The sequence below is a fragment of the Streptomyces sp. NPDC048600 genome (genome assembly GCF_055587025.1).
Window position 1 is genome coordinate 4,805 of sequence record NZ_JBVJGZ010000014.1, and the last position, 57,671, is coordinate 62,475.

Consider the following 57,671-nt stretch of genomic DNA (forward strand, 5'->3'; position numbering starts at 1 on the left):
GAGGCGGTTGGCGCGAGCAGCTCGTCTTTCCTGCCGCAGCCAAGGAGGGGGATGAGGGTGGGGTTCGGGCCGACCCCCCCCCGCACACCCCCCCCCCCCCCCCGCCCCCCCCCCCCCCCCCCCCCCCCGGGCCAGGTGGTCGGGGTGTAGACGTGCGGGCTGTACGGCGGTTCCGGTCCGTCCTCCTCGCAGACGACGGGTGAGCCGGTGTAGCGGTAGCCCAGTTCGACGCCCCGGTACTCGTTCTCGCCCCGCTCGGCCCGCAGGAAGGCGGCGACGGTCTCACGGGGGGCTCCGCCGCGCAGGAGTTCGCCGGCTTCGAGGTGGACGCGCAGATGCCGGTGGGAGGTGTGCAGGTTGCGCAGGCCCACCGGGCGGCGTTCGGCCTCGTAGCTGTCGAGCAGGGCGGGGCCGCCGAAGCCGCGGATCAGGGCGGCGATCTTCCAGGCCGCGTCGACAGCGTCGCCGAGGCCGGTGTTCATGCCGTAGGCGCCGGTGGGGAACATGCGGTGCGCCGAGTCACCGGCGAGCAGGACCCGGCCGTCGCGGAAGCGGTCGGCGAGCATGAAGCCGGGCCGCCAGCGCGAGGTCAGCAGCACCTTGTCGATCGTCAGACCGGTCCCCGTGATCTCGCGCAGGAACGCCGCGGGATCGGCCGGCGGGGTGTCGAACTCCGCCGGGTCGATGCCGTTGACGTGCGCGGTCCAGGTGTCCTCCTCGTCCTGCGCGATGATCACGTAGCGGAAGGCGAAGTAGTGCCAGAAGCGCCCGTGCCGGTGCAGGGTGGCGAGGTCACGGCTCTTGAAGTGCACCATGAACGCGCCGGGCAGACCGGGGACGCCGAAGCCCTCCTCGCCGATGCCGAGGACCTCGCGGACCCGGCTCGAGGCGCCGTCGCAGCCGATCATGTACCGGGAGCGCAGGCGGACCTCCTCGCCGGTGAGCACGTCGGCGAGGTGGCTGGTCACGCCGTCGTCGTCCTGGACGAGGGAGTCGAGGCGCAGACCGCGGCGCAGCTCGATCAGCGGGCTGCGCAGACAGTGGGCCAGCAGCACCGGCTCCAGGTCGATCTGGGAGATGCGCCGGCCTGGCTCGGTGGGCCGGGTGCCGTCGTCCGACTCGGCGATGCGCCGGAACTCCTCGTCGACGGAGGGGAGTTCCCAGGTGGTGATCGGTTCGCCGGCCAGGCCGGTGGACCAGATCACGTCGGCCCGGTGCTCGGGCGCGACCCCTGCGGCCCGGACGTCTTCGGCGATGCCGAGCCGCCGCAGGAACTCCATGCTGCGGCCGTTGACGTAGTCCAGCTTGGGATGAACGGAAGTCTCGAACGCCTGGTCCGCGAGAACGCAGGGGACGCCCTGGCGGGCGAGTTCCAGCGCGGCGACCATGCCGACTGGGCCCGCGCCCACGACCAGAACCGGTACCGGATCCACGATTGCCCCTTCACAGGGGTGTGGGGCGGTCGGCCCGCCCCACACCGTTCACGAGATGTCAGTGCGCTTCGCTGTGGGCCTGGGTGTCCGCGCCGACGCGGACCGCGACGGGCCCGGGCGCCGGCTTCGGGGCCGGGACGACCGCCCCGGTCAGGGCCCTCACCTGCGTCTCGGCGAAGGCGGCGTCGTCGCGCTCGCCGCTGGTCAGGGTGCCGAGGAAGCCGAGCAGGAAGCCGATCGGCGTGCCGAGCAGGGCCGGTTCGAAGTCGACGAACTTGAAATCGGAGTCGGGGAACAGGGCGAACTCGTCACCCGAGATGCCGTTGGAGAACACGACCATGAACATGGTCGCGGCCAGGCCTCCGTAGACCGTCCACAGCAGGCCCCGGGTGTTGAAGCGCCGCCAGAACAGTGAGTAGACGACGGCCGGCAGGACGGTGGCCGCGCCGAGGTCGATGGAGGTGGGGATGAAGATGTGGGTGCGCTGGCCCAGCATCGCGAACCCGACGACCAGGGACACGGCGCCGACGACGAGCACGGTGCGCCGTACCTGCTTCAGTTCGGCCTCCGGGGTCAGCCGGCGTCCGGCGTTGAGGTCCTTGGTGACGGCCGTCACCGCGTTGATCAGCAGCGAGGCGAAGATCGCGGCCACCGACAGCAGGGCGACGGCGCCCAGCGCGCCGGACATCCAGGGGCCGCCGAGTTCGTCGGCGAGCTTGGGCAGGGAGATGTCCCGGTGGGCGGAGATGACGCCGATGCCGTCCTTGCCGAGGATCGCGACGGCGCCGATGCCGAGGAGGACCATGCAGGAGTAGAAGACGACGATGATCATCGAGGCCCAGCCGGCCGACCGTCGCGCGTCCCGGCCGCTGGCCGCCACGAAGTTGCGCATGAAGAGGAAGGGCATCCCCATCACGCCGACGGCGATGGAGAAGGTCTTCGACAGATGGACCCAGGGGTCCTGGCCGGAGTTGGGGGTGGAGTTCTTGTCGAACAGGCGGCCCGGGTCGAGCAGGGCGTGACCGTTCTTGTTCGGTGCCGCCTTGGCCTCGGCGTCCTCGAGCAGGTTGAAGAGGTTCAGCTTGTACTCGACGAGCACGAGCAGGGTCAGCAGCAGGACCAGGCCGGCCATCAGCACGACCTTGAACGCCAGCACACGGGTGACGGCCGGCATGCCGCCCAGGTACACGAACACCACGGCGAGCACGCTGACGACGGCGACCACGCCGGCCACGAGCGGCTTGTTGATCGTGGAGCTGGTGTCGAACATCCGGCTGGCGACGAACCCGATCGCGGTCAGCGTGACGACCATGAACATGCCGTAGATGAGCAGCGTGACGACCGCCGAAGCGATGCGCGCGGGCCGTTCGGCGGCGCGGAGCGCGAACAGGTCGCCCAGGGTGTGGCCGCCGATGTTGCGGGCCGGTGAGGCGTAGAGCAGCACCGCCAGCAGCGTGGAGACCGTGAAGGCGGTCAGCAGCAGGATGGCGTCGAAGCCGTTCAGGGCGACATGCCCGGTGATGATGATGACGGTCGAGTACATGATGGCGCCGCCGACCATCGCGAGGGCGTTCACCCCGACGCCGACCTTGCGGCCGGCCAGCAGGAAGCCGTCGGTGTCGCGCACGTCGCCGCGCGCGGATCTGACGAAGGCGACCGCCACCGCCGCGAGGACGAGGGCGAAGAGGGTGGCCGTCGCGGGGGCGGCCCATGTGTTGTTCACCGGGGGCGGTGGAGCCACCGCGAGAACGCCGGTCATCGGACTTCTCCTTCCAGGTCCGCCCGGAGCCGCTCGCTCAGGGGATCCAGCCGGGTACGGGCGAAACGCAGATACAGTGCGGCGGTCGCCCCCATCAGGACGAACGTGAGCATCACGAACAGCAGGCCCACGTTCACCGGGCCGCCGATGTGCTGCCGGAAGAAGCCCGGAGCGAAGGCGGCGAGCAGGGTGGTGAGCATCCACCACCCCATGTACGCGACGATCGCCCACAGGGTGAAGGCGTTGGATCGGCGTCGCAGCGCCCTGAACGGGGCGCTCTCGTGCATGGCGACATAGCGGTTGTCACCCGCGGGTGCGTTCGCCGTGGCCATGACACCTCCTCGTGTGATGACGCCGTGTGGACGACGGCGTGGCGTGGTGGTCTGTACGGCAGTCTCGGCCGCCGGCTCCTGTGCGGTCATGGCTCATTCACGGGAACCGCGGCGTACCGTGCCGCATTGGCGTGCCCCCGGCGGAACCGCGTGAACAGGTGATATCCCGCCACGCGAGGCCCGGCCGATGGTGGGTGGATGACCCCGATGACGAGATCGGCCACACGGACGTACGACGACTTCACCGGCGGCGGGCTCGATCCCGCGCGCTGGAGTGTTCTGGAGGTGCCCGGCGCCGACGGCCGGCCGGTGCGGTACGAGGACCGCAACGCCCGGACGCGTACCGGCGACGGACGCTTCGAGCTGACCGTCGACCCGTTCAGCCGCTTCCACGACAGTGACCCGCGGCGCAACAACGCCAAGCAGATGTACCGGTCCGTACGGAGCTTTGCCGTTCCGGAGTCGGGACTGCTGACGTTCGAGGTCGAGATGGCGGTGCGGACCTACGGCCAGATCCCGCACGACCTGCTCGACGCCTTCGGCACCGTGGCCCTGTTCGACCTGGACAGCGGCGTCGTGCTCAACGCCTCGGCGACCAACGACAGCGTGTACGCGCTGGTGGAGCGGCTGCCGCTGCCGGGGGTGAGCGGGCCGGGCGGGCACTACACCCACCGGGTCCTCACCCAGGTGCCGACGGAGCCGGGGCAGCCGCACCGGTACACGCTCACCTACCGGGCCGGGACCCGCGAGGCGCGCTGGTACGTGGACGGACTGCTCGTCTACTGGGCCCGGCTGCCGGTGCCGGTGACCGCCTTCACGGCGGGCATGGCCCTGTTCTCCGCCCGCGACCTCACCCGCTACTCCCGCGCGGAGCGGGAGCACGGGCAGGGCGCGACCGGCTCGTGGGGGCCCTGGCGGGTCACGGCGGACGACCGGGCGGGCGGGCCCCACGAGCGACTGAGCGGCTGAGCGACGTCCGGAGGAGCACGTCTAGAGGAGCACGTCGCCGCCGTCGATGCTGAGGTTGACTCCGTTGACCGAGCGGTTGCGCAGCAGGAACAGCAGCGCGTCCGTGCAGTCCTCGCTCGTCACCGGGCGCTTGGTGAGCGCCCGGCCGACGGCGGCCTCCCTGGCCCCGGGCTTGTCGCTCCAGAACGGCGTGTCCGCGACGATGCTCGGGTGCAGGGCGTTGACCCGGACCGGCGAGAGCTCCACCGCCAGCGTTCTGACCAGGGCGCCGACACCGCCGTTGGCGGTCGTCACGGTGGTGGAGCCGGGGTAGGGGCGGTGGCTGGCCAGGCCGCCGAGCAGCACGGCCGCGCTGTCGTCGGTCATCCGCGGGGCGAGGGCGTGCAGCACGGCCGTGTAGCCGATGAGCTTCACGGTGAGCAGCCGCGCGGCGTCCGCCGGACGGTACTCCCGTACGGTGTTGAAGTCCCGGTCCAGCGCGGAGAGCACCAGCCAGTCGACGCGCTCCACGTCGGCCAGCGCGTCCCCGATGCGCTCGGTCTCGGCGAGGTCCAGCGCGAGACCTCGCGTGCGCCCGCCCAGGTCGTGTGCCACGGCCTTGGTGCGGTCCTCGGAGCGGCCGGTGACGACCACATCGTGTCCCCGCTCGGCGCAGGTACGGGCGAAGTGCAGCCCGATTCCCGATGTTCCGCCGATGACGACGACCTGGGTCCGATCGGACATGGGGAGGTTCCTTTCCTCTGTCTGTGCTCGTGGTGGTGCTCGGGACGGGGCGGAGGGCCGGCGGTCGCCGGCCGTTCATCCGTCCAGCTCGGCCAGGACGTCGGCCGTGGTCAGCGGCACCGCGCAGCGGTCGGCCGCGTAGCGCAGGGCCATGAGGTGGTCGTCGAGCGTGAGGTCGGCCAGCGCGTCCGCCACCAGGAACGGCTGGATGTCGCGGCTGAACGCGTCGCAGGCGGTGATCAGACAGCCCATGTGGGCGTAGACACCGCAGACGAGGAGCTGGTCGCGGCCGGACCGGCGGAGCCGTTCCTCCAGGTCGCTGCGGTGGAAGGCGCTGTAGCGCCACTTGGTCAGCACCGTGTCGCCGGGTTCGGGGGCCACGTCGTCGGCGACGGCCCGGTCGGTCTCGCCGGCGCTCATGCCGGGGCCCCAGAAGTCGTGCAGCAGCCCGCGGTCCCGCGGGGTCATCCCGCCGGGCTGGGCCGTGTACATCACCGGTACCCCGGCGGTACGCGCCGCGGAGAGCAGCTTCGCGACGTTGGCGAGCAGTTCGATGCGCGGAGAGTCCCCCGCCGGGAACGGCCGCAGGAAGTAGCGCTGCATGTCGTGCACCAGCACGACCGCCCGGTCCGGGTGCGGGCGCCAGGGCACCGCCGCGGCGGGCAGATCGTCCGGGCCGGGCATGCGGTACGGCTCGATCGGGGACATGGCCATGATGGGTCTCCTGTTGTCCGACGGCGTCATACGTGCAGGGCGGCGCCGCCGTCCACGTAGAGGTCGTGCATGGTCACGTGTCCCGCCTGGTCGGACACGAGGTAGGCGACCGCCTCGGCCACGTCGCCGGGCTGGGCCAGCTTGCGCAGCGGAATGCCGACGCGGTACTCGGACGGCGTTCCCTCGATCACCCGGCCCGGGCCGGCGTCGCCGAGCATCGCGTGCAGCATGGGGGTGTCGGTCGAGCCGGGCGAGACGATGTTGCAGCGGATGCCGTGCTCGGCGAGCTCCAGGCCCAGACACCGGGTGAACTGGGCGGAGGCGGCTTTCGACGCGGCGTAGGCGGCCATCTCCGTGCGGGGTGTGCCGGCGGCGTTGGACGCCACCGTCACGATCGCCCCGCGGCGGCGGCGCGCCATCAGCCGGGCCACCGCACGGGACACATGGAACACGCCGTCCGCGTTGACCGAGAACGTCTCGTGCCACTGCCGTTCCGACAGCTCCAGCGCCCTGCCCAGATGCAGCACGCCCGCCGCGTTGACGAGGATGCCGATCGGCCCCAACTCCTTCTCGACGCGGTGTACTTGTTCCCCGACGGCCACGCTGTCGCACACGTCGGCGGGGTAGGCGCGGGCCGAGCGGCCCTCGGCGCGGAGCTTCTCCGCGACCGTGGCGAGCGCCTCGGCGTTGCGGTCCATGACGGCGACATGGGCTCCCGCCCCGGCCAGGGTGGCCGCGACGGCGGCGCCGATGCCCTGGGCCGCTCCGGTGACCAGGGCGACCGTCGACTCGATGCCGGTCAGTTCCATGAGGGACTCCAGGAGGTCGTGACGGCCTGCTCGGCGTCGTAGCCGAACAGCCAGGCGTGCCGGTCCAGGCCCGGGGCGGTCCGGTCGGTGGCGTCGCGCTCGCGCTGGGCGTCGCCGTCGGCCAGATGGAAGGTCCTGGCGTTGGCGCGGGACTGCTGCTGGATCCGCGCGGTACGGGGCAGCCGGGCCTGCTCGTAGCGGCGCAGGGCCGCGCCGGGCCGGTCCGGGCGGGCGCGGGCCAGACATGCCGCGAGGACGACGGCGTCCTCGATCGCCTGGTTCGCGCCCTGCGCCTGGAAGGGCAGCATCGGATGCGCCGCGTCACCGATGACGGCCACCCGCCCGGCGCTCAGCCGGGCGACGGGGTCACGGTCGTACAGGGCCCAGCGGCCGACGGTGTCCGCCGCGTCGATCAGGGCCACGACGTCCTCGTGCCAGCCCTTGTACGCGGCCGCGAGTTCCGCGGTGTCGCCGCGCGCCGACCAGGACTCCTCCCCCCGGTCGGCGGCGGTGACGGTGGCGCCGAAGCTCACCTGCCGGCCGGCCGACACCGGGTAGCACACACAGTGCTGATCCGGTCCGAACCACAGCCGCACGCCCGGCTCGGCGAGCGCCCGGGGCACCCGGTCGGCGGGGACCAGGCCCCGGTAGATCGTCTGCCCGGAGTGGCGCGGCTCGTCGGCCGCGATCTCCTCGCGGACGACGGAGCGTATGCCGTCGGCCCCGACGACCAGGTCCGCCGTCACCGTCGTACCGTCGGACAGGTGCAGTCGTGCCCGGTCGGCGTCCTGGGTGACGGAGACACAGCGTGCGCCGAGGTGCACCTGTCCGGGCGGGACGAGGGAGAGCAGTGCGCTGTGCAGGTCCGCGCGGTGCACGGTGTAGTACGGCGCCCCGAAGCGGCGGTCGCAGTCGTCGCCGAGCGGAGTGCGGTGCAGCAGGGTGCCGTCGTCCCAGCGGCGCATCTCGATGGCCCGGGGGGTGACGGCGAAGTCGCGCAGGCTGTCCCGAAGTCCCAGCCTGCGCAGCAAGCGGGTTGCGTTGGGGGCGAGTTGGACTCCCGCCCCGACTTCGGCCAGCCGGCCCGTCCGCTCGTAGAGGTCGCAGGCGACGCCCGCGCGGCGCAGGGCGGCCGCGAAGGCGAGTCCGGCGATTCCGGCGCCGACGACGGCCACTGTCAGCTGCGGCATGTCGTGCCTCTCAGTAGTAGAGGAGCGCTTTGCCCCAGTCCTCGTCGGGTCCGAACAGGCTGCGCGGCTTGACCACGTCGGGCATGGCCGTCAGCGCCCTGTGCGGGATCAGGGTCCCCGGGGCCAGCCCGGTCACCTCGCAGTCGACGCCGAGCGCGGCGCGCACGGAGGCCGCCAACTCCGCCTCGGCGGCAGCCCGGTGCTGCCCTTCCACCTCGAACTCGAGGCGCAGTAGCTCGGGTTCGGCGCGGGCCCGCCAGAACATCACGTCGTAGGCGTCCGGGAGGGAGAAGACCAGCTCCTCCAGCCGGTGCTGGGTGACGGTCGCGGCGCCGACGCGGTGGCCGAACGCGGCCCGGCCGAGCACCTGGACCGTCGGCAGGTTCCAGCCGCAGTCGCAGTCGTCGTAGGACACCGAGACGTTGTCCTCGAGGTTGTAGCGCAGCAGCGGCATCGCCTCGCGGTAGAGCGGCGTCACCACCAGCTGGCCCTCGCCGTCCGCGCGGACGTCACCGGTGCGCGGGTCGTACACCTCGAACAGGGCGCGGTCGGCCCACAGATGCATACGGCCGTGCGGGCATTCGCCGGCGAGGCTGCCGGTCTCGGTGGAGCCGTACTCCTCGATCACCGGCACGCCCCACAGCCGGCTGATCCGGCGGCGGCGGGCGGCGGTGAGCGGCTCGCCGCCGACGAACAGGGCGCGCAGTCCGGGGAAGTCCTTGTCCGGCCGGTGCCCGGCGGCCTTCGCGGCCGCCGCCCAGATGAGGCACTCGGTCGGCACCGACCAGGTCAGGCTGACCTCCAGGTCGTGCATGACCCGGACCACACGGGCGTACGGCATGGCCAGCGAGCGGTTGTCGCCGGGGACCACGGTGGCGCCGTGCAGCCGGCCGGCGGCGTGGGCCAGATGGCCCGTCAGCAGCAGCGCGTACGGGGTGCGGACGAGGAAGACGTCCTCGGCGGAGATGCCGATCCATTTGCGGGCGAAGCGTTCCGCCAGGTCGACCCAGTCCTCCGCCGTGTAGTAGGAGGGGGTGGGATGTCCAGCGGTGCCGCTGGACTCGTGGTAGGTGGCGAGGCGCCCCTTGGGGACGGCGAGCATCCCGAAGGGATAGTTGTCGCGCAGGTCCTGTTTGGTGGTCAGCGGCAGCGCGGCGAGATCGGCGGCGGTGGCGGGCAGCGGCGCCCCGTCCAGCCGCCCCCGGTAGAACGGCGAGCGGGCGGCCCAGGTGACGGTCTGCTGAAGCTGCTTCTCCTGAAGGGTCCGCAGGTCCTCCGGCCCGTTCCACTGGCCGATGCGCGGCAGTCGGGAAGGCGGCTGGTTCACCGTTTCTCCTCTCCTAACAGTCGGTGGGCGTTGTCCCAGGCGATCTGCCGCCACTGCTCGGGCGGCAGGCGCAGGGCATGGAACTTGGCGAGTTCCACGGCCGGTTGCTGCAACGGGTACTCGGAGCCGAACACCACCCGTCGCGGGCCGAGGCGTTCCACGGCGGCCCGGGCCACGCAGGTGTAGCCGCCGGAGGTCTCCAGGGAGACGGTGGGTTCGTGCCGGACGAGGTTGAGGGCGTGGAAGTCGATGTTGCCGATGCCGCTGTGCCCGAGCACGAAGTCCACCTCAGGGAACCGGCGGGCGAGGCCGACGAGGTCGGCCACGCCCGCGCCGGGGCGGTCCAGGCACACCACGTACACCGGGTGGCGGTGCTCGGCGGCCACCTCGACGAGGGCCGCGGTGCGGGGGTCGGTCAGGGCCACGCCGTGCACCGCGGGCGAGATCTCCAGGCCGCGGAACTCGGCCGCCCTGGCCCGGTAGACCTCGGGCGGGCGGTGCGGGTTGGCGAACCAGAACGGCACCAGCCGCCCGTCGGTGTCCGCGCAGGCCCGGAGCACCGCGTCGTTGTCGGCGTCGGTCTCGACGTGCCCGCCCTCGGTCAGCTGGCGGGCGAGCCGGTCCAGGTCGATGGTGCCGCCCGCGCACACCACCGCCCTGGCCAGACCGTTCTCGTCCATCGCCGCCAAGAGCCGCTCGGCCGCTCCCGGGCGGGGAGCGAGCCGGACGTGGAAGTCCAGCACGGGCCGCGCGGTCGTCGCGGCGGCGCTCACTTCTCGATGCAGAACTCGTCGATCGGGTAGCCGACGTGCCGCTTCTCGACCGGCAGGCACCCGAGGACCTTCGTCCCCGGCGTCAGCTCGGTGACGTTGAGGACGACACCGCCGGGGCCGAGCACCCGCACGTGCCAGTCGTCCTGGACGATGAGGTTGACCTTGACGCCCGAGGGCGAGACCGCGTCGATCGCGAGCAGCGGACGCGTCTCGATCTTGACCCGGCCGACCGTGACGACCCGGGACTTTCCCTGCGAGTCGACGGCGAGGACGCGGCCGCCGGAGACGAGTTCGCTGAGGTAGTTGGTGCGTCCCTCGGCGGACAGCGTGTACGAGTGCAGGGCGCCGGCGTTGACCCGGAAGGGCCGGGTCGGCATGTAGGGCAGGGGGTGGGTCTCGCTGCAGCTGAGGATCATGCCGGTGGAGTGCGAGCCGACCAGGATGCCCTCGTCGAGGCGGAAGTTGGTGCAGGTGTCGACGCAGGCGCGCTCGCCCATGCCGACCCGGCGGATGCCGGTGATCTCCAGTTCCACCAGCGGCACGTCCGCCGCCCGGCTGACCGCCGCGGTCTTCAGCGCGGTGGCGTCGCCGGGGACACGGGGGGCGAGCATCACGCCGTCGGAGCCGTGCTCCAGGACGCCGAAGACGATCTCGGCCTCCTCGACGTCGGCGACCTGGGTGATGATGCTGCCGCTCGCCCCGGCCGCCGCGGCCAGGACGATCTCCAGGGGGATCTTGGTGGGGTCGCGGAAGTACAGCAGGCTCCACTTGTCCAGGCGGGCCGCCCGGCAGGCGTCCTCCAGGCTGTCGGCGTCCACGATCTCGACGTAGCGGCCGAACTCCACGCCGGGGTGACGTCCCGCCAGTTCGGCAGGCTCCCCGTGGCGGGCCGGGTCGACGATGACCAGGTCGGCGAGCTCCAGCTTCTCCGGCAGCTCGCCGCCCGTCGGGAACAGCACCTTCTTCACGGTCGGGGGCAGCAGTTCCAGGTCGGCCGGGTCGGCCGCCACGATGGCGTCCACCCTCTGGTGGACGGCTTCCTCGACGATGGCCTCCTTGGCGCCGTCGGCCTTGCGGATGTCCAGCCAGCACAGCTTCACGGGGTATCTCCTTGGCGTTGGGTTCGAATGCGTGTCGAGGTCGGCGGGGGTCTTCAGGACAGGACCGCGAGGCGGTCGTCGACGACCGCCCGGTCCGTGGTGCGCGGGAGGCCGTGCACCAGCCGGGCGACGGCGGCCGCCGTCCGGCCGGGCCGCTCGGCCTGGAAGACGTTGCGTCCCATGGCCACTCCGGCGGCGCCGCCGCTCAGGGCGTCGGACACATAGGACAGGACGGTGTCGGTGTCGGCCGCGCGGGGGCCGCCGGCCACGATGAGCGGGATCGGACAGGCCCGTACGACCTGGGCCATGCGCTCCGGGGTGCCCGCGTAGTCGGTCTTGACGATGTCGGCGCCGAGATCGGCGGCCAACGTGGCGGCGTGCGCGACCAGTTCGGGCGTTCTGCCGTCGACGATCTGCGGTCCGCGGGCGTACACCATGGCCAGCAGCGGTACGTTCCAGCGGTCGCACTCCTCGGCGACGGCCGCGAGGTCGGAGACCTGCCGGGCCTCCTGCCGGGAGCCGAGGTTGACGTGGACGCTGACCGCGTCGGCGCCCATCCGCAGCGCCTCCTCGACGTGGGCGACGAGGTACTTGGCGTCCGGGTCGGGGGCGTGCCGGGTGCTCGCGTTCAGATGCAGGATCAGCGACATGTCGCCGAACCGGCGGGGGTCGACCTGCCGGAGGCTGCCCTTGTGCAGGACGACGGCGTCGACGCCGGTCCCGGACAGCTCGCCGACCAGGGAGTCCAGGTCGCCGGGCCGCAGCGGGCCGTCGGTGACCGAGTGGTCCATCGGCACGACGAGCAGCCGCCCGTCGTCGTGCCGGAACAGCCGCCGCAGGCGGAGGCTTCGAGCGAATGAGCCGTTCTGTACTGGCATGAGGTCCTGCCTCTCTCAAACGGTGGCGGGGCGGCCGGGATCGGTGACGTCCTGCGGCACGGGTCCGTCGAGCCGGAACTCGCGGTGCAGGGTCTCGACGGCGTGCACGGTGCGCTCGCGCGGCACGATCACGGACAGCCGCGACTGGGAGGTGGAGATCCAGCTCGTGGGGATGCCGGCCGAGGCCAGCGCCGCCATGAACCGGGCCGTGTACTCGGGGCGGCTGAGCAGCCCCATCCCGACGACCGAGACCTTGCCGACGTTCTCGTCGAAGTGCACGCCGCCGCCGTGCGCGGCCGTCAGTTCGTGCAGGTCGTCCCGTACGGCGCCGGCCTGGCTGCGGCGGACGGTGAACCCCATCCGGAACTCGCTCTCGTGGGCGCCGGACCGGGCCACCAGGTCCACCACGGCGCCCTGGGCGGCCAGCACCCGGAACACGTCGGGGGCCAGGTCCCGTTGGCCGGCACCGCAGTGCACGAGCACACGGGCCACATCGGTGTCGTGGGTCACCGCCACGACGGCCCGCCGCGTCTCCAGCGGCCGGTCGTCCGGCCGTTCCACGACCACGGTCCCGGGCGCCTGCGACGACGCGTTGCGGACTCGCACCTCGACTCCTTCCATTGCGGCCAGTTCGATGCACCGGGTGTGCAGGACCCTGGCGCCCGCGAACGCCATCTCCGCCATGACGCCGGGGTCGACGCGGGGCAGGCAGCGGGCGGCGGGCAGGATGCGCGGGTCGGCGCTGAACACGCCGTCCACGTCGGTGTAGATCTCGCACGCCGAGGCGTTCAGCCGGGCCGCCAGCGCGACCGCGGTGGTGTCCGAGCCTCCCCGGCCGAGCGTCACGACGTCCCCGGTGGGGCCCACCCCCTGGAAGCCGGTGACGACGGCCACCCGGCCGGCCGCCAGGGCGCTGTGCACCCGTCCCGCGCCGATCCGCGAGATGAGCGCCTCGCCGTGCCGGTCCGTGGTCCGGATCCCGGCCTGCCGGCCGGTCAGCGAGACCGCCGGCACTCCCAGCCTGTCGAGCGTGAGGGCCATGAGCGCGGCCGACTCCTGCTCGCCGGTGGCGAGGAGCTGGTCCAGTTCCCTGGACGGCCCGGTGGCGCCGATGTCGGCGGCCAGCCGGAGCAGTTGGTCGGTCGTGCCGCCCCGTGCGGAGACGACCACGGCCACCGCCTGTCCGCCGCGCCGTGCCGCCGCCGTACGCAGGGCGGCACGGCGGACGAGATCGAGCGTCTGTAAAGAAGTACCGCCGTATTTTTGAACCAGCACATCCACAGTGGAATTCACCGCTTTCGTCGAACTGGTATGCCACGACAGTAATCGCGATACGGCGGCCCGCCCACTACCCGCCCGAGTAGTGCCGACCCCTTCAGCCGTTCACGCCATACCGGCGCGCCCGTACCGGAAACACGCCATTGACGCGGCACGCCATTGTGCGGCGCCTTTCTCCTCCGCAATATCGAGAGGCGTCTTCCGAACACTAAAAGGAGCGATATGTCCGGGACGGATTCGGGCCCCGCGGGCCCCGCGGGTGCGCTGGCCGGCCTGGGCCGGGACGGGCGTGCCTTCGCCCTGCTGTACCGGCCGGGCGCGGTGCCGGACGCCCAGGTGGAGGTCCTCACCGGCGAGATGTGCGAGGTCGGCTCGCTCGCCGGACTGCCCCTGCCCGACGGGCCGCCGGGCCGCGCCCGGCACGACCTGCTCGTGGCGGTGCCCTACCGGCAGATCACCGAGCGCGGCTTCGCCTGCCTCGACGACCACGCGCCGCTGCTCGCCCTGCGGGTCCGGGAGCAGCGCGAGGTCGGCCGCGACCAGGCCCTGGCCGCGCTGCCCGAGCCGGACACGCGGGTGTCGGACGCCGGGTTCGACCTCGGCGACGAGGACTACGCGGCGATCGTCGAGCGGGTCGTACGGGACGAGATCGGACAGGGCGCCGGCTCCAACTTCGTCGTCCGGCGCTCCTTCGTCGCACGGCTGGAGGACGGTTCGGCGGGCACGGCGCTGGGCGTCTTCCGCCGGCTGCTGGCCGGCGAGGCGGGCTCGTACTGGACGTTCGTGTTCCACACCGGCGAGGGCACGTTCGTCGGCGCCTCGCCCGAGCGGCACGTGACCCTGGACGACGGCACGGTCTCGATGAACCCCATCAGCGGGACGTACCGGCACCCCGCGTCGGGTCCTGACATAACCGGGATCCTGGAGTTCCTGAACGACCGAAAGGAGGCCAACGAGCTCTATATGGTCGTCGACGAGGAACTGAAAATGATGGCGCGGATGTGCGTGTCCGGCGGCCGTGTGCACGGTCCTTTTCTCAAGGAAATGGCCCGGCTGACGCATTCCGAATACATCCTGACGGGGCGCAGCGAGCTCGATGTGCGCGATCTGCTGCGCGAGACACTGCTCGCGCCCACCGTCACGGGCAGTCCACTGGAGAACGCCTTCCGGGTCATCGCCCGTCATGAGCGCACCGGCCGGGGCTACTACGGCGGGGTGCTCGCGCTGATCGGCCGGGACGCGGAGGGCAGCCGTACCCTCGATTCGGCGATCATGATCCGTACCGCGGAGATCGACCGTGAGGGAGGGCTGCGCCTCGGTGTCGGCGCAACTCTCGTGCGGGACTCCGACCCGGCCTCCGAGGTGGCCGAGACCCGGGCCAAGGCCGCGGGCATGCTGAGCGCGCTCGGCCTCCTGCCGAGGGACGACGGCGACGGCGCCCGCACGGGCGCCGGGGCGGCCGGGCGGCCGTCACCTGCCGCCGACCCCCGGGTCCGCCGGGCCCTGCGGTCCCGCAACACGACGCTGTCGCGGTTCTGGCTGGACGGGGGCCCGACCGGCGCGCCCGACCCGCTGCTGGCCGGCCGGCACACCCTGATCGTCGACCACGAGGACACCTTCACGGGGATGCTCGGCCATCAGCTGCGCGCCCTCGGGCTGCGGACCACGCTGACACGGTTCGACCGTCCCCTCTCCCCCGAGGACTTCGATCTCGTCGTCGTCGGACCCGGTCCCGGCGACCCCCGCGACCCGGGCGACCCGCGCATCGGCTCGCTGCGCGCCCTCACCCGTGGCCTGCTGGACGGCCACGTCCCGTTCCTTTCCATCTGTCTGAGCCACCAGGTCCTCGCCGCCGAACTGGGCCTGGACATCCTCCGGCTCCCGGTGCCCCACCAGGGCGTGCAGCGGCGGATCGACCTGTTCGGTCGGCACGAGCTCGTCGGCTTCTACAACACCTACGCCGCGCACTGTGAGCAGGACTACGTGCCCGGCAGCGGCCTGCGCAAGCCGGCCGAGGTCAGCCGGGACCCGGCCACCGGCCAGGTGCACGCACTGCGCGGTGCGGGCTTCCGGTCCGTGCAGTTCCATCTGGAGTCCGTCCTCACCCAGCACGGCCCGCAGATCCTGGGCGGTCTGCTCACCTCCCTGCTGCGGGAGGCGGGTCACAGCGTCGCCCGCGGCGGGCGTAGGGAAGTACTGCACGGGCGGTAGCGGACCCTTCCTCCACAGGGAGGACTCCTCCCCGGCAAGATCCGGCTAAGGTGCGGACATGACCACAGTACTGACCCGTGTCTGGGCCCAGGTCAGGGACTGGGTGGTGGCACTCGGTCTGGCGGCGGCCCTGCTGATGACGGCACTCTCCAAGACCGACCCCGCCATGGACCTCGAACCGCTCGGACTCGCCCTCGTGGTGGCGAGCGGTCTGGCCCTGGCCGCCGGCCGCCGCGCACCCGTGCCGGTCCTGATCGTCACCGGGCTGTGCGTCCTCGGCTACAACGCGATCGGGTTCGAAGTCCCGGCGGTGGCCTACCTGTTCGCGGTCTACTTCGCCGCACGGTCGGGCTACGGCCTGGCCACCGTGCTGACCTCCGTGGTGATGCTGGTGGTCCTCCCGTACGCGGTGATGGCCGCTCCCACGGACGGCCCCTCCGCGGACGCTTTCGCGCAGGCCCGCGGTGTGCTCGAACTTGCCTGGCTGATCGCCGCGGGCGCGGCGGGCGAGGCCCTGCGCCAGGCCGAACGGCGCGCGGACGAGGCGGAGCGCACCCGCGAGGAGACGGCACGGCTGCGCGCGAGCGAGGAACGGCTGCACATCGCACGGGAGTTGCACGACTCCCTCACCCATCAGATCTCGATCGTCAAGGTGCAGTCCGAGGTCGCCGTCCATCTGGCCCGCAAGCGGGGCGAGGAGGTCCCGGAGACGCTGCTGGCCATCCAGGAGGCGGGCCGCGAGGCGACGCGGGAGCTGCGCGCGACCCTGGAGACCCTGCGCGACGACACCAAGTCGCCCTCGCACGGCCTCGACCGGGTGCCCGAACTGGTGCAGCGCGCCCATGGGATCGGGCTGCGGACGACGCTGACGATCGAGGGCGAACGCCATGACGTGCCCGACGCGGTCGACCGGACCGCCTACCGGATCGTCCAGGAGTCCCTGACCAACGTCGCCCGCCATGCCGCGGCCGCGACCGCCTCGATCCGTATCGCCTACCTTCCGGACGCGCTCGCCATCCAGGTCGACGACGACGGCACGGCCGCGGCGGACTCCGCCCTGGTACCCGGTGTCGGGCTGCTCGGGATGCGGGAGCGCGTCACCGCCCTCGGCGGCCGCCTCAGGGCGGAACCGCGCAGCGAGGGCGGATTCACCGTCCATGCCGAACTCCCGGTGGCCCGTATCTCATGATCCGAGTAATGCTGCTCGACGACCAGCCCCTTCTGCGCAGCGGTTTCCGCGCGCTGCTCGACGCCGAGGACGACATCGAGGTGGTGGCCGAGGGCGCCAACGGCAAGGAGGGCCTCGCCCTCGCCCGGGAGCACCTGCCCGACATCGCGCTCGTCGACATCCAGATGCCCGTGATGGACGGCATCGAGACGACCCGGCAGATCGCCGCGGACCCCGCCCTGGCCGGGGTGCACGTGGTCATCCTGACCAACTACGGCATCGACGAGTACGTGTTCAACGCGCTGCGGGCCGGCGCCGCCGGGTTCCTCGTCAAGGACATCCAGCCCGACGACCTGCTGCACTCGGTGCGGGTCGCCGCGCGCGGTGACGCCCTGCTGGCGCCGTCGATCACCAAGATGCTGATCGGCCGGTACGTCTCCCAGCCGCTGCACCAGGACGGTCAGGGGCTGGACGAGCTGACCAACCGCGAGCGCGAGGCGGTGGCGCTGGCCGCGCAGGGGCTGTCCAACGACGAGATCGCCGACCGCATGGTGATCAGTCCGCTGACCGCCAAGACCCATATCAACCGGGCGATGATGAAACTCCAGGCCCGGGACCGCGCCCAACTGGTCGTCTTCGCGTACGAGTCGGGCCTGGTGACCCCGCAGGGCCGATGAGCCCCGCGCGGGCCCTCGTCGGACCACGACATCAGCCGGGTGGGGGCGACTTGCCCCCACCCGGCTGATGTCGTGGTCCGGTGATCCGCCGAACTCCGCCGTGAAACAGGCCCTTTCGTCATGGCCGCACGGAGAGCACGCTTTTCCGCGTCGCGCCGCTCAGATGAAATCCATCGCTCCCGGCGTCCATTGGTAATGCGATTCGAGCTTGTAGTACTCGCCCTCCGGCGCGAGCGCGACGCCGTAGACGAACTTCCGGTCGCCGCTGAGCGGAACGCCGTTCACGAACTTCTCGATCTGCGGTTCGATGCGCACCGGAAGTGTCGCGAGATCCTCGGTGGCCACGGCGTAGCAGATGCGTTCGATCTTCGGGGTGTCCCAGCGCAGCGTGACGTACAGACCGAAGGCCGACTCGCCGAGCCGGAGCATCTGTTCGCTCGGTTCCACGAACCCGGACGCGCTCAGCATCGAGCGGACGGTGGCCGGTTCGAGGACCTCCGGGGGAACGTCGTTGAAGTACACGTTCACCGTGCGGCTCGCGTAGTCGATGCCGATCACCCCGACCCGGTCGCCCAGGCCGTGGTCGGTGAAGAAGCCGGCGTTTGCGGCGAGGCCGTCCGGCATGGACGGCAGGGCGGTGAGCGCCGACAGCTCCTGGAGGGCGTCCGGCCGGAAGAAGCAGTAGATCTTCTTGAAGCCGCCGACGACGCCGAAGTCGATGCCGTAGCTGTCGACGGGCAGGCTCCGCCGGACCTCGGTGAGCAGGGTGCCGACCGGGTGGTCCGTGCGCGGGACGAGGCCGCCCGCCAGCGCCCGGCTGTAGGGGTCGCGGTCCTCGGGGTGGGTCGTGAAGCGGCAGTCGAGCTCGCCGACGTGGCGCGTGCCGGTGGCGACCCGGAAGGCGACCACGGTCGCGTCGTGCTCGAACGCGTCCGCGTACGTGGCCAGGACGGGTCCCACCGCGTCGGCCGAGGGGGCCGGGCCGTCCAGCAGCCTGGCCGACTCCTCGATGACGGCGCGCAGTTCCGCCGCACCGGTCCGTTCGGACATGTCTCCTCCTGTTCGTTCAGCCGCTCTGGCACGGCTGGTGGCTGGGCTGGTGCGCCGGTCCGGTCCCGCGCGATCACTCGCGTACGTATTCATCGACCACCCCCGGGAATTCGCCGGCATCACGTCATCGCGCGTACGGCTGCGGAAATACGGCACACGGGAAAAGCGCCGTCGATCGAGAGAGGTTTCACGCACCCGCGTCCATCGGCGCGGTTTTCGGAATGGCTCGATGCTAACCATGGTGCGGCGCCCCGGCCCACTACTCGCGCGGGTAGTGCCCGGTGCGGTCGGCTGCTCGTCCGGGGAGTTCGACCGACCAGTCCTGGTAGTTGGACTCCCCCTTCATTGCCGGGCACCGGACGGGCGTTGTTCGATCGTCGGGACGAATCCGGGGGTAATCATGAATCCGTTGACAGGCCGCGAAGACGCTCGGCCCGTGCTGGGCGGCCTTCTGGACGCGGTCGCGCAGGGCACCGGCGGCTGTCTCGTCGTCGAGGGGCCGGTCGGCGCCGGAAAGACGCACCTGCTGACGGCGATGTCCCGGCAGGCGGCGGAACGCGGGCTGACCGTGGCCGCGGGCCGGGCGGGCGAGAGCGACGCTCCGGCCCCCATCGCCCTGCTGGTCAACCTGCTGCGGCACCTCATGCCCGAGGACGTCGATCCCGGCGAACTGCTGCGCCCTGACACCAACCCCTTCTGGCTGACGGACCGGGTGGGCGAACTGGTCGGGAACGCGGCCCGCCGGCGCCCCCTGGTGCTGGTGCTGGACGATGCCCAGCGTCTCGACGACGCCGGCGGTCTGGTCCTGCGCGGGCTCGTGCAGAGCCTGGCCTCGTCGCCGGTGCTGTGGCTGCTCGCCCGGCGGCCGCTGCCCGCCCGGTCGCTCGGCCAGCAGGCGCTCGGCTGGCTGATCGAGCACGCCGCGGTGCGGTGTCCGCTGGGCACGCTGGACCGCGCGGCCGTGGCCGAGCTGTGCGGCCGTGTCCTGGGAGCCGAGCCGGGCGCGTCGGTGCTGCGCTGGGCGGACCGCTGCGGCGGCAACCCCTGGCTGGTGGAGGAACTGCTGCACGCGTTCCGGGAGGCGGGACAGGTGCTCGTGGTGGACGGCCGGGCCTCGGTGGTGGCGGAACGGCTGCCCGAGACGGTCCTCGGCCCGGTCCGCCGTCTGCTCGACGAGATGTCCCCCGCGGTACGGCGGCTGCTCGTGACGGGCGGCAGGACCGGCGGCACGTTCACGGTCGAGGACGTGGCGGCGGCGCTCGGCGAACCGGCCTCGGAGCTGTCCGCGAGCGTCGAGGAGGCGCTGACGGAGGGCTTCGTCCGGGCGCACGGGCCGGAGCTGACGTTCGCTCAGGAGGTGCTCGGGGAGGCGCTCGCGCACCCTTCGTTCGCCCGCACCGGCCGTGAACTCCCCGTCCGGGCCGCCGAGGCCCCCACCCCGCCGCCGGCCGCCGCGCCCCTCGCGACGCCCCCGGCGGCGAAGGCCCCGCGCACCCCCCGGTGCGGCTGCGACGATCTGGCGACGCGGGCCCTGTCGGCCCTGGGGAACGTGTTCGACGAGGTGCCGCGCACGCTGGCCGGTGCCCTGCGGCTGCTCGCCGGGTCGGGCCGCGCCGCCGAGGCCGTCCGGCTCGCGAAGGCCGCCCTGCGCCCAGGAGCGGAGCCCGCGGCCGAGACACAGCTGGTCCTCGAACTGAGCCGGGGACTGCGGGACGCCGGCCACCCCGGACTGTCGGCCGGACTCGTGCGGCGCACCCTGACCCGGCAGGACCTCGCCGAGCCGGAGCACGCCGCGCTGCGTGAGGCGCTCACCGAGTCCGGACACACGGACGACTCCACCCCCGCGGCCACCGCGCCGTGGGGCGACGAACGGGGAGACGCGGGGCCCGGCGCCCCGGCGGACGTCCCCGCCGTCGAGCCTGCGCGGCAGGCGCTGTCCCCCACCGGCTGCGAGGTGTGCGAACGCCCGCTGTGGACCTGGCTGGTCCGGGCCCTGGTCGCGGCCGACCGGTTCGACGCGGCGCGGGCGGTCGGCGAGGCCGTGAAGCGCGAGGCCGAGACGTTCGGCGAGACCTGGCCGCAGACCCTCTGGTACGGCCACCACGCCGAACTCCTCGTGGCGGAGGGCCGGATGGAGGAGGCCCGGGTCGCGGCCGAGACGGCACTGCGGTCGGCGGACCGTGGGGCCCCGGCGGACTCCGTGCCCGCGCGCCTGGTCCTGGCCCGGCTCAGTCTGCACCGCGGTGATCTGGCCACCGCCAGCGACCAGTTGCGCATGACCGAACGCCTGGTGACCGACGGCCCGGGCGCCGACCGGGCCCGGCTGGACTGGGCGCTCGCCCTGTTCCACGCGGCGAGCGGTCGCCCGGCGATGACCGTGCGGACGCTCCTCGACGCCGACGGGCGCGGCGCGCCCGACCCGCTTCTCTTCGGCGAGGCTCCGCAGGCGGCGGCCATGCTCGTCAGGCTGGCCCGGCAGGCAGGGCTCGGCGCGGAGGCCGAGGGGGCGGCCGGGTTCGCCCGGCGGCTCGCGGACCGCCACCCGGCGGTGCGTTCGCTCACGGGCGCCGCCGAGCACGCCGAGGGAGTGCTGCGCGACGACGTGGTGGCGCTGCACCGCGCCGTCGAGCTCCACCGGCACGCCGCCCGACCGCTCGCGGCGGGCAGCGCGCTGGAGGACGCGGCCAAGGTCGAGCAGGGCATGGGCAACACGCCCCGTACGGTCCGGCTGCTGGAGTCCGCGCTCGGCCTCTACGCCGACTGCGGGGCGCAGCGCGACACGGTCCGCGTGCAGAAGAAGCTGCGCCGCCTCGGTGTGCACCACGAGCGGGGGCCGGGTGCCGAACGGCCGAAGTCCGGCTGGGAGAGCCTGACGGGCGCCGAACTGCGCGTCGTACGGGCCGTCGTGGACGGCAAGACCAACCGGGAGGCCGCGAGCAGTCTGTTCCTGTCGCCGCACACCGTCGACAGTCATCTGCGGCGGGTGTTCTCGAAGCTCGACATCAACAGCCGCGTCGAGCTGACCCGGCACTTCCTCGCCCACGAGGTTCCCGTCTCCGGCCTGGCCGCGGCTCAGCGCCCCGGCTCGGTCGGATGAGGGCGGCGTACGAGGACGGCGGAGCGAGGGCGGGGGTGGCGGTGGAGTGCGGTGGGGGTGGTGACGGAGCGAGGTGGGGGGTGGCGGTGGAGCGAGGGTGGGGGGTGCGGGGTGAGCGTGGGGGGTGCGGGGTGAGAGTGACGGGGGCGTGGGCCGCGGGGCCCGCCCTCCGTGTCAGAGAGCTCCGCCGCCTGCGTTCTCCGCTCCGGTACTGCCTTCGTCCTCGACCGAGTAGATCGCCGCGCTGCTCGCGTAGGTGGCGGCACCGCGGGCCAGTTCCACCCGGGTGTTGATGTCCAGCTTCCGGTAGATCTTCCTGAGGTGGTAGTTGACCGTGTGGGCCGACAGATGGACCCGCTTGGCGATCTGACGGTTCGTCATGCCCGTGCTCACCAGGTAGGAGATGCGCCGCTCCATGTCGGAGAGACCGGCCCAGCACAGGCTGTTCGGCGGTGCGGCGGGCGAGAGGGCCTCGGCGGGACCGGCCGTATGGGGGGCCTCTCCGGGTCTCGGCCCCGTCGGGGCCGAGGGTGGGGAGGCCGGGCTTCTTCGCTGGTGCGGGACCCTGGCGCCGTACAGCCTGGCGAGTTCCTCGGTCGCCAGGGCGACGGAGATCGGGTCCGGCGACTGCGCGACCACCCGGGACAGCCCGGCGGCGTCGCCGTTCGCCAGCGCGTTGGCGTGCAGCGCACCGAGGACGACGACGGAGATACCGGGGTTGTCCGCGGCGAGCCCGTCCACCGTCTCCAGCACGCTGCGCTTCAGCTCGCTGTCGCCCACGTCGCGCGCGAGCCGGACCAGGAAGGGTGCGGCGGCCGGGTCCTCGATGTACAGGCTCCGCAGGGCTGGCAGGTGGCTGTACTTGCCGGCGAAGAGTTCCACGGCCGCCCGGGGCCCCTCCCTCTTCACGGCGACGCGTACGTCCGTCCAGGCGTACTGCGGGGAGTAGGCCACGGTCCGGTCCGCGCCGAGCTCGCGCTCGGCTCGCTGCATGTGCTCGACCGCGGTGGACACGTCGCCCACGTACAGGGAGACGGCCGCGAGCACGCAGTGCGTGACCGGCAGAAGGGTGGGAACGGCGTCCGCCCCCGTCGCGGCGGTCACCAGCTCCGCCTGTACCCGCGCCTCTCCGAACCGTCCGGCCTGGAGGAGCATCCGGGCGCGCACCGCGGCGGGCCCGGACCGCCAGACGGGCACGGGCAGGGCCTGAAGGCCGGCTTCCGACGCGCCGATCAGCTTCTCGGCCTTGTCGAACTCCCGCAGATTCGCCAGCTTCCCGGCGAGGGCGAGCTGGAAATGCACCCGCCAGAGCGGATCGATGTCGTCGCTGTACCGTGCCGCGATACGTCCGAGGCTCAGCCCTTCGGCCAGCTCACCCGCGCGCCAGCGGACGTTGGAAAGGGATGCCATCGCCATCAGGGAAGCCACGTCGCCCTGTCCGCCGCGCCGCTCCCGCAACACACGTTCCGCATGTTCCTCGGCCCGGTCCATGTCCAGCACGGAATAGCCGAGAATCATCGACGCCTCGGCGTCCAGTCGAGCGGCGCTGGAGATTCCGGGATCGGCGAGGATGCTCTCGGCCAGCCTGACCCCGGCCTCGGCCCTGCCCAGCACGACGAGACCGTGAGCCCGCGAGAACGGCTCGGCGGCGCCGTCGGCCGTGTCCGGGCGGGGCACGCGCGAAGGACCGGACGGCGGCTGGGCGACTTCTTCCCGCCCGGGGCCCCAGAGCTCGCTCGACCCGGTGTCGCCGCCCCTGCGTCCCGCGGCCTCGCGCCTGAGCGCACCCCGCGCCGGGGCGGGGATGGACTCGGTGATCCCGTGCAGGAGAAAGCCGCTCGGGAACGCGAGCCGGTGCTCGTTGGTGACGACGAAGCCCGAGTCGATCGCCTCGTCCAGCACCGAGAGCAGCCCGGCCGAGGAGCGGTCGAGCATTCTGGACACGTCCTCCAGCAGGAAGGACCTGCCCAGCACTGCCGCGATCTTGAGGAAGTGCCGGCAGTCGAGACTCAGCTCGTCCAGCCGGCGCCTGACGAACAGCGCCACTCGGCGCGGTATGCGGCGCTCCACCAGGCGGACCACGCCGTCGCACTCCTCGACGAGGTCCTCCTCGACCAGGCCGAGCGCGAACTCGGTCAGCAGCCGCAGGCTGCCGCCGGCGCCGGCCGCGAAGTCGAGCAGCTCGCCGTCCGGCACGCCCCCGAGAAGCTTCCGCAGGACCTCGTCCTCGGTGGCCTCGCTGCCGGAGGGGACCTGGAGAAGATGTCGGGCTCGCGCGTCGTCGACTGTGGATTTCGACATGCGGCTTCCCATTGTCGGACCAGAAGCCATAACCTCGGATCACCCCCGTAATCATCCGAAATGACACAACCTCTTTTCGGGCAGAAAGCAGCCCGCGTGGCTCGATGTTAACTAGTTCTTCCGGCCGACGTAAGAGAGGAATGAGAAAAATCTGTGCGCCCGCTTTGTTTTTCGGCGCGTTCCCTGATTTTGAATAAAGGCAGGGCAAAGCACCAGCTTAATCGATATCCATAAGCGTTCACATGGAATTTGTGTCATGGTGTGAGCCATGACAATTGTCATGGGTTATTCGCGCACAGAACGGCCGAGAGCCCCCGTCCCCTGACGGGACGGGGGCTCTCGGCCCGAAGAGGGGGTCAGACGCGGGCCTTCTCCTCGACTCCCGCCACGGGGGCCGGGCCGGTCTTCGTCCTCCGGCTGCCGGGCATCCACCAGTTGGCCTTGCCGCACAGCTCCATCACCGCGGGGACGAGGATCATCCGGATGACGGTGGCGTCGACGAGCACGGCGACGGCCATGCCCAGACCGATCTGCTTGACCGAGACGTCCGGCCCGAGCAGGGAGGTCGTGAAGACGGCGACCATGATGGCGGCGGCGGCCGTGATGACCTTGGCGGTCCGCGCCAGACCGGCGGTGACGGCCGTCCGCGTGTCGTTGGTGCGCTCGTACTCCTCACGGACCCGCGAGATCAGGAAGACCTCGTAGTCCATCGACAGACCGAACAGCACCGGGAACATCATCATCGGGACCCAGGTCGTGACAGGCATCTCCGTCGGGAACCCGAGGGCGGAGCCGAGCCAGCCCCACTGGACGACCGCGACGAGCACACCGTAGGCGGCGCCGATCGACAGCAGGTTCATCACGGCGGCCTGGAGGGCGATGGTGACCGACCGGACCAGGGCGATCAGCAGCACCAGGGAGAGCAGGATCACGACCGCGACCATCCAGGGCAGCCGCGTCCCCGTCTCGTCGGCGAAGTCGATGGCACCGGCGTTCGGGCCGCCGATGAAGACCTCCTGGTCGCCGGCCGCCTTCGGCAGCACGTCGTCACGCAGCCGGTGCACCAGGTCCGTGGTCGCCTCGTCCTGGAAGCCCGTCTCGGGGAACGCCATGAAGGTGGCGGCCCGCTGGTCCTCGCTGACCCGCGCCGGGGTGGCGTAGGCGACGCCCTCGGTCCCGCGGACCGCCTCGATCACGGAGTCGAGATCGCCGGAGCCGGACTCGGTGGCGAAGATCAGGGGCGCGCCGTAACCGGGGCCGAAGCCCTCGGAGAGGATCTCGTACGAGGTGTAGCTGCTCCGGTCGCGCGGCTGGACACTCGCGTCGGGCAGGCTCAGCCGCATCGACAGCGCGGGGGCGGCCAGCACCAGCAGCCCGGCCGTCGCCAGCACGGCGGCGACCAGCGGCCTGCGCTGCACCGCGCCCGCCCAGCGCTCGGCGAGGGAACGGCGCTCACGGGCCGGGACACCGTCGGCGCGCCGTCCGCGCGGGGTACGGCGGGGCAGCCGCAGCGAGTTGATCTTGTGGCCGGTGAAGCCGAGGAAGGCCGGGAGCAGGGTCACGGCGGCGACCATCGTCACGAGCACGGTCACGGACGCGCCGACGGCCACGCCCGTCATCAGCCGCTGCCCCATGGCGATCAGGCCGAGCAGCGCGATCACCACGGTCGTGCCGGCGAACAGCACCGCGTGTCCCGCGGTGGTGATGGCGTTGACCGTGGCGGTCTCCGGCTCGTCACCGGACTCCAGGCTCTCGCGGTAGCGCGTCACGATGAACAGCGCGTAGTCGATGCCCACGCCGAGACCGATCAGCGCCGCCACCAGCACGGTGAAGTCCGGGGCGGGAACGACGTGTCCGATGAGCTTGATCAGGGCGATGCCGCCGAGGATCGCCACCAGCGCGGTCACGATCGGCAGACCCATCGCCACCAGCGACCCGAAGGCGATGAACAGGATCACCGCCGCCGCCAGCACACCGATGCTCTCGGCCGGACCCTGCTTGGGCGTCTCGGCCTTCTCCGCCTTGTCGCCCGCGAGGCCCAGTGTCACACCGTCGCCCGAGGCGTCCTTGACCGTCGTCACCAGCGGCTTGACCGCGGTCTTGTCGACGTCCACGGACGTCAGCGGGATCGTCGTCCGGGCGATCCGGCGGTCCTTCGTCACCAACTGGGCGTCGTCGTAGGGCGAGACGACCGGGCCGGTGATGCCGGACGCGTCCAGTGCGGCGACGACCCGCTCGATCTTCTCCCGGGACGCGGGGTCGTCGATGCCCTTGTCCGCCTTGATCGCGAGCGTCAGGGTGTCGCCCTGCTGCTCGGGGAAGTGCTTCTCGATCAGAGACTGGGCCTTGGCCGAGTCCGAGTCACCACCGGTGAAGTCGTTGTCCGTCGCGGCGCCGAAGCGGAAGCCGACGAAGGCCAGGGCGATCACGCCGATGATCCAGGTCACGAGGACCAGACGGCGGCGCCGGTAACAGAACCGCGCCAGCCCCGCCAGGGCCCCTTCCGCGCGCCGAGTCTCGGTTGGCATCATCTCTCCTCGATCGAGTGGCTGAGCGTTGCCCTCAATCCTGGTGAGGCCGCCTCACGGCGTCGATGTGCGTACGCAGGCACTATCGCGTGGCCGGTACCACGGTTGCGGTACTCCCCGCGCAGTAGTGGCATGCGGGGACGGGCCGGTGCGTGGCCGGGTGCGTGGGCAGGTGCCCTGGCGGCGCGCGGCCGGCCCGTCGCTGCGGGCAGGTGTCCAGGCGTCGCGCGGCCGGCCGGGGCCCGGTGCCCGGTCAGAGGCCGGACGCGGTGCCGAGGCCGGTGAGGGCGCCCACCGGGTCGTGGTCGGGGGTGCCGCGCGGCCACCAGTCGTCGGCGCCGGGCTCCGACTCGTAGGCGTACCACAGGCCGTCGCGGCCGAGGCGGAGCTGGACATGGCCGCCGGGGTGGGTGAGGCGGTTGCGGGTGGGGCGGAAGGCGGGCAGATCGGCGGCGAGGAGCAGGGGGCGCGCACGGTCGAAGCGCCCCGCCGGCGGGTCCCAGGACTCCTCCAGTACGGCGAGCCCGTCCGGGCCGCCCTGGCGCCAGGCGGCGACGGCTCGCGCCAGTTCGGCCGGTGTGCGTCCGGCCGCGGCGGCGAGCGAGGCGTACAACGCGCGCGTACCCGCGGTCAGCCCGGAACCCGGCCGGGCCGCGGCGAGGCGCACCGCGTCCTGCCACAGGGTCAGTTCGGCGACCGGGTCGTGGCCGGTGGCGAGCAGCGCGTGGGCCCGCGCGGCGGCGTCGGTGGCCAGCTGGTCCAGCGCGAGGGGGTCCGGGCCGCCGGGGGCCGCCGGGTAGGCGGGGGGCTGCTCGGGGTGCGCGGGGACGGGCAACGGGTCGGGCAGCGGCGGCCGTTCGCGCCGTGCGAGCACCTCGCTCGCCCGGACGGCGGGCAGCGCCGCCGGTTCCCGCTCGCGGGCGGCCCGGGCCGCGCGGGCCGCGTTGCGCCGTGACAGGGCGTCCAGCAGCGTCCGTTCGCCCCGGCCGCGCAGCAGGAGCAGCACGAACGGGTCGGCGTCCAGCAGCCGGGCGGTCTGGTAGCACAGGGCGGCGGCGTGCTTGCAGGGGTGGCCGCGGTCCGGGCAGCTGCACTGAGGCGCCAGATCTCCCGGGCCGGGGAGCAGCGGGGTGCCGCCCTCCGCGAGGGCCGGGGGCAGCTCCTTGTCGAGCAGCGCGGCGATGTGCGCGGGCCGTTCGGCCGCCGTGTCCAGGAACCGCTCCCAGTCGGCGTCGTCGAGCGTGCGCAGCCGGACCTGCACCCGGTACGGGCGGGGGCGGCTGCCCTGTACGTACGCCAGCACCAGTCCGGGGGTGACGGTGATCGCGTCGACATGTCCCTGCTCGGCGTAACCGCGCCCGCGCGCCAGCCGCTTGGCGTCCAGCGCGCCCTCCTCCAGGGCCGTGACCCAGGCGTTGCCCCACCAGGTCGTGGCGAAGGCGGCGGTGCCGGTGGTCGGGGCGAGGGCGGGGAAGGTGCGGCGGAGATCGCCGTCGCGTTGGGGGGTGGCCATGGTCCGGGGGGCCGGGTGCGCGGAGTGGGGGGCCGCCGGTGTAGTGGCTTCCGCAGCGGGGGTGGCTGTGGGGGTTTTTCGGGTCGGGGTGGCGACGGGGGCTTTCGAGGCCGGGGGGCGGGTGAGGGTTTTCGGGTGCGGGGCGGTCTCGCCGGTGGCGCGGGACTGCCGGTGGGCGGCGAGGGCTTCGCGGAGGCGGTTCTTGGCGGCCGAGGCGGGTGTTTCGCCGGCGGGCGGCGCGGGCGCTTCGGCGGAGGGGCCGGGGAGCGGGTCCTTCGCGGGCGAGGCGGGTGAGACGGACGTCCGGGCGGACGGCCGGCGCTCGGCGGCGGGACCGGGGCCGGGTGCAGGTGCGGAGTCGGTGGGCGCCGGAGTGGTGTCGTCCTGCTCGGGGTGCCTGTCGCCCTGCTCGCGGTGCCCGCCGGTCTGCTCGGCATCGCGCCGGGCCGCCTCCTCGGTGCGGTGGGCGGCCCTGGCGGCCCTCAGTGCCGCGCGGGCGGCGTCGCCGGGACGCGGACGGCCGTCCCCGCGTCGTGCCGGGGCGGCCTGGCGCGAACCGGCCGCGGCCTGCTCGGTGTCCGGGTCCGGGGTGGCCCGTTGCAACGCGGCGCGCAGTGCGCGGCGGGCCTCGTCGGCGGGGCGTTCGTCCGTCATGCCGGCCTCCGCAGGGAGACCAGGTCGGACAGTTCCCGGTCGGAGAGCTCGGTGAGGGCCGACTCGCCGGAGCCGAGGATCGCGTCGGCGAGGGCGCGCTTGGCGGCGAGCATCTCGGCGATACGGTCCTCCACGGTGCCCTCGGTGATGAGCCGGTGGACCTGCACCGGCTGGGTCTGCCCGATGCGGTAGGCACGGTCGGTGGCCTGCTCCTCGACGGCCGGGTTCCACCAGCGGTCGAAGTGGACGACATGGCCCGCACGGGTGAGGTTGAGGCCGGTGCCCGCGGCCTTCAGCGAGAGGACGAGCACCGGGGTGGCGCCGCTCTGGAAGCGGTCGACCATGCGCTCCCGCTCCGCCACCGGTGTGCCGCCGTGCAGCAGGTCCACCGGGATCGCGCGGGCCTCGAGGTGCGCGGTGATGAGCCGGGCCATGCCGACGTACTGGGTGAAGACGAGTGCCGAGCCGTCCTCGGAGAGCAAGGTGTCCAACAGCTCGTCCAGCAGGGCGAGTTTGCCGGAACGGGCGGCGAGCCGGTCGGTGCCGGAGGGGCTGTGCTCCTCCTTGAGGTAGAGCGCCGGGTGGTCGCAGATCTGCTTGAGCGCGCCGAGCAGTTTGAGGACCAGTCCACGCCGGGCAATGCCCTCGGAGGTCTCGATGGCGAGCATCGACTCACGGACCACCGCCTCGTACAGCGCGGCCTGTTCGCGGGTGAGCGGGACCGGGTGGTCGGTCTCGGTCTTGGGCGGCAGTTCGGGCACGATGCCCGGGTCGGACTTCTTGCGGCGCAGGAGGAACGGCCGCACGAGCCGGGCCAGCCGGGTCACCGCCTCCGCGTCCTCGCCGTTCTCCACGGCGCGCGCGTGCCGGGCGCGGAAGGACTTCAGGGGGCCGAGCAGGCCCGGGGTGGTCCAGTCGAGCAGGGCCCACAGCTCGGAGAGGTTGTTCTCCACGGGGGTGCCCGTCAGGGCCACGCGCGCGGGCGTCGGGATGGTGCGCAGCGCCTTGGCGGTGGCGGAGTACGGGTTCTTCACGTGCTGTGCCTCGTCGGCGACGACCATGCCCCACTTCTGCTCGGCCAGGGTGGCCGCGGCGGAGCGCATGGTGCCGTAGGTGGTGAGGACGAAGCCGCCGTCGAGGTCGGTGAGGCTGCGCTCGGGGCCGTGGAAGCGGCGGACGGGGACGCCGGGCGCGAAGCGGTTGATCTCCCGCTGCCAGTTGCCGAGCAGCGAGGCCGGGCAGACCACCAGGGTCGGTTCGGTACGGGCGCGGCGCAGATGCAGGGCGATGACCGTGACGGTCTTGCCGAGGCCCATGTCGTCGGCGAGGCAGCCGCCGAGGCCGAGGGAGGTCATCAGGTCCAGCCAGGCCAGGCCGCGGAGTTGGTAGTCGCGCAGGGTGGCGGCGAGTCCGGCGGGCGGCCGGGCCGGGAGCACCCCGGCCGTGAGGCGGTCGCGCAGGGTGGCGAGCGCGCCGACGGGCACCGCCTCCACGGTCTCCCCGTCGATCTCCGCGCTGCCGGTGAGCGCGGCCGAGAGCGCGTCGACCGGGTCGAGCAGGCCCAGTTCGCGCCTGCGGGCCTTGCGGACCAGCGCGGGATCGACGAGCACCCACTGGTCGCGCAGCCGGACGACGGGGCGGTGGGCCTCGGCCAGGGCGTCCATCTCGCCCTCGGTGAGGGGGTCGCCGCCGAGGGCCAGCTGCCAGCGGAAGCTGAGCAGTTCCTCGCCCTCGAAGAAGCCGGTGCCGTCGGTCGCCGAGCCGGGCGCGGGACGTACCACCGCGGCCGCGGTGAGGTCGCGGGCGAGGTCGCGGGGCCAGTGGACGGCGACGCCCGCCGCCGCGAGCCGGGAGGCGGCGACGCCGAGCAGGTCGGCCAGTTCCTCCTCGGACAGGGCCAGGACGTCCGGCACGTCCTGTTCGGCGAGTCGCTCCAGCGGCGGCCAGACGCGGGCGGCGCGGCGGACGGCGAGCGCGGCGTCGACCCGCGCGCGGGGCCCGAACGCGGTGTCGGCCTCCCCCGCCCACAGCGCGGCGGCGTCGGTGACGAGGGTGGGGTCGGCCAGGCTGTGCACCTGGACGAGCGCCGCGCCAGCGCGCCGCAGGCCGCGGCCGGAACCGCCCTCGGCGTCCGCCCCGTCCGTGTCGAACACCTCGTACGCCGAGAGGTCCAGGCGCAGCGAGACGCGCACGCCCGCGTCCATGCCCGCGGCGACCTCCGCGGCCCAGGCCTCGGCGTCGGGCAGGCGCTGGGGGCGGTGGTCGGCGAAGGGCCTGCCGACGGCGTGCGGGGCGGCCGGGGTGCGGGGCAGGGTGTCGGCGACGGCGTCGAGGAAGGCGCGCACCAGCGGCTCGGGCTCGGGCAGCCGGACGGGGCCGGGTCCGGGCAGCGGGACGGCGTGTCCCTCGGGGGGCAGGGCGGCGGCCACCGCGCGCAGATGCGCGATGTCGTCCGGATCGAGGGGTCCGGCCCGCCAGGCGTCGTGCCCCGAGGGCGTGAGACCGGGCAGCAGCCGTCCCCGGGCGGCGATCCGCAGCGCGTGCAGCGCGGCCGCGCCCCAGCAGGCGGTGGCCGGGTGGGCGGCGGGGTCGCGCCGTGCCCGGACCAGGACGGGCAGGGCCTCGGCGAGGGACAGGGTGAGCGCGGTGGTCCGCACCCGGCGGACACCCTTGCCGTGCGGGCGGACCACGGTCAGCTCGGTGGGGCCGTCGAAGGGCGCGGCCTCGCCCTCGGGGTCCCAGAACGCGACGCGGCTGTCGCGCGGCAGTGGCGCGGGCAGGAACACGGCCGCGAGACGCACGGGGACATGGGGCTCGACGGGTGCCTGCGCGGCTGTCGCCGTCGCCGTGCCGCTCATCGGTCCCGCCACCTCCCCTCCGCACGTCGGATCGACGTCTTCGACTCTACGGGCGGGGTCTGACATCGGGCCCCGGGGAACGGCCGGGGCCGCTCCGTCACGGGACCGTGCGGGAGACGACGTACACGAACGGGTTGTTCGGCTCGGACATGTTCACGACCACGTCCTGGGTGGGCGCGGGCTTGTCCTGTTCGTGGACCAGGCCGTACCAGGGGCCCGGCCCGCTGAAGTCCCAGCCGGTGATCCGCTGGTCGCGGGCGCCGATGGTGATGTCGTCGCGCTTGAGGGCGGTGCGGTCGGTGCCCATGTTCCGCAGGAACTCGTCCAGGTTCGCGTTCGGCGTCTGGAACTGGACGTAGAGCCTGCTGGTCCGCCAGTTGTTGGTCTCGTAGTAGGCGACCTTGCCGGACGGGTGCGGGACGGGCACCTGGTAGAGACGGCGCTGGACCTTGGACGGCCAGTCCTCGGTCAGGCCGCGCGCCGAGTAACGCGCTTCCTTGTCCTTGCCGCTGTCGCGGCTCTGCTCGGCGGAGATCGCCAGATAGCCGGCCGGCACACCGATGAGCAGCACGATGATCAGCAGGGTGAGCGCCCGGCGGCGGTTGCGGTGCCGGCGGTCCTCGGCGTCGTGGGCCGGCTCGTCGGGCGGACCGGACTGGTGGGGCAGCGACCCGGTCACAGCGAGTCCTCCGTACGACGGGCGGCGAGGCGTTCGTAGCGCTCGTGGCGTTCCACGCGGCGACGCTTGGCACGCCGGAAGCGGCGGGCGACGAGTCGGGCCAGGTCGGCGGCGCCCACCATGCCGGCCTCGGGGCCGAGCTGGGCGCGGACGATCCGGGCCTCGGGGCGGTAGCCGCGGCCGGTCAGATGGCGTTTGAACGCGTCGCGCGCGGGGCCGATCAGCAGGTCGTCGGCGGCCGAGACGCCCCCGCCGATCACGAAGCAGGACGGGTCGAGGGCGGCGGCGAGGTTGGCGATGCCGACACCGAGCCACTGGCCGATGTCCTGGAGCAGTTCGATGCACATGGCGTCGCCCTCGCGGGCGAGCTCGGTGATCATCGGGCCGGTGATGTCGGCGACCTGTCCCTTGACGTGCTCGACGATCCCGTACGCCACCGGGGAGTCGGCGGCGGCCAGTTCCCTCGCCTCGCGCACCAGGGCGTTGCCGGAGCTGTACTGCTCCCAGCAGCCGCGGTTGCCGCACGGGCAGCGGTGGCCGCCGGGCACGACCTGCATATGGCCGAACTCGCCCGCGACGCCGTACTTGCCGCGCTTGACCTGGCCGTCCTCCAGGATCGCACCGCCGATGCCGGTGCCGAGGGTGATCATCACCAGGTGGTCCTCGCCGCGTCCGGCGCCGAAGCGCCACTCCGCCCACGCGGCGGTGTTGGCGTCGTTGTCGACGAGGACGGGCACCGAGAGACGGCCTGACAGGCGGTCCCTGAGCGGCTCGTTGCGCCAGGACAGGTGCGGGGCGAACAGGACGCGGTTGCGGTCGGCGTCGACCCAGCCCGCGGCGCCGATGCCGACCGCGTGCACGTCGTGCCGGTCGGACAGGTCCAGGACCAGTTCGACGATGGTGTCCTCGACGACCTTGGGGCTCTTGGACTTGTCCGGCGTCTCCGCGCGGACCTTCTCCAGGATGGTGCCGTCGGCGTCGACCACACCCGCCATCACCTTGGTGCCGCCGATGTCGATGCCGACGGTCGGCACGCGGGGTGCGGTCAGGTGGGACCGCCGCTCCCGTGTGCCCACCGTGCGGAGCGCCGGCGCGCGGCGGGAGCCGATGGGGGCGTTGAAGGTGCCGTAGGTGCTCATCGGGGTTGATTGTGCCTCACCGTCGGTAGGGGTGCCGTACGGCGAAACAGTGGGGTGGTTGAGGTTGTACGCCGTCCTGAGGCCGTACGTGGCTCGTCGCGCAGTTCCTCGCGCCCCCGGGCCACCATCGTGCACCGCTTCAGCAGCACGAAGCGGTCGCCGACCAGGCAGACGTGGTGGGGGGTGTGGGTGATGAGAACAACACCCAGATCCTCGTCCTGTGCCGCGGCCACATACTTAAGGGACCTTGTGACCGGGGAGCGCGCGTCGGCTGGATTGTCCGGACATTGCGACGAACTCGGCGATGGCGCGAAGGCCGGGAGACAGCGGAGGGGCGCCCTCAGGGACGTACGAGGAGCTGGAACTCGAAGGAGTAGCGGGAGGCGCGGTACGTGTGGCTGCCGTGCTCGACCGCGCGGCCGGTGTCGTCGAAGGTGGTGCGCACCATGGTGAGCAGCGGCGCGCCCTCGCTCTCGGCGAGCCGTTCGGCCTCGACGGCGGTGGCGGCGCGGGCGCCGATCGACTGCCGGGCGCTGTGCAGGGTGATCCCGGCGCCGCGCAACAGCCGGTACAGGCCGGTGGCCTCCAGCTGGGCGGAGTCCAGGTCGAGCAGTCCGGGCGGCAGGTGGTTGCAGAGGTACGCCATCGGCTCGGCGTGCGCGAGCCGGAGCCGCTCGACGCGGTGGACGTCGCTGCCCTCGGGGACACCGAGCGCCGCCGCGATCTCGGGGGAGGCCGGGACCACCGTGTTGACCAGCACCTTCGTCCCGGGGCGCTGGCCCGCCGCCTCCAGGTCGTCGTAGAGGCTGCTGAGCTCCAGCGGGCGCTTGACCTGGCTGTGCACGACCTGGGTGCCGACGCCCCGGCGGCGCACCAGCAGACCCTTGTCGACGAGGGACTGGATGGCCTGCCGGACGGTGGGGCGGGACAGTCCGAGACGGGCGGCGAGGTCGATCTCGTTGCCCAGGAGGCTGCCGGGGGTGAGGGTGCCGTGCTCGATCGCGGCCTCCAGCTGCTGGGACAGCTGGAAGTACAACGGGACCGGCGAACTCCGGTCGACGCTCAGCCCGAGCCGCACGGTCGGATCCACTTCAGGTTTCGGCACGGCCCGAGCGTAGCTCCGTGACGGGATGACGGGAAGTTGTGTAGTCAGATTGTCCGGACATACACGTTGACAGATGCCCGGTCGGCCCTCACCTTGATTCCATGCGCATCGGGGTCATCGGTACGGGCCGCATCGGCACCTTCCATGCCAACACACTGAGCCGTCATCGGGAGGTCGGATCCCTGATCGTGACGGACGTGGACCCCGTGCGGGCGCAGGAGGTGGCGCACCGGCTGGGCGAGACCGCGGCGCCCGGTGTGGACGAGATCTTCAAGTGGGGCGTGGACGCCGTGGTGATCACGACGGCGACCTCGGCGCACGCCGAACTGATCGGCCGGGCGGCCCGCTCGGGGCTGCCGGTGTTCTGCGAGAAGCCCATCGCGCTGGACCTGCCGGGCACGCTTCAGGCCATCGCGGAGGTGGAGACGGCCGGGACCGTGCTGCACATGGGGTTCCAGCGCCGCTTCGACACCGGCTACACCGGCGCGCGGGACGCGATCCGCTCCGGGCGCCTCGGCAGGCTGCACACCGTACGGGCCATCACCTCCGACCAGGCGCCGCCCCCGGCCGCGTATCTGCCGCTGTCGGGCGGGCTGTACCGGGACACCCTGATCCATGACTTCGACGCGCTGCGCTGGGTGACCGGCCACGAGGTGGTCGACGTGTACGCCGCCGGGTCCGATGCCGGTCCCGCCATGTTCCGGGACGCCGGTGACGTGGACACGGCCGCGGCCGTGCTCACCCTCGACGACGGCACCCTCGCCACCGCGACCGCGACCCGGCTGAACGGCGCCGGCTACGACGTGCGCATGGAACTGGCCGGGGAGCTGGACCAGATCACCGTCGGCCTCGACGACCGCACACCGATCGCGTCCACCGAGCCGACCGGGCCGCCGGCCGCCACCAAGCCCTGGACCGGATTCCTGGAACGCTTCGGGCCCGCGTACGAGGCCGAGCTCTCGGCGTTCATCGAGGTGGTGCGCGGCGAGCGGGCCAACCCCTGCGACGGACGTGAGGCGCTACAGGCCCTGCGGATCGCGGAGGCCTGTGACGTGTCCCGGCGCGAGCGCCGGTCCGTGCGGCTCGCCGAGATCGCCGGCGGGCGCGACACCGGCGCCTGAGCCTCGGGCCGCGAGGCCGGCGCCCGGGTTCTCAGGGTCTGCCCGCCGACAGGACCGTGCCCTGCGCGACCGCGCAGAGGGTCTGCGTGCCGTCCTCGGCGACGGTGAGCACCTCGCAGCGGACCACGGCCTGGCGGCGCCCGGCGTGCACCACCTCGGCCCGAGCACGCAGCAGGCTGCCGACCGCCGGGCGGATGTACTGGATGGAGTACCCCGAGGTCAGGACGGCGGCGCCGAGCGCGGTGCCGGCGGCGAAGGTGATGGCGTTGTCCGCGGCGTAGGAGAGCACCCCGCCGTGCACGAAGCCGTTCTGCTGGAGCAGGTCCTCACGGATGTCGAGCTCCAGGGTGGACTCGCCGTCGCCGAAGGAGCGCAGGCGGGTGCCGAGGAGCTTGCTGAAGGGCTGGGCGTGCAGGGCCTGTTCGGCCGTGCGGAGGTCGAGCGCGGCGGACGCCTCGGGACGGGCGGACCCGGCGGCGGGGCCGGCGGACGTCTCGCGGCGGGAGGGCTCGGCGGCGGGGTCGGAGGGGTGGGTCATCTGCGGGCGGCCTCCGGGGCGTACGGACGGTCGGCGGGCTGTCGGTCAGTGGACTGTCGGGCGGGCGGGCGGCCGGATCTGCCGGATCTGCCGGATCTGCCGGTCACCAGCGCACCGGCAGGGTGCGCACACCGCGTATCAGCATGCCCGGCAGCCACTCACCGGCCGGTCCGTCCAGGGCGAGACCGGGAGCGCGCTCCAGCAGCGTACGGACCGCGATACGGCCCTCCAGCCGGGCCAGCGGGGCGCCCAGGCAGTAGTGGATGCCGTGGCCGAAGGCGACATGGCCGCGCGGGTCGCGGCGGATGTCGAAGCGGTCGGCGTCGGGATAGCGGGCCGGGTCACGGTCGGCGGCGGTCAGGCCGACCAGCACGGACTCGCCCTGGGCGATCGGCACCCCGGCGATCTCCAGGGGCTCGGCGGCGAACCTGAACGTGGCGTTCTCCACCGGGCCCTCCCAGCGCAGCATCTCCTCGACCGCGCCGTCCAGCAGGCCCATGTCGGCGCGCAGGTCGGCCAGTTGGCCGGGGTGGGTGAGCAGCGCGTGGACCCCGTTGGTGATGAGGTTGACGGTGGTCTCGTGGCCGGCGATGAGCAGCAGGTAGGCCATGCCGCGCAGTTCGCTCGCGGAGAGCCGGTCGCCGTCCTCGGCGGTGGTGCGGATCAGGTCGCTGAGCATGTCGTCGCTCGGCCCGCCGCTGCGCTTGTCCTCGATCAGCTCGGTGAGGTAGGCGGCGAGACTCAGCACGGCGTCGTACTCGCTGCCGGGGCTGCTGGGCGCGACCACCTCCGTGGAGATCTTGCGGAACTCGGCGCGGTCCATCTCGGGGATGCCGAGCAGCTCGCAGATGACGGTGATGGGCAGCGGGAAGGCGAAGGACTCGACGAGGTCGGCGCCGGCCCGCGGCAGCATCGCGTCGAGCAGGTCGTCGGTGATCTGCTGCACGCGCGGGCGCAGTTGCTCCACCCGGCGCACGGTGAAGGCGCGGGAGACCAGGGAGCGCAGCCGGGTGTGGTCGGGCGGGTCGACGCTCAGCAGGTACTTGCCGATGTGCTCCTCGTCCAGGAAGGTCATCCCGAGCTTCGCGGGGTCCTTGGCCAGACGCGGGTCGGCGAGCGCCTCACGCGCCTCCTCGTACCCGACGACGAGCCAACTCTCGTGCTCGGCCTCCGCGCCGGGCGGGCGCACCCGGTGCACCGGGCCGCGCTCGCGCAGCTCGGCGTAGACCGGATGCGGGTCGGTGCGGAACGCGTCGCCGTACCGGCCCAGGTCGATGACCTCGGTCATGGTCTCCCCCTCATGGCACCCGGCCCCTGCGGTGTGCCCTCACCCGTCCCAACGGACGGGCCGTGCCGCTAGTGCCCGGGTCCGTGATCCTCTTCCGTGAGTCCGGCGTCGTAGGCCAGGAGCGCGATCTGGACGCGGTTGTTGAGGCCGAGCTTGGCGAGGACGCGGGAGACGTGGGTCTTGACGGTGGCGACGCTCATGAACAGGGCGGCGGCGATCTCCGCGTTGGACTGGCCCCGGCCGACCGCGACGGCGACCTCGCGCTCGCGGTCGTTGAGGACGGAGACGCGCTCCCGCGCGCGCGTGCGGCGGGTGCCGGTGGCGCCACCCGCCGCGTGCGCCATCAACTGCCGGGTCACGGTGGGCGACAGGACGGGGTCGCCGGCGGCGACCCGGCGGACCGCGTCCACGATCTCCGCGGGCGGGGTGTCCTTGAGGACGAACCCGGCGGCGCCCGCCCGCAGCGCGCGCAGCACCTGTTCGTCGGCGTGGAAGGTGGTCAGCACGACGACCTGCGGGGCGTCGGCGCGGCCGCGCAGCCGCTCGGTCGCGGTGAGGCCGTCCACGGCCGGCATCCGGATGTCCATCAGCACCACGTCGGGGCGGGTGCGCTCCACGAGGGCCTCGACCTCGGCGCCGTCGGCGGCCTCGCCCACGATCTCGATGTCCGCCGAGCCGCCCATCATGAAGGACAGCCCGGCGCGCACCAGGGGGTCGTCGTCGACGAGCAGCACCTTGATTGCGGTCATGGGGCCAACGTAATCACGGCTGCCGGGCCGGTGCGCGCACGGCCGGGCCGGGGGTGCCGGGCCGGTGCGCACACACTCGGGCCGGGGGCTGCCCTCCGGTCGTCGCCGACACGATCCCGATCACAGGCCCTAGAGTGCTCGGCGGGTGTCCACGAAGGGGGTTCCGTGCGTTACCGACTGCTGGGCCGGACCGGTCTGCGGGTGTCCGAGCTGTTCCTCGGCGCCATGACCTTCGGCGAGGAGAACGGCAAGGGGGTGCCCGAGGCGGAGTGCGCGCGGATGCTCGACGCCTACGCCGAGGCGGGCGGCAATGTCGTCGACACCGCCGTCAACTACCGCGGCGGGCAGAGCGAGTCGATCGTGGGCGGGCTGCTCAAGGGGCGGCGGGACCGGTTCGTGCTGTCGACCAAGTACACGCTGTCGCGGGACGGCGAGGACCCGAACGCGTCGGGCAACCACCGCAAGAACCTCACCCTGTCGCTGGAGACGAGCCTGCGGCGGCTGAACACGGACTACATCGACGTGTACTGGGTGCACATCTGGGACCGCAACACGCCGGTCGAGGAGACCATGCGGGCACTCGACGACGCGGTCCGCTCGGGGAAGGTGCTCTACGTCGGGATCTCGGACGCCCCGGCGTGGGTGGTGGCACGGGCCAACACGCTGGCGGAGCTGCGGGGTTGGACCCAGTTCGCGGCGATCCAGGTGCCGTACAGCCTGCTGAAGCGGGACATCGAGCGGGAACTGCTGCCGATGGCGGAGGAGTTGGGGCTGTCGGTGGCGGCCTGGGGGCCGTTGCAGAGCGGCATCCTGTCGGGGAAGTACAGCAGGCCCGGGGGCGTCGGCGCGGGCGACGTGACCCGGCTGTCGGCCGACGCGCTGGGCGAGCACGAGCACGCCGTGGCGCGGGCGGTGGGGTCGGCCGCCGAGGCACTCGGTGTGTCCGCCGCGCAGGTGGCGCTCGCGTGGACCATGTCCCGCTCCCCCGCGGTGCACCCGATCGTCGGTGCCGGCCGCGTGGAGCAGCTGCGCGACAACCTCGGCGCGGCCGGCCTCGAACTGCCCGCCGGGATCCGCGCCGCGCTGGAGGAGGCGACCGGCTTCCGGCCGGGATTCCCCGCCGAGTTCATCGAGCAGACCGCGCCGTGGGTGTACGGGGACGCGGGGCGCAGGGTGGTGCCGAGGGGACGGTGAGCGCGGGGGCAACCGACCGCCCGTGAAGCCACAGCCGCAGCCGCGTTCGAGGAAGCCTCAGCCCGGCCCCCGCCGGCCACGCCCGCCCCGTCTACCCCCACGGCAGCCACGCCCGTACCTCGAAGCCGCCCTCCGGGGTCGGTCCGTGATGCAGGTCGCCGCCGGTCAGCGTGGCCCGTTCGGTGAGGCCGATGAGGCCCTGGCCGGAGCCGGGGACGGGTGGGACCTCGCCGTCGGGGGCGGGGTTGCGGACGGTCACGGTGAGGCCGTCGCCCGGGGTGCCGGTGACCGTGACGGTGACCTCGGCGCCGGGCGCGTGCTTGCGGGCGTTGGTCAGGCACTCCTGCGCGATCCGGTAGGCGGTGCGGCCGACGGAGGCGGGCACGTCGGCGGGGTCGGTGATCTGCTGGGCGAGGGTGACCTTCATGCCCGCCTCGCGGGACTCGGCGACGAGCGTGTCCAGCGCGCCCAGCGTCGGCTGCGGCCGACCCGTGTCGTCGGACTCGCCCGCCCGCAGCACGCCGATGATCTCCCGCAGGTCCTGGAGGGCGTCGTGCGCGCTCTCCCGGATGACACCGGCCGCCCGGGCGATCTCGTCGCGGGGCGCGTCCGGCCGGAACTCCAGCGCCCCGGCATGCACGCTGAGCAGGGTCAGCCGGTGCGCCAGCACGTCGTGCATCTCCCGGGCGATGGCCTCGCGGGCCAGTCGCTGAGCCCGCTCGGCCCGCAGCCCCGCCTCGGTCTCGGCCCGGCGCGCCCGGTCCTGGAGGGTCACCACCAGCTGCCGCTTGGACCGTACGAGCAGACCGCAGCTGATCACCGCGACGGTGAACAGGACGCTGAACGCGACCGCCACCGGATAGGGCAGATCGGGGTCGGGCCGCAGCCAGTAGTAGAAGGGCTGGACCGCGAGCCAGACGCCGCCGATCCACGCCACGTAGCGGAAGGGCCGGTGCACGGCGAGCGTGAAGACGGCGATCAGCCCGGCGCCGCCCGAGGTCATCGACAGGAGCCCGACCGGGATCATGGCGATGGCCAGCCCGACCGGCCATCGGCGGCGCAGCCACACCGCGGCGCAGGCCAGGGCGCCCAGCCACTGGTCGAGCAGGACGAGGCTGTCCGGCAGGTCCTCCTCGCGCGACACGGCTTCGGCAGCCAGCACGGCGAAGCCGACCGCCACGAGGAAGAAGGTGCAGTCGACGAGCCAGTCGCGCGCGGTGCGCCGCGGGCGGTGGCCGGGCCGCACGGCACCGGGGTCGAGCTCGTGGATCACGGCGGACGGGAACAGCCACCGGCGCCCCTCGAACGCCGGCCCCGTCGACTGACTGCCCTCGGTCCTCACGGTCGACCAATCTACGCAGGTGGGCGCCCCGACGCCTCCCCGCGCGGACGACCGGCTACTTAAGTCGCGCGATCGTCATCCTTCGGACCGCGGCCCCGCCGTGACCGGCGACTTCGGTCGCCGCCCTGCCGCCCGGCGGCCGATGCGCGGGGCGGGGCGGCGGCGCGAGAGTCGTGGGCATGAAGCCTGTGCTGGAAGTGCTCGGATTCCTCGCCCTGGCGCAGGGCGTCCTCGGTCTGCTGCACGAGTGGGTCCACTGGGACATCGGCCTGGTGCGGCGGCTCGGTGTCCTCGACGGCTACGAGGTCCACGCGAGCGTCGCGCTCGTCGTGCTGGGGATCGCGTTGTTCGCGAGGGCCGGGAGCCGGGAGGAGAACTGACGCGGCGGGCCCGGCGCCCGCCCGGACACCCCGCCAAGCGGGCGGCAAGTCACGGAACAGTGCCGGCCAAGAACGGTGTCCCAACCTGGGCGCATGGAGCGCCAACATCAGGACACCACCATCAGTGAAGCGGCCTGGGCCGGCCCGGAAGACGCGGTGCGAGGCCTCTACGCGGCGATCGAGGAATCGGCTCGGACGCTGGAAGTGCCGTGCGAGCCGGACAAGGTACTGCCCCTGCTGAACGCGTACGGCGACGGTCTCGCGGAGGCCGTGGTCGCGTTCCGGGTGGCGACCGGGGAACGCCGTGCCGGGGACCTCGACACCCGGTTCACGGTGCCGCGCGAGGTCGATCCGTACCAGCGGGCCGTCGAGAAGGGCCTGCTTCCGAAGACCGACCACCCCGTCGGGGAACTGCTCGGGGACATCCGGGCGCACTGCCCCGTCGACAGCTACGGTATCGACTTCGGGATCGTCGGGGGCCTCAAGAAGATCTGGATCGTCCTGCCCCGGACAGACCTCCAGAGCGTGGCGAAGCTCGCCGAGATCCCCTCCATGCCGCGCGGTCTGGGCGCGAGCATCGACTTCTTCCAGCGGCACGGCCTCGGCGACACCGCCGGCCTGCTCGGCATCGACTACCGCAACAAGACGGTCAACATCTACTTCGGCGAGCAGCCCGCCGAGTGCTTCGAGCCGGAGGCCATCCGCTCGATGCTGGCCGAGGCCGGCCAGGCGGCCCCGACCGAGCGCATGATCGCGCTGGGCCGCAAGGCGTTCGGCATCTATGTGACGGTCAGCTGGGACGCCCCGCGGCTGGAGCGCATCTGCTTCGCCGTGGCGACCGCGAACCCGCTGGAGCTCGGGGTGCCGATCGACCCGCGCATCGAGCGGTTCGTGGAGCACGTCCGTGCCTCGCAGACGAACCGGAAGTTCGTCTACGCCGTCGCCTCCCAGCCCGACGGTGAGTACTACAAGCTCCAGTCCTACTACCGCTGGGCCGACGAGGTCATGGACATCATGCAGCTGTCCGACGCGGCCATCGAGGACCCGGTGTAGCGACGCCGCTCTCAACAGCCCTCAGAAATACCGCTCTCTGACAATCCGCTGCTCTCTGGAAGGACAGAAATGGGAGCCATCGAAGTCCCGGTACTGATCGTGGGCGGGGGCGGGTGCGGCCTGTCCGCCTCGGTGTTCCTTTCCGACCACGGCGTCGGGCATCTGCTGGTGGAACGGCGCCCGGACACGTCGAAGCTGCCGAAGGCGCACTACGTCAACCAGCGCACGATGGAGATTTTCCGTCAGCACGGCCTCGAGGAGTCGGTGGCCGAACAGGCCGCCACGCCCGAGCAGTTCGGCAAGGTGCGCTGGCAGACCACGCTGACCGGCGGGCAGCCGCTGGACGCGCGGGTGATCCACGAGATGGACGGCTTCGGCGGCGGCGCGCTGCGCGAGTCGTACGAGGCGGCCGGTCCGGCCCTGCCGGCGAAGCTGCCGCAGCTGCGGCTGGAGCCGATCCTGCGCAGGCACGCCGAGGAGCGCAACCCCGGGCGGGTGCTGTTCGGGCACGAGCTGACCACGCTGACGGACCAGGGCGACAAGGTCGTCGCCGAGATCCGTGACACCGTGACCGGTGAGATCACCACGGTCGAGGCCCAGTACGTGATCGGCGCGGACGGCGGCCGTACGGTCGGTGACGCGGTGGGCGCCCAACTCCAGGGCCTGCCCGCACTGTTCGACGCAACGACGGTCTACTTCTCGGCCGATCTGTCCGAGGTGTGGAACGGCGGCTCGCTGATCACCTGGTTCCTCAACCCCTACCGCCAGGATTTCTCCAGCGCCCTCATCGAGATGGGCCCGACCTGGGGCAAGCACTGCGAGGAGTGGGGCATCCACCTCTCCCTGGCGGGCGTGGACCGCGAGGACGAGCAGGCCGTCGCGGCCCGAATCCGCGAGGTGCTCGGGCTGCCCGAGCTGGAACTGACGCTGCATCAGGTCACCAGCTGGACCGTGGAGGCCGTGCTCGCCGAGCACTACCGCTACGGCCGCGTGCTGCTGGCCGGTGACGCCGCGCACCGCCAGCCGCCCGCCGTCGGCCTCGGCCTCAACACCGGCATCCAGGACGCGCACAACCTCGCCTGGAAGCTCGCCGCCGTGGTCAAGGGCAGCGCGCCCGACAGCCTCCTGGACACCTACGAGGCGGAGCGCCGCCCGGTCGGCCAGTTCAACCTGGGCTGGGCGATGTCCGCCGCGTCGAACCACACGGTCGTCATCGACGCCGCCGTCGGTCTCGGCCAGCATGTGCCGCCGGAGCGCCGGGTGCCGGTGTTCTTCGGGTACTTCGCGCCGACCCCGACGGGTGTGGCCCAGCGGGCGCGGGCCGCGGAGATCTTCGCCACCCACCGCGGCGAGTGCCAGGCCCACGACGTGGAGATCGGCTTCGCCTACGAGGCCGGTGCCGTCGTCGCGGACGGCAGCAACCCGCCGGCCCGCGCCCCGCTCGGCGACGTCTACCGGGCCACCACGCGCCCGGGTCACCGGCTGCCGCACGCCTGGCTCGAGCGCGCCGGTCAGCGGGTGTCCACCCTGGACCTGGCCGGCACCGAGACCGGCTTCGTGCTGATCACCGGCGCGGACGGCTCGGCGTGGGCGGAGGCGGCCGCGCAGGTGGCGGAGAAGTTCTCCGTCCCGATCGTCACGGCGCGCGTCGGTGACGGCGCCGAGTACACGGACGCCGACGGCCGCTGGGCCGGCGTACGGGAGATCACCGACGGCGGTGCCGTCCTGGTCCGCCCCGACAACCACGTGGCCTTCCGCAGCGTGGACGCCGCCGAGGACCCGGCCGCCGCCCTGGCCGACGCCCTCTCCCAGGTGCTGGACCGCTCCGCCGTCTGACCCGACGGAGCGCGCGGCTGCCCCGCCCCAGGGGCCGTTCGCGCGCTCCGCTCCCGCTCCATCCGGCCTGCAAGATTCCTCGACGAAAGAGTCAGCACATGATCAACCGCAGATCGTTCCTCGTCGGTGCGGGAGGGACCGCGCTGGCCGCGACTGCGCTGTCCGGCTTCACCACCGCCCGCGCCTCCGGGGTCAGGTGGGACCAGCTGAGCCGCTACCTCAAGGGCCGTCTCGTCCTGCCGTCGGACGCCGACTACCAGCGCGCCAAGCAGCTCTACCAGGTCCAGTTCGACACGACCTCTCCGCGCGGTGTCCTCTACGCGGCCTGCGCCTCCGACGTGGCGCTGGCCCTGCGCTTCGCCCAGGACAACGCGCTGCCCGTCGCCGCGCGCAGCGGCGGCCACAGCGCGGGCGGGTTCTCCACCACGCCGGGCCTGGTCATCGACGTGTCGAAGCTCAACGGCATCAGCGTCGGCAGCGAGAGCACGCGGATCGGTGCGGGCGCGCAGCTCGTCGACGTCACCAACACGCTCGCGCCGCAGGGCCTGACGATATCCGGCGGCTACTGCCCGACCGTGGCGGTCGGCGGTTTCCTCCAGGGCGGCGGCTTCGGCCTGTTCACCCGCAGCATCGGCATGGCGTCGGACAAGGTGAAGTCCGCCCGGGTGGTCCTCGCCAACGGCCGTTGTGTGACGGCCTCCCCGCAGGAGCACAGCGACCTGTTCTGGGCACTGCGCGGCGGCGGTGGCGGCAACTACGGCATCGTGACGTCGTACGAGGTCGAGCCGACCCCGCTCACCAACCTCGCGGTCACCGCCCTCACCTGGCGCTTCGACCAGTCGCTGGACATGCTGGACGGCTGGGCGAAGTGGCTGGTGGACGCCCCGTGGACGATCGGCAGCGGTCTGAACGTCACGCTGGAGGACGCCGCGCCCGGCAAGGTCCCGGTCGCCACCGTCTTCCTGGCCTCCGTGGACCTCGGCCCCGGCTTCGCCCCCGAGGTGGACCGGCTGATCTCCCTGGTCGGCCAGGCGCCGCTGTACAAGCAGGCGTTCACGGCGCCGTACCAGTCGGTGATGATGAACCTCTACCGGTGTGCGGACCTCACGGTGAACGAGTGCCACCGCGGCGACACCACCGAGGGCGGCAAGGTGCCCCGGCCGGCGTTCGGCGCCTGGCGCAGCCGCCTGTTCAGCGACGCGATGCCGCGTGACGGCTGGGCGCAGGCGCTGTCCGTGCTCGAGTCGGACCGGATGGCGGGCCAGGCCCGTCAGCTCCAGGTGTCCGCGCTGGGCGGCCAGGTCAACACGGTGTCACGCACATCGACCGCGTATGTGCACCGCGACACGCTGTTCTCCGCGAGCTTCCTGACGGCGAACGTCGACTCACCGGTCGCCGACGAGGCCAAGGCCTCGGCCCTGCGCTTCGTCGACAACGGCTTCGCCGCGCTCGACCCGCACTCCAACGGCGAGACGTACCAGAACTTCATCGACCCGCGGCTGCCGGACTGGAAGCGGTCCTACTACGCGGAGAACTACCCGCGACTGGCCCGGATCAAGGGCAAGTACGACCCGTACAACGTGTTCGAGTTCGCGCAGAGCATCCGCTGATCCCGGCGGCCGGGCGCCGGGTCGGACGACTCGGCGCCGGTCCAGGTGATCCGGCGCTTCCCGCCGGCCGCCGCTGCGGTGTGCCCTTCCGGCACGCCCGGCGGCGGCCGTGCCTCTCCGTACCGCCGTACTCCCATCGACACCCCTCCGGGGCCGCCGTGTGTCCGGTGCCGGTTCCGGGTGTCCCCTTCTTCCGAGGAGCCAGGAATGAAACCGCAGTTGACCCGTTCGGCCCCGATACCGTGGCCGGTCGACGTCGACCGGAATCACGTTCGCCAGGCCACTTCGCGGCTGCTCGCCCATGTCAGCGACAAGGTCGAGTCCGACGGCGCGATCCGCGGGCTGTGCGACAGCCGGGTACTGGAGTCGGCCCTCGCGCTGTCGCTGATGACGCGCGTCGGCACGGCCTCCCCCGAGCGGGACCGCCTGCTCGGCTATCTCCAGGTCCAGCAGCACGCTCCGCAGCGACTGGAGCGCGTGCTCGCCACGCTCGCCGTCCAGCGCGCCACCGGGAAGGCGGCCGCGGGGGACGCCGAGCTGGTCGGCAAGGTCACCGAGGGGGTGCTGGGCGCCGCGCCGGGCTTCATCTCCACGCGTCGCCGCAAGATGGTCTCCGCGGTGCTGTCGGTGCTCGGCTGTCCGCTGCCCGCCGATGTCACGCCGACGGCCGACGAGCAGTCGCCCACCGACCCGCTGCACTCCTGGGCCGCGGTCCAGCAGGCCTCCGTGGCCCTGATCCTCGCCAACGCCGCGGGCGTCGGCAACCAGGTCACCGAGGACGCACTGCGCACGCTGCTCGCCACCGACCCGGCGGACACGGTGTGGGAGGGCTATGTGCTGATGCACCTGCTCACCCTGCACGCGCTCGCCGGTGTCCCCGGGCAGGAGGAGACCGTGCGCCGGGGCGTGCGGGCGGTGCTCCGGCACCAACGCGCGGACGGCGGCTTCCCGTTCGTGGCGGAGATGCACAACTGGTGCACCGCCACGGGCGGCATCGCCATGGCCGCGGCCGGCGCGCCCTTCGGTCTCCAGCGCCAGATGGCGGGGATGCTCGTCGCCCACCAGGGCGGCGCCTCGCACGCCGCGCTCTCCCGCGGCGCCACGCTGAGCGGCGGCTGGTCCATGTCCCCCGCCGTCGCGCAGAACGACGTCGACGACACCTCCTGCGCCCTGGAGTTCCTCCAGGCCGTCGACCCGGTCGCGTACGGCGCCGGGATCCGGCGCGGGGTGGACGCGCTGCTGGCCGTGCAGGGCGAGGACGGCGGCTTCCCGACGTATGTCGCGGGCGCCTCCTCCGAGCCGTGCATGACGGCCGCCGCGATCTGCGCGCTGGCGCCGCACGCCGCCACCGCCGCGGACCGCGACCGCGCGCTGGGCTTCCTCGCCGACAGCCAGCTGGCGGACGGCGGCTGGGAGCCGGGCTGGAGCAGCAGCCGTCTGCACACCCTGTTCCGGGCCCGCCTCGCGGCGGCCACCGCCGGCCCGCAGGACCGTCGTTCGGCGGCCATGGCCGAGCGGATCGAGCGTACGGTGCGCGCCACGCAGAACGACGACGGCGGCTGGGGCATGCAGCCCGGCGACCCCAGCGACGACATCAGCACCGCCTACGGTGTGATCACGCTGACCTGCGGCAACGACGAACAGCCCGTCGGCCGCGCGCTGGCCTGGCTGCTCGAGCACCAGAACGCGGACGGGGGGTTCGGCGGACCGCCCGACATGGTCGGCCCGCGTCCGTTCCCGTACAAGTTCCCGGTGCTGACGGACATTCCGGTGCTGCTGGCGTTCGGCCATGTCCGTTCGCGGGTCTCGGGCACGCCGGCCCTGATCGAGGCGGCGCGCTGACGCGTCGCTCTCCCCGGGGACATCGAGGAGATCTTGACCGGATCTCGAGGGGGATGCTGTCACACTCCGGTAGTCCGGACAGTTTTCCGGCCGGAACGTATCCGCGACGGGGAGGCCGCACCATGCACCGTCTCCCGCCGGTTCCGTGGACAGCGTCCCCCGACGGTCCAGCGTCTCCGGACAACGGGCCGGCGGCCGCCGTACGGCCCGTACGGACGGGCCCGCCCGACCGCCGCCGTCACTCCCCCGCCTCCGGCGACGGACTCGCCGCCGCCGCAGAACTCTGCCGTGTCGACCGATAACTGAGGAATCCACGTGTTGCGAAAATTGGCGTCCTTGCCCAGTGGGAGGGTGGCGAAATGGGTCGTCCTCGCCTTCTGGGTCGTCCTGTTGGTGCCCGCCGTGATGCTGGCCGGCAAGCTCGGCGACGTCGAGGAGAACGACAACTCGGCGTGGCTGCCCAGCAATGCCGAGTCGACGAAGGTGGTCGAGCGGGCTGACAAGTTCGGCCTGACCAAGACGGTCCCCGCGATCGTCGTCTACGACCGTGGCGACGGTGTCACCGACGCCGACATGGCGAAGGCCGCCGCCGACGCCAAGGCCTTCCAGGGCCTGGACAACGTCGTGGGCCAACCCCAGGGGCCGGTCAAGTCCCAGGACGGCAAGGCGATCCAGACCGTCGTCCAGATCGAGAAGGACAAGTCGGGCTGGGAGGGGCTCGGCAAGGTCGTCGACGCGATGACCGACGTCGGCGAGAAGGACACCGACGGACTCGGCTTCCACGTCACCGGACCGGCCGGCCAGGCGTCGGACTCGATCAAGGCGTTCAGCGGAGGCGGCAGTCTGACCACGATCACCGCGCTGGTGGTGGTCCTGATCCTGCTGCTCACCTATCGCAGCCCCTGGCTGCCCCTGGTGTCGCTGGTGACCGTGGGCGGTGCCCTGGTCGCCTCGGAGGCCGTGATCTATCTGCTGGCCAAACACGCCGGCCTGGTCGTCAACGCGCAGACCAGTTTCACCCTGACCGTGCTGGTGTTCGGCGCGGCCACCGACTACGCGCTGCTGCTCATCTCCCGGTACCGCGAGGAACTGCGGCGGCACGAGGACCGGCACGAGGCGATGGCGGAGGCGCTGCACCGCTCCAGCCCCGCGATCATCGCCAGCGCCGCGACCGTCGCCATCAGCCTGATGCTGCTGATGCTGGCCACCCTCAACTCCACCCAGGGACTGGGCCCGGCCTGCGCGGTCGGCGTCCTGGTCGGTCTGCTCGCCATGGTCACCCTGATGCCGGCCCTGCTGGTCATCTGCGGCCGCTGGGTCTTCTGGCCGGTCAAGCCGGCGTACGGCTCCGAGCCCTCCGCCAAGGAGGGCATCTGGACCAAGGTCGGCAAGGCCGTCTCCGGCAGGCCGCGGCTGGTGTGGATCGGCACCGCGCTCGCGCTCGGCGTGATGTGCCTGGGCATGTTCAACCTGAAGGCCGACGGGCTGGCCAGCAAGGACCAGTTCACCGACAAGCCCCAGACGGCGATCGGCGAGGAGATCCAGGCCGAGCACTTCCCGGCCGGCTCCGGCGACCCGATCTACGTCGTCACCAAGGCCGCCTCCGCGCAGGCCGTCAGCGCCGCGCTGGCCGATGTGCCGGGCGTCGCCGAGGTCTCGCCGCCGATCGTCAAGGGCGAGGACGCCGTTCTGCTCGGTGAGCTGGAGGACAGCCCCACCGGCGACGCCGCGATGCGCACGGTGGAGCAGGCCCGCACCGCGGTCCACCAGGTCGACGGGGCGGACGCCCAGGTCGGCGGCAACGCGGCGATCCTGCTGGACACCCAGGAGGCGGCCACCCGTGACTCCGTGGTGATCATCCCCATCGTCCTGGTGGTGGTGTTCCTCATCCTGGCGGCGCTGCTGCGGGCCATCGTGGCGCCGCTGCTGCTCATGGGCACGGTGGTGCTGTCGTTCGGCGCGGCCCTCGGCGTGAGCAGCCTGGTGTTCGAGCACGTCTTCGGCTTCGCCGGCGAGGAGGCGTCCTTCCCGCTGCTGTCGTTCGTGTTCCTGGTGGCCCTGGGCATCGACTACAACATCTTCCTGGTCACCCGGGTGCGCGAGATCGCCCCGGTGCACGGCACGAAGCCGGCGGCGCTGATGGGTCTGTCCGCCACCGGAAGCGTGATCACCTCGGCGGGTGTGGTGCTGGCCGGCACCTTCGCGGCGATGGCCTCGCTGCCGCTGGTGTTCGCCGCCGAACTCGGCTTCGCCGTGGCGTTCGGCGTGCTGCTGGACACGCTCGTGGTCCGCTCGGTGCTGGTCACCGCGCTGACCCTGGACGTGGGCCGGTGGATGTGGTGGCCCAGCAAGCTGTTCCGGCAGCAGGAGCCCGCGCAGCCGGTGGCGGCCGAGCCGGAGCGCGAGACCGCGCGGGCCTGACCCTTCGCCCGCGCCGCGCCTTCCGAGGGCGGTGACGACCCCGTACGGGTCGTCACCGCCCTCGCGGCGTTGTGCGCCACCCGCGTGCCCCGCGACGGCGCTCAGGGCGTCTCCTGGGCGCTGAGAGCCTCTGGCGGGGGCGGGCTGCCTCGCCGGGCCGGACCGAAACTCCGGGGCGATCGTGCCCCACCCGTGCACGGCGGTGTGCGGTGCGCCCATGGCAGCAGCACCACGACACCGTCACGGGCGACGTCGACGCCGAGGCCGCCCGGCCGGAGCGAACGCCCCTGCCGACGGCCCCGCGGGCGTACCGGGGCCGCTCGCACGGCCCCGGCGGTCGTCCGGGGGTCAGTCCAGGGCCGGGGCCTGGCGCAGGATCTCGCTCTCCAGGCGCCGCAGGGCCGGGCTGGGGTCGATGCCCAGTTCCTCCGCCATGCGCTGCTGATGCGCCCTCAGGACCGCGAGCGCGTCCGCCTGCCGTCCCGACCGGTACAGCGCCAGGCCGAACAGCTCGCAGCCGTACTCCCTGAGCGGATGGGCCTGGGTGAAGGCGGCCAGCTCGGACACGGCCACCTCGTACGCCCCTACGGCGATCAGGCCGGCGCAGCGGCCCTCCATCACGGACAGCCGCAGCTCGTCCAGCCGCACCACCTCCGGCGCCACATGCGCGGCCGCGGCCACCTCCGCGTAGGCCTGGCCCCGCCACAGCGAGAGCCCCGTCTCGAACGCGCGCAGGGCCCGCTGCGGGTCACCGCGGTCCAGGGCCTTCCAGCCGGCCGTCGCGTGGGCGCCGAAGTGCTGGACGTCGACCTCGACGGCCCGGCTGTCCAGCAGATAGCCCCGGCCGCGGGTGCGCAGCACGCTGGCCGGCTGCCGGGGCGCCCGGTCCGGCTCCAGCGCCCGCCGCAGGTTGGCCACATAGGCATGCAGCGAGGTGATGGCCGAGGGCGGCGGCGCGCCCTCCCAGAGCTCCTCCAGCATCACGTCGACCGACACGGTCTGTCCCACCTGGCTGACCAGCAGGACGAGGGCGGCCCGCTGCTTGGGCGCGCCCAGCTCCACCCGCCGTCCGGCCACGTCGGCCTCCACGGGGCCGAGCACCCGCAGTTCCACCCCGGCCGCGGGTGTCTCCACGACCTGGAGGCGCGGGGCCTCGGCGGGCCGGCCGGGACCGGGCAGGGTCCGCCGCGCGGGTGCCGCGAAGTTCGTGACCTCCCGGTCACCGACCGCCCGGGCACCGGGTTCCAGGAGGGGGAGATCGAGGTCGAGTTCGAGCGCCTTCGCGAAGTACATCTTCAGCGTTTCGTTCACCCGCCTCAGTTCCCTCACCTCACGCTCCAGTTCGGCGATACGCCGTGTGTCGCCCGGCCTTTCCCCCGGTCGTCGCTCCAGCGATATCTGGGTCCCCCGCTGATTCATCATCCGTGAACTCCTCTTTATTCAAAGGGACTTGATACGAGCACCGCCGGACAAGCCGAGCACAAGCAGGCGGCAAGAGCGGTGCAGGACATTGGGAGCCGTACACACCGTGCGATCAGCGGAACTGTCTCCGCCCGGGGAATCGGGAGAGACCTCGGCATTCGCAGGTGAGCCGGAAAGGTGAATTCGGCCGGCGCTTCGCCGCCGTATCTGGGAGGAACAGCATGAACAGCGCCCAACCGACGTCGGACCGGATCATGCAGCTCATCAACGGCTACTGGGCCACGGGAATTCTGGGCACGGCGGCCGGCTACTCGGTGTTCACCCATCTCGAGGACGGCGCGGCCACCGCGGAGGAACTGGCCGTGCGCGCCGGGATCTCACCGCGCGGCGCACAGGCCATGCTCGACGGGCTGACCAGCATCGGCCTGGTCGAGCCGTACGACGGCCGCTACCGCAACACGGCCGAGGCGTCCGCCTACCTGGTGGAGGGCCGGTCCTCGTCGCTGACCGGCTTCGCGAAGCTCAAGATGGGCCACATGGCCGCGCTGGCCGGCCTGCCGGAGGTCGTCCGGGTCGGCGGGCCGCTGACGGACCCGGTGGTGGAGGTGGCCGACAACCCGCACTGGGCCGGACTGGTCCAGGCGCTCGCCGCGCAGTCGGCCCCGGTGGCCGAGATCGCCGCGGACACGCTGAACCTGGCGGAGGCCGGCGAGATCTCGATTCTCGACATCGGCGGCGGCTCGGGCATCTACTCGGCGACATGGCTCGAACGCAACCCGGACGCACGTTCGACCCAGCTCGACTGGGCACCGATCAACGCCATCGCCAAGCGGCTGCTGACCGCGCGGGGCGTGGCGGACCGCGTCACCTTCGCCGAGGGCGACCTGCACTCCGCCGACTTCGGCGAGGCGGCCCACGACATCGTGACCTTCGCCAACATCGCCCACCAGGAGGGCCCGGACGACAACGTGGCGATCTTCGCCAGGATCCGGAGCGCGCTGAAGCCCGGTGGCACGCTGGTGATCTCGGAGTACGTCGCCGACGACGACCGCAGCGGCCCGCCCTTCCCGCTGACCTTCGCCGCGGAGATGCTGCTCAAGAGCCGCCACGGCAACAGCTGGAGCCGGGCCGAGTACCACGAGTGGCTGGTCAAGGCCGGGTTCGAGGAGATCACGTTCCAGCGCACACCGTCCCCGAGCACGCTGATCTTCGCGCGCTGAGGCGGGTGGAGGGGGCGACCGGACTCGGGCGGCCCCCTCTTCTTCGTCCCGGGCCGTGTGGCCGGATCCCTACGGCGTGCGGAGCGCTGCGCCGGGTGCGAGGTGGGCGGAGTCCTTGGTTACAAGTATATTCTTAGCCTCTTCGCAGATACTTCGTCAAGTCCCTTGTACGGAACGGCAGTTCAGTAAGAAGCGGGCCGCCGCGAGAGTGCGGCGGCCCGCGGGGCGGGTGTCCCGGTGCCGGCTCAGCCGCCCGGGCGGCCCAGCCGGTCGAGCGTGTCGGCGACGTCGCCGGGGTGGTAGTAGGCGCGTCCGGCGTGGGTGTAGCGGCGCCAGCCGTACTGATGGGCGTAGCGGTAGACGGAGCCCTTGGCGACGCTCAGCAGGCCGGCGATGTCATCGGCCGTCAGCCCGGCCGGCGCGGATTCCTGTCTCATGTTCCCCCTCCTTGGTCCGCATCTGACGGGCGAGCGTGCTCCACCAGGTGACCGGCCAGGTGTGGCCGGGCGTCGTGGTGCACACGATCCTGGGCGGATGGGACTCACCGCGACGGCGGATGAGCGCCGTCAGGTCGCCGTCGCAGTCGCGGTGCGGACAGTGGCCGATCCGCACGCGGCGCCCGGTGTCCGGGTAGGCGATTCCATGGGCGGTCCGCACGAGCGCGCGGACCTCGTCCACCAGCTCCCCGGCGGCCGGGTGCCCGGCCAGCCAGTCGAGATGGCGGTTCAGGAAGCGCGTGAGCTCCGCGATGTCCCGGCCGGGGGCAGGGAGGCGGCGCTGCTCGGCGACCAGGCCGGCCCAGGACGACAGCACCGAGCGGATCGCGAAGCGGATCTCGGCCGCGGCCGGACTCATCGCGTCCGTGGCGGGGTTCCACCGGGCGGTCCGCCGGATCACACGCGGACCCGCCGATCCGGAATTCCCGGCGCAGTGGTGATGAAGAGCCGGAAGATTCAGCAGGGCATTCCGCAGCCCGTCGTTACAGTCACGGCACAGGAACTCCCCACGGTCGACGGTTTCCGACTTCTCCTTGACGCCACGGCTGTGTGAATTCCTGCACGACACAGCACTGCATGCCCGTTGACGTGACACAGTTTCTCCCCTTGGCGTGCGGCCACGCGCCCCCCGCGTGTAGAACCCTGTAGAGCCCGTCGCGGAAGGATTCGTCGCGGCCGAGACCCCCGTCAAGGCGTATCTTCCGGCGATAGCGCTGCGGTCATTCCGTTTCCCCCTCGCCGGCGACTCCGGTTTGCTGGTGCGACCACGGCCGGACGGGAGGAACCGGGTTGATCGTCAAGGTCGCCGCGCCGCGAACCCCGCGCGGCCCACAGATCGGAGCCTCTGATTCCGCAGGCTCCGAACCCCTTCTGAGCTGCCATTGCCGTCCGGCCGACAGTCGGGGCGGCGACCGAACCGACAGTCACTGTCACGCCATGACCGTCGCGAGGCGCTGGTCACGGCGGCTCTCGGCCGAAAATCGCCGGTCCGTTCCGGAGGGAGCGAATAGTGTCCGGCCGCGCCAGCGGGACGCGATCAATACCACGCTTCGACTCGATCGAAGGTGTAGGCGCATTCAAGCACCCGTCCAGCACATCTATCGGCTCGCCACGGACATCCCGACAACCGTCGTGGCAGCCGCCAAGCCGATACCAATTCACTGATCAGTCCGGGGCAAGTCATTCAGCCGATACTGATTGCCTCAGCTCGGCAAGTCCCCGCGGAACAGCCGGCCCCTCACGGGGAAATTCCCCGGAATGATCGCACCGATTTCCCGGCGACCGCGGCAACCGAAGTGGGAGGCCGTTTCAGGCCGAGCCTCCGTCCCTGGACCGAAGACCGCCGAGGCACTGATCGAACCTGAGAGGGAGACATGTCGTCTGTCCCACGCCGAGTCCTGCTCGCCGAGCCGCACGGCCACCGCGCCGGAGTGCACAGGGCCGTCGACACCGTGGAGCGCGCGTCCGCGTCCCACGGCGCGCCGGTGTACGTACGCAAGGAGATCTCTCCCGACGAACAGGCGCTGGTCCTCGTGGTCGGTGCCGCCGACCCGGGCGAGGCGGCCCGCCTGGTGGAGGCCGCGCAGGCCTCCGGGGCCGCCGCCCGGCTGCTGCCGCGCGCGGACCAGCTGGACCCCGAGTGGCTGGCCGGGGTGCGGTCGGTGCGGCTGAGCGCCGCCGCCGACGCGCCCGGCGCGCTGCTGGAGGACGTCGTCGAACGGCTCGGGTCCCTCGGGTTCTCCGATCTCGCGCGGGACGTGTCCGAGACCGCCGGGACCGGCGCCGTCGTGACCGAACCGCGGCCGGCCCGCGCCGCCTTCGACGCCGGCGACTCCTGCGACCGGCTGCTCGCCCGCACCCAGGCGCGCATCGAGGACCTGCTGGCCGAGGAGTGCGCGCGCTGGGGTGCGGTCGACGCGCGGGCCGCGGCTCCGGTCGAGGCCGTGGCGGAACTGGTCGCCGCGGGCGGCAAGCTGCTGCGCCCCACCTTCTGCATCAGCGGCTTCCTGGCGGCGGGCGGCGCCCCGGCGCAGGAGGACGCCGTCGTCGCCGCGTCCGCCGGACTGGAACTGCTCCAGGTCTTCGCCCTGATCCACGACGACATCATGGACAACTCCCCCGCCCGGCGCGGATCTCCGACCGTGCACGTCAAGCACGCCGACCTGCACGCCCGCAACGGATGGGTCGGCGAGCACCGCCGCTACGGCGACGCATTCGCCATCCTGGCCGGCGACCTGGCGCTCAGCTACGCGGGCCGGCTGACCCGGGACCTGAGCGGTCCGGCCATGGAGGTGTGGACGGAGCTGGTCACCGAGATCATCATCGGCCAGCAGCTGGACATCCGGCTGGCCGCCGAGCTGTCGCCGGACCCGGGCCTCGCCCGCTGGGTCGCGGTCTGCAAGTCCGGCCGCTACACCATCCACCGGCCGCTCGCCCTCGGCGCGGCCATCGCGGGACGCCCCGAACTCCAGGCCCCGTTCGAGGAGTACGGCGTCACGGCCGGCGAGGCGTTCCAGCTGCGCGACGATCTGCTGGACGCCTTCGGCGACTCGGCGGCGACCGGCAAGCCGGTCGGTCTCGACGTCAGCGAGCACAAGATGACCCTGCTGCTCGCCCTCGGGGCGGCCAAGGACGACCGGGTGGCCCGGCTGGTCAAGGAGGGCCGGGACGGCGACTGGGACCCGGCCGCGCTGCGGGAGGCGCTGCTCGCCTCCGGTGTGCGCCAGGACGTGGAGGACCACATCGACCGGCTCGTCGCGATGGCCCGCACCGCCCTGGAGGGGACCCCGCTGGAGGGCGACTGGCAGCAGCGCCTGAGCAAGCTGGCGGAGCAGGTGGCGTACCGCGACCGCTGACAGGGCCGGCGGCGCCTGCCTTGTGCGACACAGGGCCGCAGGCTACTGCCTCGTGCGACACGGCTCCGCCCCGCGGCCGGTGGGGGGCGGCCGCGGGGCGGGACGGTGGGGTGCCGGAGGTCCGGGTGAACGCGGCCCGGGCCTCCGGCGCTCGTGCGCGCCGTTCCTCAGGGGACCGTGACGCGCCCGGCCCGATCGCCCAGCAGCACTGCGACGGCTCCGGTACGAGTGATCCGTGGGGGGAATCTCATGGGTTCATGATGACGCGCGTAGACAGTGGCATGTCAATGACAAGGAGGAGGAGTTTCCCGTCCCGTCCCCTGAGTTTTCAGGGAGTTAACCCACGGGCCTGCCGTTCTTGGGAGTTGACCCGCCGCCCCCGCCGCTCCGGGGAGTCAGCCCGCAGCCCTGCGCCCCCACGCCGTTCCCATCAGCACCAGCGCCCCGCCCAGCAGCCCCGCCGCGCCCAGCCGTTCCCCGCCCACCGCGATACCGGCCGCGGCCGCCCACAGCGGCTCGGTGCCCAGCAGCAGGCTGACCCGCGAGGGGGAGGTGCGGCGGACGGCCCACATCTGCACGAAGAAGGCGAACAGCGTGCACAGGACGGCCAGGAACAGCAGCGCGGCCCACTCACGCGGCCCGAAGTCCGCCGCGGTGCCCCACGGCGTCGCGTCGGAGCCGGTGGACAGCAGCGCGAACACCACCACGGCGGTGCCCAGCTGAACGGTGGTCAGCTCCAGCGCACCGGCGCCCCGCACCGACTTCAGCCGGGCCATCACCAGGACGTGCACCGTCCGGGCGAGCGCGGCCAGCAGCATCAGCACATCGCCCGCCGCGGGCCGGGTGAAGCCGCCGCCCTGGGTGAGCAGCACGACGCCGAGCACCGACAGGGCTGCCGCGCCGAGGAAGGCCCGGGACGGGCGCTCCCGGGTGACGGCCGCCTCGGCGAGCGGCGTGAAGATCATGGTGAGGCTGATGATCAGGCCCGCGTTGGTCGCCGAGGTGTGCACCACCCCGTACGTCTCCAGCAGGAAGATGCCGCTCAGGATCAGCCCCAGCAGACCGGCGCCCCGCCACTGAGCGGCCGTCAGCGCGCGCAGCGACCGCCAGGAGGCGAGCAGCAGCACCGGCAGGACGAGGGCGAAGCGCAGCACCAGCACGGCGAGGACCGTGCGGGCGGTGGTGACGTCCTTGGCGGCGAGATAGCTCGCGCCCCAGACGACGGCGACCAGCAGCAGGGGCAGGTCGACGAGCCAGGCTCGGCGGGGTGCGAGGGCGGAGGGTACGGCGATCGTCGACACGGCGGATGCGGCTCCCGGTCTCCAGCGGGCAAACGGGCGTGGAGACGGCGGCGGCTCGCACGGGAACGGTCACCGTACCCGCACGGATGATCTCTCGACCAGCCCCTTTTCGACGGGTGCGGGTGCCCTGGTGGGACGTGCGCGCGCCCCGGTCCGACGGGTGCGGGTGCCATGGTCCGACGGGTGCGGGCGCCCTCGCGGATCAGGCCTCCGGGGGCAGGTCGAAGGTGCCGAACTCGGGCCGGCCCGCCAGGTCGTACGTCTGGAGGGAGACGCCGGCCGGGGTGACGCGGCCGCCGGTGTGCCGGAACGCGGTCGGGACGCCGCCCTCGCGGAACAGGCGCATGCCCTCGCCGAGGACCACGGGGAAGGTCAGCAGGTGCAGGGTGTCGACGAGCCCGAGGTCGAGCAGGCTGCCGACCAGGGCGCCGCTGCCGTGGACCTGCACCTCGCCGTCGGTGCGCTCCTTGAGGCCGGCGATCTCCTTGGCGAGGTCGCCGCTGATCACGGTGGTGCCGGCCCAGCCGGGGGTGTCGAGGGTGGTGGAGACGACGTACTTCGGCAGTGCGTTCAGCTTGGTGGCGACCGGGTCCGCCGGGTCGGTGATCCGGGGCCAGTAGGAGGCGAAGATGTCGTACGTGCGGCGGCCGAGCAGGAACGCGCCCGGCCCGGCGAACACCTCGTTGATGAAGGCGCCGAAGTCCTCGTCGGCGTAGGGCACGACCCAGCCGCCCTGG

The 57,671-nt window shown here is 72.6% G+C and carries 44 protein-coding genes and 1 pseudogene (1 of these 45 cut by a window edge); 15 read left to right on the forward strand and 30 right to left on the reverse strand.

The features are described from left to right. From ACZ6SQ_RS19885 to ACZ6SQ_RS19895, 3 genes are all read right to left on the reverse strand, one after another. The coding region (locus ACZ6SQ_RS19885; protein ID WP_469563613.1) for an FAD-dependent monooxygenase at positions 1–1,433 on the reverse strand (1,433 nt) is incomplete at its 3' end. A gap of 58 nt (positions 1,434–1,491) precedes the next feature. Beyond that, the gene (locus ACZ6SQ_RS19890) at positions 1,492–3,192 is read right to left on the reverse strand and encodes a sodium:solute symporter family transporter (protein ID WP_469563616.1); all 1,701 of its coding nucleotides are present in this window, start codon (positions 3,190–3,192) and stop codon (positions 1,492–1,494) included. Then, positions 3,189–3,524: a DUF485 domain-containing protein gene (locus ACZ6SQ_RS19895; RefSeq protein ID WP_469563619.1), complete on the reverse strand. Its 336-nt coding sequence runs from the start codon at positions 3,522–3,524 to the stop codon at positions 3,189–3,191. The genes ACZ6SQ_RS19890 and ACZ6SQ_RS19895 overlap by 4 nt, the downstream gene beginning before the upstream one ends. A gap of 207 nt (positions 3,525–3,731) precedes the next feature. Between ACZ6SQ_RS19895 and ACZ6SQ_RS19900 the strand changes: the two genes are divergently transcribed. Then, positions 3,732–4,493, forward strand: a complete 762-nt coding sequence (locus tag ACZ6SQ_RS19900) for a DUF6081 family protein (RefSeq protein ID WP_469563622.1) — start codon at positions 3,732–3,734, stop codon at positions 4,491–4,493. Positions 4,494–4,514: 21 nt separating this feature from the next. Here ACZ6SQ_RS19900 and ACZ6SQ_RS19905 read toward each other — a convergent pair whose 3' ends face one another. From ACZ6SQ_RS19905 to ACZ6SQ_RS19945, 9 genes are all read right to left on the reverse strand, one after another. Next, positions 4,515–5,216: an SDR family NAD(P)-dependent oxidoreductase gene (locus ACZ6SQ_RS19905; protein WP_386379325.1), complete on the reverse strand. Its 702-nt coding sequence runs from the start codon at positions 5,214–5,216 to the stop codon at positions 4,515–4,517. A gap of 75 nt (positions 5,217–5,291) precedes the next feature. Then, positions 5,292–5,930 (reverse strand): isochorismatase family protein, encoded by a 639-nt coding sequence (locus tag ACZ6SQ_RS19910; RefSeq protein WP_469563626.1) that lies wholly within the window; start codon positions 5,928–5,930, stop codon positions 5,292–5,294. Positions 5,931–5,956: 26 nt separating this feature from the next. Further along, entirely contained in the window at positions 5,957–6,739 is a 783-nt protein-coding gene (locus tag ACZ6SQ_RS19915) for a 2,3-dihydro-2,3-dihydroxybenzoate dehydrogenase (protein ID WP_469563630.1), read from the reverse strand. Then, a complete protein-coding gene (locus ACZ6SQ_RS19920) occupies positions 6,730–7,929 on the reverse strand; it encodes an FAD-dependent monooxygenase (protein WP_469563633.1) in 1,200 nt (399 codons plus the stop codon). The genes ACZ6SQ_RS19915 and ACZ6SQ_RS19920 overlap by 10 nt, the downstream gene beginning before the upstream one ends. Before the next feature lie 10 nt (positions 7,930–7,939). Next, entirely contained in the window at positions 7,940–9,256 is a 1,317-nt protein-coding gene (locus ACZ6SQ_RS19925) for a phenylacetate--CoA ligase family protein (protein WP_469563636.1), read from the reverse strand. Continuing rightward, complete coding sequence (locus ACZ6SQ_RS19930; RefSeq protein ID WP_469563640.1) at positions 9,253–10,029, reverse strand: amidohydrolase family protein; 777 nt, start codon at positions 10,027–10,029, stop codon at positions 9,253–9,255. Before ACZ6SQ_RS19930 ends, ACZ6SQ_RS19925 begins: the two co-directional genes overlap by 4 nt. Then, entirely contained in the window at positions 10,026–11,129 is a 1,104-nt protein-coding gene (locus tag ACZ6SQ_RS19935) for a 3-dehydroquinate synthase II family protein (protein WP_469563643.1), read from the reverse strand. The genes ACZ6SQ_RS19930 and ACZ6SQ_RS19935 overlap by 4 nt, the downstream gene beginning before the upstream one ends. Before the next feature lie 53 nt (positions 11,130–11,182). Then, a complete protein-coding gene (locus ACZ6SQ_RS19940; RefSeq protein WP_469563646.1) occupies positions 11,183–12,007 on the reverse strand; it encodes a 2-amino-3,7-dideoxy-D-threo-hept-6-ulosonate synthase in 825 nt (274 codons plus the stop codon). Between the two features lie 15 nt (positions 12,008–12,022). After that, positions 12,023–13,300, reverse strand: coding sequence for an aspartate kinase (locus ACZ6SQ_RS19945; RefSeq protein WP_469563649.1), 1,278 nt, complete (start codon positions 13,298–13,300; stop codon positions 12,023–12,025). A 207-nt stretch (positions 13,301–13,507) separates the two neighbouring features. Between ACZ6SQ_RS19945 and ACZ6SQ_RS19950 the strand changes: the two genes are divergently transcribed. Genes ACZ6SQ_RS19950 through ACZ6SQ_RS19960 form a run of 3 tightly spaced genes read left to right on the forward strand, consistent with a single transcriptional unit; the run spans position 13,508 to position 17,341 of the window. Beyond that, positions 13,508–15,496 (forward strand): anthranilate synthase family protein, encoded by a 1,989-nt coding sequence (locus tag ACZ6SQ_RS19950; RefSeq protein WP_469563652.1) that lies wholly within the window; start codon positions 13,508–13,510, stop codon positions 15,494–15,496. A 58-nt stretch (positions 15,497–15,554) separates the two neighbouring features. After that, the gene (locus ACZ6SQ_RS19955; RefSeq protein ID WP_469563655.1) at positions 15,555–16,685 is read left to right on the forward strand and encodes a sensor histidine kinase; all 1,131 of its coding nucleotides are present in this window, start codon (positions 15,555–15,557) and stop codon (positions 16,683–16,685) included. Beyond that, positions 16,682–17,341: a response regulator gene (locus ACZ6SQ_RS19960; RefSeq protein ID WP_469563658.1), complete on the forward strand. Its 660-nt coding sequence runs from the start codon at positions 16,682–16,684 to the stop codon at positions 17,339–17,341. Before ACZ6SQ_RS19955 ends, ACZ6SQ_RS19960 begins: the two co-directional genes overlap by 4 nt. A gap of 159 nt (positions 17,342–17,500) precedes the next feature. Here ACZ6SQ_RS19960 and ACZ6SQ_RS19965 read toward each other — a convergent pair whose 3' ends face one another. After that, a complete protein-coding gene (locus ACZ6SQ_RS19965; RefSeq protein WP_469563663.1) occupies positions 17,501–18,391 on the reverse strand; it encodes an aromatic prenyltransferase in 891 nt (296 codons plus the stop codon). Between the two features lie 400 nt (positions 18,392–18,791). Between ACZ6SQ_RS19965 and ACZ6SQ_RS19970 the strand changes: the two genes are divergently transcribed. Continuing rightward, entirely contained in the window at positions 18,792–21,488 is a 2,697-nt protein-coding gene (locus ACZ6SQ_RS19970) for an AAA family ATPase (RefSeq protein ID WP_469563666.1), read from the forward strand. A 174-nt stretch (positions 21,489–21,662) separates the two neighbouring features. Here the strand turns inward: ACZ6SQ_RS19970 and ACZ6SQ_RS19975 are convergent, their stop codons facing one another. From ACZ6SQ_RS19975 to ACZ6SQ_RS20010, 8 genes and pseudogenes are all read right to left on the reverse strand, one after another. Further along, complete coding sequence (locus ACZ6SQ_RS19975) at positions 21,663–23,789, reverse strand: LuxR C-terminal-related transcriptional regulator (protein WP_469563669.1); 2,127 nt, start codon at positions 23,787–23,789, stop codon at positions 21,663–21,665. A gap of 356 nt (positions 23,790–24,145) precedes the next feature. Continuing rightward, positions 24,146–26,317, reverse strand: coding sequence for an MMPL family transporter (locus ACZ6SQ_RS19980; RefSeq protein WP_469563672.1), 2,172 nt, complete (start codon positions 26,315–26,317; stop codon positions 24,146–24,148). Positions 26,318–26,570: 253 nt separating this feature from the next. After that, positions 26,571–28,484, reverse strand: coding sequence for an SWIM zinc finger family protein (locus tag ACZ6SQ_RS19985; protein WP_469563675.1), 1,914 nt, complete (start codon positions 28,482–28,484; stop codon positions 26,571–26,573). Then, positions 28,481–31,342: a DEAD/DEAH box helicase gene (locus ACZ6SQ_RS19990; RefSeq protein WP_469563678.1), complete on the reverse strand. Its 2,862-nt coding sequence runs from the start codon at positions 31,340–31,342 to the stop codon at positions 28,481–28,483. Before ACZ6SQ_RS19990 ends, ACZ6SQ_RS19985 begins: the two co-directional genes overlap by 4 nt. Before the next feature lie 97 nt (positions 31,343–31,439). Next, complete coding sequence (locus ACZ6SQ_RS19995) at positions 31,440–32,021, reverse strand: sugar kinase (protein ID WP_469563682.1); 582 nt, start codon at positions 32,019–32,021, stop codon at positions 31,440–31,442. Then, positions 32,018–33,160, reverse strand: a complete 1,143-nt coding sequence (locus ACZ6SQ_RS20000; RefSeq protein ID WP_469563685.1) for an ROK family glucokinase — start codon at positions 33,158–33,160, stop codon at positions 32,018–32,020. Before ACZ6SQ_RS20000 ends, ACZ6SQ_RS19995 begins: the two co-directional genes overlap by 4 nt. Positions 33,161–33,284: 124 nt before the next feature. Continuing rightward, positions 33,285–33,402: pseudogene (locus ACZ6SQ_RS20005) on the reverse strand (ATP-binding cassette domain-containing protein); the annotation flags it as partial. Between the two features lie 98 nt (positions 33,403–33,500). Next, entirely contained in the window at positions 33,501–34,238 is a 738-nt protein-coding gene (locus ACZ6SQ_RS20010; protein WP_469564061.1) for a GntR family transcriptional regulator, read from the reverse strand. A 128-nt stretch (positions 34,239–34,366) separates the two neighbouring features. Between ACZ6SQ_RS20010 and ACZ6SQ_RS20015 the strand changes: the two genes are divergently transcribed. After that, the gene (locus ACZ6SQ_RS20015) at positions 34,367–35,386 is read left to right on the forward strand and encodes a Gfo/Idh/MocA family protein (protein ID WP_469563688.1); all 1,020 of its coding nucleotides are present in this window, start codon (positions 34,367–34,369) and stop codon (positions 35,384–35,386) included. A gap of 31 nt (positions 35,387–35,417) precedes the next feature. On the opposite strand, the gene ACZ6SQ_RS20020 is transcribed toward ACZ6SQ_RS20015, so the two are convergent. The 3 genes from ACZ6SQ_RS20020 to ACZ6SQ_RS20030 all read right to left on the reverse strand — a co-directional run bounded on the left by ACZ6SQ_RS20020 (position 35,418) and on the right by ACZ6SQ_RS20030 (position 37,961). Further along, entirely contained in the window at positions 35,418–35,924 is a 507-nt protein-coding gene (locus tag ACZ6SQ_RS20020; RefSeq protein WP_469563691.1) for a PaaI family thioesterase, read from the reverse strand. Positions 35,925–36,027: 103 nt separating this feature from the next. Further along, positions 36,028–37,212, reverse strand: coding sequence for a cytochrome P450 family protein (locus tag ACZ6SQ_RS20025; protein ID WP_469563694.1), 1,185 nt, complete (start codon positions 37,210–37,212; stop codon positions 36,028–36,030). A gap of 68 nt (positions 37,213–37,280) precedes the next feature. After that, positions 37,281–37,961, reverse strand: coding sequence for a response regulator transcription factor (locus tag ACZ6SQ_RS20030; protein WP_469563697.1), 681 nt, complete (start codon positions 37,959–37,961; stop codon positions 37,281–37,283). 165 nt (positions 37,962–38,126) lie between these two features. On the opposite strand from ACZ6SQ_RS20030, the gene ACZ6SQ_RS20035 reads away from it, so the two are divergent. Then, positions 38,127–39,155, forward strand: coding sequence for an aldo/keto reductase (locus ACZ6SQ_RS20035; protein ID WP_469563700.1), 1,029 nt, complete (start codon positions 38,127–38,129; stop codon positions 39,153–39,155). 91 nt (positions 39,156–39,246) lie between these two features. Here ACZ6SQ_RS20035 and ACZ6SQ_RS20040 read toward each other — a convergent pair whose 3' ends face one another. Beyond that, complete coding sequence (locus ACZ6SQ_RS20040; protein ID WP_469563705.1) at positions 39,247–40,497, reverse strand: sensor histidine kinase; 1,251 nt, start codon at positions 40,495–40,497, stop codon at positions 39,247–39,249. A 179-nt stretch (positions 40,498–40,676) separates the two neighbouring features. Between ACZ6SQ_RS20040 and ACZ6SQ_RS20045 the strand changes: the two genes are divergently transcribed. The 6 genes from ACZ6SQ_RS20045 to ACZ6SQ_RS20070 all read left to right on the forward strand — a co-directional run bounded on the left by ACZ6SQ_RS20045 (position 40,677) and on the right by ACZ6SQ_RS20070 (position 49,639). Continuing rightward, on the forward strand, positions 40,677–40,877 hold the full coding sequence (locus ACZ6SQ_RS20045) for a hypothetical protein (RefSeq protein ID WP_386381569.1): 201 nt from the start codon (positions 40,677–40,679) through the stop codon (positions 40,875–40,877). A 93-nt stretch (positions 40,878–40,970) separates the two neighbouring features. Next, positions 40,971–41,930 carry an aromatic prenyltransferase gene (locus ACZ6SQ_RS20050; protein WP_469563708.1) on the forward strand — a complete coding sequence of 320 codons (960 nt, stop codon included), beginning with the start codon at positions 40,971–40,973 and terminating at the stop codon, positions 41,928–41,930. Positions 41,931–41,999: 69 nt separating this feature from the next. Continuing rightward, a complete protein-coding gene (locus ACZ6SQ_RS20055; RefSeq protein WP_469563711.1) occupies positions 42,000–43,766 on the forward strand; it encodes an FAD-dependent monooxygenase in 1,767 nt (588 codons plus the stop codon). Between the two features lie 98 nt (positions 43,767–43,864). Beyond that, the gene (locus ACZ6SQ_RS20060; protein ID WP_469563714.1) at positions 43,865–45,376 is read left to right on the forward strand and encodes an FAD-binding oxidoreductase; all 1,512 of its coding nucleotides are present in this window, start codon (positions 43,865–43,867) and stop codon (positions 45,374–45,376) included. 207 nt (positions 45,377–45,583) lie between these two features. Then, entirely contained in the window at positions 45,584–47,218 is a 1,635-nt protein-coding gene (locus ACZ6SQ_RS20065) for a prenyltransferase/squalene oxidase repeat-containing protein (protein ID WP_469563716.1), read from the forward strand. Between the two features lie 315 nt (positions 47,219–47,533). Continuing rightward, the gene (locus ACZ6SQ_RS20070) at positions 47,534–49,639 is read left to right on the forward strand and encodes an MMPL family transporter (RefSeq protein WP_469563719.1); all 2,106 of its coding nucleotides are present in this window, start codon (positions 47,534–47,536) and stop codon (positions 49,637–49,639) included. A 348-nt stretch (positions 49,640–49,987) separates the two neighbouring features. Here the strand turns inward: ACZ6SQ_RS20070 and ACZ6SQ_RS20075 are convergent, their stop codons facing one another. Beyond that, positions 49,988–50,950, reverse strand: a complete 963-nt coding sequence (locus ACZ6SQ_RS20075; protein ID WP_469563722.1) for an AfsR/SARP family transcriptional regulator — start codon at positions 50,948–50,950, stop codon at positions 49,988–49,990. 332 nt (positions 50,951–51,282) lie between these two features. Here ACZ6SQ_RS20075 and ACZ6SQ_RS20080 point away from each other — a divergent pair, with 332 nt between their 5' ends. Next, positions 51,283–52,281 carry a methyltransferase gene (locus ACZ6SQ_RS20080; protein WP_469563725.1) on the forward strand — a complete coding sequence of 333 codons (999 nt, stop codon included), beginning with the start codon at positions 51,283–51,285 and terminating at the stop codon, positions 52,279–52,281. 245 nt (positions 52,282–52,526) lie between these two features. Here ACZ6SQ_RS20080 and ACZ6SQ_RS20085 read toward each other — a convergent pair whose 3' ends face one another. Together ACZ6SQ_RS20085 and ACZ6SQ_RS20090 are read right to left on the reverse strand one after the other, a co-directional pair. After that, a complete protein-coding gene (locus tag ACZ6SQ_RS20085; RefSeq protein WP_469563727.1) occupies positions 52,527–52,718 on the reverse strand; it encodes a hypothetical protein in 192 nt (63 codons plus the stop codon). Further along, positions 52,678–53,178 carry a hypothetical protein gene (locus ACZ6SQ_RS20090; RefSeq protein ID WP_469563730.1) on the reverse strand — a complete coding sequence of 167 codons (501 nt, stop codon included), beginning with the start codon at positions 53,176–53,178 and terminating at the stop codon, positions 52,678–52,680. The genes ACZ6SQ_RS20085 and ACZ6SQ_RS20090 overlap by 41 nt, the downstream gene beginning before the upstream one ends. Positions 53,179–54,151: 973 nt before the next feature. On the opposite strand from ACZ6SQ_RS20090, the gene ACZ6SQ_RS20095 reads away from it, so the two are divergent. Further along, a complete protein-coding gene (locus tag ACZ6SQ_RS20095; RefSeq protein ID WP_469563735.1) occupies positions 54,152–55,633 on the forward strand; it encodes a polyprenyl synthetase family protein in 1,482 nt (493 codons plus the stop codon). 395 nt (positions 55,634–56,028) lie between these two features. On the opposite strand, the gene ACZ6SQ_RS20100 is transcribed toward ACZ6SQ_RS20095, so the two are convergent. Together ACZ6SQ_RS20100 and ACZ6SQ_RS20105 are read right to left on the reverse strand one after the other, a co-directional pair. Then, positions 56,029–56,934, reverse strand: coding sequence for a DMT family transporter (locus tag ACZ6SQ_RS20100; protein ID WP_469563737.1), 906 nt, complete (start codon positions 56,932–56,934; stop codon positions 56,029–56,031). A gap of 202 nt (positions 56,935–57,136) precedes the next feature. Continuing rightward, positions 57,137–57,671, reverse strand: partial view of a dihydrofolate reductase family protein gene (locus ACZ6SQ_RS20105; protein WP_469563740.1) — the 3' portion only. The gene runs 92 nt beyond the window's last position; only the last 535 of its 627 coding nucleotides appear in the window; its start codon lies beyond the right edge, outside the window; the stop codon is at positions 57,137–57,139.

Coding starts and splice junctions, on each gene's coding strand:
- ACZ6SQ_RS20000 (WP_469563685.1), bottom strand. CDS start 33,160: ATGAGCACCTACGGCACCTTCAACGCCCCCATCGGCTCCCGCCGCGCG.
- ACZ6SQ_RS19940 (WP_469563646.1), bottom strand. CDS start 12,007: ATGCCAGTACAGAACGGCTCATTCGCTCGAAGCCTCCGCCTGCGGCGG.
- ACZ6SQ_RS19905 (WP_386379325.1), bottom strand. CDS start 5,216: ATGTCCGATCGGACCCAGGTCGTCGTCATCGGCGGAACATCGGGAATC.
- ACZ6SQ_RS19915 (WP_469563630.1), bottom strand. CDS start 6,739: ATGGAACTGACCGGCATCGAGTCGACGGTCGCCCTGGTCACCGGAGCG.
- ACZ6SQ_RS19895 (WP_469563619.1), bottom strand. CDS start 3,524: ATGGCCACGGCGAACGCACCCGCGGGTGACAACCGCTATGTCGCCATG.
- ACZ6SQ_RS19950 (WP_469563652.1), top strand. CDS start 13,508: ATGTCCGGGACGGATTCGGGCCCCGCGGGCCCCGCGGGTGCGCTGGCC.
- ACZ6SQ_RS19990 (WP_469563678.1), bottom strand. CDS start 31,342: ATGAGCGGCACGGCGACGGCGACAGCCGCGCAGGCACCCGTCGAGCCC.
- ACZ6SQ_RS19970 (WP_469563666.1), top strand. CDS start 18,792: ATGAATCCGTTGACAGGCCGCGAAGACGCTCGGCCCGTGCTGGGCGGC.
- ACZ6SQ_RS19955 (WP_469563655.1), top strand. CDS start 15,555: ATGACCACAGTACTGACCCGTGTCTGGGCCCAGGTCAGGGACTGGGTG.
- ACZ6SQ_RS20080 (WP_469563725.1), top strand. CDS start 51,283: ATGAACAGCGCCCAACCGACGTCGGACCGGATCATGCAGCTCATCAAC.
- ACZ6SQ_RS20015 (WP_469563688.1), top strand. CDS start 34,367: ATGCGCATCGGGGTCATCGGTACGGGCCGCATCGGCACCTTCCATGCC.
- ACZ6SQ_RS20050 (WP_469563708.1), top strand. CDS start 40,971: ATGGAGCGCCAACATCAGGACACCACCATCAGTGAAGCGGCCTGGGCC.
- ACZ6SQ_RS20065 (WP_469563716.1), top strand. CDS start 45,584: ATGAAACCGCAGTTGACCCGTTCGGCCCCGATACCGTGGCCGGTCGAC.
- ACZ6SQ_RS19960 (WP_469563658.1), top strand. CDS start 16,682: ATGATCCGAGTAATGCTGCTCGACGACCAGCCCCTTCTGCGCAGCGGT.
- ACZ6SQ_RS19890 (WP_469563616.1), bottom strand. CDS start 3,192: ATGACCGGCGTTCTCGCGGTGGCTCCACCGCCCCCGGTGAACAACACA.
- ACZ6SQ_RS20085 (WP_469563727.1), bottom strand. CDS start 52,718: ATGAGACAGGAATCCGCGCCGGCCGGGCTGACGGCCGATGACATCGCC.
- ACZ6SQ_RS19975 (WP_469563669.1), bottom strand. CDS start 23,789: ATGTCGAAATCCACAGTCGACGACGCGCGAGCCCGACATCTTCTCCAG.
- ACZ6SQ_RS19985 (WP_469563675.1), bottom strand. CDS start 28,484: ATGACGGACGAACGCCCCGCCGACGAGGCCCGCCGCGCACTGCGCGCC.
- ACZ6SQ_RS19900 (WP_469563622.1), top strand. CDS start 3,732: ATGACGAGATCGGCCACACGGACGTACGACGACTTCACCGGCGGCGGG.
- ACZ6SQ_RS20055 (WP_469563711.1), top strand. CDS start 42,000: ATGGGAGCCATCGAAGTCCCGGTACTGATCGTGGGCGGGGGCGGGTGC.
- ACZ6SQ_RS20045 (WP_386381569.1), top strand. CDS start 40,677: ATGAAGCCTGTGCTGGAAGTGCTCGGATTCCTCGCCCTGGCGCAGGGC.
- ACZ6SQ_RS19920 (WP_469563633.1), bottom strand. CDS start 7,929: ATGCCGCAGCTGACAGTGGCCGTCGTCGGCGCCGGAATCGCCGGACTC.
- ACZ6SQ_RS20030 (WP_469563697.1), bottom strand. CDS start 37,961: ATGACCGCAATCAAGGTGCTGCTCGTCGACGACGACCCCCTGGTGCGC.
- ACZ6SQ_RS19910 (WP_469563626.1), bottom strand. CDS start 5,930: ATGGCCATGTCCCCGATCGAGCCGTACCGCATGCCCGGCCCGGACGAT.
- ACZ6SQ_RS20020 (WP_469563691.1), bottom strand. CDS start 35,924: ATGACCCACCCCTCCGACCCCGCCGCCGAGCCCTCCCGCCGCGAGACG.
- ACZ6SQ_RS20025 (WP_469563694.1), bottom strand. CDS start 37,212: ATGACCGAGGTCATCGACCTGGGCCGGTACGGCGACGCGTTCCGCACC.
- ACZ6SQ_RS20060 (WP_469563714.1), top strand. CDS start 43,865: ATGATCAACCGCAGATCGTTCCTCGTCGGTGCGGGAGGGACCGCGCTG.
- ACZ6SQ_RS20095 (WP_469563735.1), top strand. CDS start 54,152: ATGTCGTCTGTCCCACGCCGAGTCCTGCTCGCCGAGCCGCACGGCCAC.
- ACZ6SQ_RS19980 (WP_469563672.1), bottom strand. CDS start 26,317: ATGCCAACCGAGACTCGGCGCGCGGAAGGGGCCCTGGCGGGGCTGGCG.
- ACZ6SQ_RS19965 (WP_469563663.1), bottom strand. CDS start 18,391: ATGTCCGAACGGACCGGTGCGGCGGAACTGCGCGCCGTCATCGAGGAG.